Consider the following 57,671-nt stretch of genomic DNA (forward strand, 5'->3'; position numbering starts at 1 on the left):
CACGGCGATTATGGCGCAGAATGCGCTGGTCGCAGCAGAGTCACTCGGGCTGGGCGGCGTATTTATCGGCGGGATTCGAAATAACATTGCGGATGTCACGACGCTATTGAAACTGCCGCGGCAGGTGTTGCCGTTATTCGGGCTATGCCTGGGATACCCCGATGCGGATCCTCAGTTAAAACCGCGTATGCCGCCTGAAATGCTGATGCACGAGAACGCCTACCAACCGCTCGATCGTGAAAAACTGGCTGAGTATGATCGGCAACTGATGGAGTATTACCTGCAACGCACCGGCAATCGCCGCGAGGGCTGGAGTGAACATGTGCGGCGCGCGCTAAAAAAAGAGCTACGTCCGTTTATACTGGACTACTTACATCAACAGGGATGGGCGATACGTTAGTATCTGTAGGACATTTATGAAGATTGCGATTCTGTCTCGTGATGGTTCTTTGTACTCCTGCAAACGTCTGCGTGAAGCGGCAGAAGAGCGCAGACATCAAATTGATATTATCGACCCGCTTTCCTGTTATATGAATATCAATTCGGCGGCGCCGTCGGTGCACTATCGCGGCCGTCGGCTGGTGAAATACGATGCGGTTATTCCGCGCATCGGTTCAATGATCACGTTTTATGGCACGGCGGTGTTGCGCCAGTTTGAAATGTTGGGGAGCTTCCCGCTAAACAACGCCGTTGCGGTGATCCGCGCCCGCGACAAACTGCATTCGCTCCAGTTGTTGGCCAGCGCCGGTATTGATTTGCCGGTGACCGGTTTTGCCCACTCCCCCGATGACACCAGCGATCTGATTGAAATGGTCGGCGGCGCGCCGCTGGTTGTTAAGCTGGTGGAAGGCACTCAGGGAATCGGCGTTGTGCTGGCTGAAACCCGACAGGCGGCGGAGAGCGTTATTGACGCCTTTCGCGGGCTGAATGCTCACATCCTGGTTCAGGAATATATCCGCGAGGCACAGGGCAGGGATATCCGCTGTCTGGTTATCGGCAATCGGGTTGTGGCGGCCATTGAACGGCAGGCCAAGGCGGGGGAGTTTCGCTCCAATCTGCATCGCGGCGGTTCGGCAAGGCGAGTGCAAATTACCGCCCGTGAAAGAGCTATTGCCCTTAAGGCGACCCAAACGCTGGGGCTGAACGTGGCGGGCGTGGATATTCTGCGCGCCGATCGCGGGCCTTTGGTGATGGAAGTGAACGCCTCTCCGGGATTGGAAGGCATCGAAAGCACCACCGGGATTGATATTGCCGGCATGATGATTGAATTTATTGAACAACATGTCCGCGCGTTATTAATGAATAGAAATTAGTTTTCTGAAATGACGGCCGGAAAGGTAAAAAACGCCGCTTGCGGCGGCCAAAAAAGGTGGCGGGCATGGGCGGCCCGCCATAAAATATCGTTTGGCCGGTTGTGATTTATCGCCGCTTAAAGCGAGTTTATCATGGCGTCGGCGCGTAATATTCCGTAAGCTATGGCCCCTTTTAAAAACAGTCGGTATGAGGCAAAAAATAATGGATTCACTCATCGTCCCGGATTTGGCTATGCTACGGCGGTGGCTGGATCAATTAAATATTCTATTTTTTGAATGCGACTCCTGTCAGGCGCTCCATTTACCGCATATGCAGAATTTTGACGGCGTGTTTGACGCGAAGGTCGATCTGGTGGATAACGTGGTGCTGTTTTCGGCGTTGGCGGAGGTAAAACCCAGCGCGTTAATTCCGCTGGTCGGCGATCTGAGCCAAATCAACGCCAGTTCCTTGACGGTAAAAGCCTTTATCGACGTGCAGGACGACAACCTGCCGAAGCTGATTGTTTGTCAATCGTTCAGCGTTGCCGCGGGCATGACGCTGGAGCAGTTCAGACATTTCATGCAGCAGTCTGAAGAGCAAATCTCAATGATTATTTTAGAAGCCGGCGCCAATAATCTGCTATTTATTGGTGATGAAGAAGAGACCTCTGCTGGCAGAATGAATACCTCCTTCCTGCATTAATGCTATTGCTGCCAACGGTAGCAATTAGTTTTTCTTATTTTTTCCAGCCATCATTTATTCTGCGTTTTAAGTCTCAATGCCGGATATTTATCTGAATTTATCGGTAAATGCCCGTATTACATAGATAAAACGGGAATAAATAATCGATAAAAACCATTTTTTACGTTCGACTATGGTATGACTGAGGTAGTGCGGTTATGCTTAATTTCTGTAACAGTTGCGCGATAAAGTCATGCTTATGGTTCTGTCTGCCATGCCGCATCCAGCGTAGATATTCCATAGATTTCAAGCGGCGGAAAGTCACACGCCGGCGACCTGAAAGATGAAGAACATAGCTATTCGGCGTTTTTATCGTAATTTACAGACGCAGGAAGATTTTTGTATCTGAAGGATACAAGTTTGCTCCCATAAATCACCCCTTGTATGGAGGAAGGAACGGATGTTCACCCAACGTAAAAAATGGTTATCGGGTGTTGTTGCCGGCTTAATGATGGCGGCGTCCGTCACCGCATCTGCGGAAGAGAAAGTGCTGCATATTTATAACTGGTCTGACTATATCGCTCCGGATACATTGCAGAATTTCCAGAAGGAAACGGGCATAAAAGTGGTTTATGACGTGTTTGACTCCAATGAAGTATTGGAAGGCAAACTGATGGCGGGCAGCACGGGGTTTGATCTGGTTGTGCCTTCAGCCAGTTTTCTGGAGCGTCAACTGTCTGCCGGCGTATTTCAGCCGTTAGATAAAAGTAAATTGCCGAATTATAACAATCTCGATCCCGAACTGTTGAAATTGATTGCGCAACATGATCCGGATAATAAATATGCGCTGCCGTATTTATGGGCGACTACCGGTATTGGCTACAACGTTGATAAAGTCAAAGCCGTTCTGGGCGCCGATGCGCCTGTAGACAGTTGGGATCTTGTGCTGAAGCCGGAAAATTTGGAAAAACTGAAAAGCTGCGGCGTCTCTTTCCTGGATGCGCCTGAAGAGATTTTCGCTACCGTGCTGAACTATCAGGGCAAAGACCCCAACAGCACTAAAACGGATGATTATACGACCTCTGCGACGGACCTGCTGCTGAAGCTGCGTCCCAGCATTCGTTACTTCCATTCGTCTCAATACATTAATGATCTGGCAAACGGCGATATCTGCGTGGCCATCGGCTGGGCCGGCGACGTGATGCAGGCGGCTAACCGCGCCAAGGAAGCCAACAACGGCGTCAATATCCATTACAGCATTCCAAAAGAAGGGGCGTTGGCTTTCTTTGACGTGTTCGCCATGCCGGCGGACGCCAAAAACGTCGATTCGGCCTATCAGTTCCTGAATTACCTGCTGAAGCCGGATGTTATCGCGAATATCAGCAACCATGTGTATTACGCCAATGCGAATAAAGAAGCGTTACCCTTGGTAAACGAAGAAATTCGCAACGATCCCGGTATTTATCCGCCTGCGGATGTGCGCGCAAAACTGTTTACGCTCAAGGTGCAGTTGCCACAGATTGACCGCACGCGTACTCGCGCATGGACCAGAGTAAAGAGCGGCAAATAAGCGGTTTTCATTCTGAGTTTATGTAATAAACAACAGGCGGTTAAACCCGCCTGTTTGTACTATATATGTGTCGCCATTTTGCTATGTATAAAGGCCGCCGGGCGGCTTCAAGCAAGGTGGCGACTTGTTCTGCTTTTGCCGGAGAGCAACGCGAAGTGAGTGAAGTTATTCCACGTTCCCAGCCCAAGCCCCAAAAAGCGGTTACGCCGCTGTTGGAAGTCCGTAACCTGACCAAGTCATTTGACGGTCAGGCCGCTGTTGATGACGTTAGTCTGACGATTTATAAGGGCGAAATATTTGCTCTGCTGGGGGCGTCCGGTTGTGGTAAGTCCACGCTGCTGCGCATGCTGGCAGGTTTTGAACATCCTACCCAGGGGCAGATTGTTTTGGACGGTCAGGATCTTTCGCTGGTCCCCCCTTACCAGCGCCCCATCAACATGATGTTTCAGTCGTATGCGCTGTTCCCCCATATGACGGTGGAAAAGAACATAGCTTTCGGTCTTAAGCAGGATCGGCTGCCCCGTTCCGAGATCAAAGATCGCGTGGAAGAAATGCTGGCGCTGGTGCATATGCAGGAATTCGCCGGCCGTAAACCGCATCAGCTTTCCGGCGGCCAGCGCCAGCGCGTGGCGCTGGCTCGTAGTCTGGCTAAACGCCCCAAACTGTTGCTGCTGGACGAACCGATGGGCGCGTTGGATAAAAAATTGCGTGACCGCATGCAGCTTGAAGTCGTCGATATTCTGGAACGCGTCGGCGTGACCTGCGTCATGGTGACGCACGATCAGGAAGAGGCGATGACGATGGCCGGCCGTATCGCCATCATGAACCGCGGGAAATTTGTGCAGATTGGTGAGCCGGAAGAGATATACGAACATCCGAATACCCGCTTCAGCGCCGAGTTTATTGGTTCGGTCAACATGTTTGAAGGCATGCTGACCGAACGCCGTGATGATGAACTGATCATCCGCAGCCCGGGGCTGGTGCATCCGCTGAAGGTTGATTCCGATGTTTCCGTAGTGGATGGCGTGCCGGTGTATATTGCCCTCAGGCCGGAGAAAATCATGCTGTGTGATGAGCCGCCGGCTGACGGCTGCAATTTTGCCGTCGGAGAAGTCGTGCACATCGCCTATCTGGGCGATTTGTCGATTTATCATGTCAGGCTGAACAGCGGACAAATTATCAGCGCACAGCTGCAGAATGCCTATCGCTACCGTAAAGGCGCTCCAACCTGGGGCGATGAGGTGCGGTTGTGCTGGGATGCTGATAGCTGTGTGGTGCTGACGGTGTAGCGGGGAATAGCGCAATGACAATGTTTTCTGAGCATAACGCCGCCGCATCGCCGGTAAAAGAAAGAGGGCGGCTGCCCATGCTGATGGCGCGCTGGCGGCAGGAGCATGGCCGTAAGCTGGTTATCGCGCTGCCTTACTTCTGGCTGCTGCTGCTGTTTATGCTCCCGTTCCTGATTGTGTTCAAGATCAGTTTGGCGGAAATGGCGCGCGCCGTTCCCCCCTATACCGACCTGGTCTCCTGGGCGGACGACAAGCTTGATATTTCGTTGAACCTGGCGAATTATCTGCAGTTGCTGGGCGATCCGCTGTATATCGAGGCTTATCTGCAATCATTGCAGGTGGCGGCGGTATCAACGCTGTGTTGTCTGTTGATCGGCTATCCGCTGGCCTGGGCGGTGGCGCACAGTAAGCCTTCCACCCGTAATATCCTGCTGCTGTTGGTCATTCTTCCCTCCTGGACATCGTTCCTTATCCGCGTATATGCCTGGATGGGGATCCTGAAAAATAACGGCGTTCTGAATAATTTTCTTTTGTGGCTCGGCGTTATCGATCAGCCTCTGGTTATTTTGCATACCAACCTGGCGGTGTATATCGGCGTGGTGTACTCCTACCTGCCCTTTATGGTGCTGCCGATCTATACCGCGTTGACCCGGCTGGATTACTCGCTGGTTGAGGCTTCGCTCGATTTGGGCGCCCGGCCGTTGAAGACTTTTTTCAGCGTTATTGTGCCGCTGACCAAAGGGGGCATCATCGCCGGATCGATGCTGGTGTTTATCCCGACCGTCGGGGAGTATGTGATCCCTGAACTGTTGGGCGGGCCGGATAGCATCATGATCGGCCGCATTCTGTGGCAGGAGTTTTTTAATAACCGCGACTGGCCTGTCGCATCGGCGGTGGCGATCATCATGCTGCTGTTGCTGATTATGCCGATCATCTGGTTCCACAAACATCAAAGCAAAACGGCGGAGGCGGAGTCATGAACAGTTTGCCGGTAGTTCGCTCGCCGTGGCGTATTGTTATTCTGGTTCTGTGTTTTACGTTTCTTTATGCGCCGATGCTGATGCTGGTGATCTATTCATTCAACAGCTCCAAGCTGGTGACGGTATGGGCGGGATGGTCAACGCGCTGGTACACCGAACTGTTTCATGATTCAGCCATGATCAGCGCGGTGCTGCTCAGTTTGACGATTGCGGCCGCTTCGGCGACGATGGCGGTGGTGTTAGGGACGCTGGCTGCCGTGGTGATGGTGCGTTTCGGCAACTTTCGCGGTTCAAATGGCTTCGCATTCATGCTGACCGCGCCGTTGGTTATGCCGGATGTGATCACCGGGCTTTCGCTGCTGTTGCTGTTTGTGGCGTTAGGGCACGCCATCGGATGGCCGGCGGAGCGCGGGATGCTTACCATCTGGCTGGCGCATGTGACGTTTTGTACCGCTTACGTCACGGTGGTGATCAGCGCGCGCCTGCGGGAACTGGACCGGTCGATAGAAGAAGCGGCGATGGATCTGGGGGCCGCTCCGTTAAAAGTTTTCTTCATTATCACGGTTCCGATGATTGCACCGGCGTTGGTCTCCGGCTGGCTGCTGGCGTTTACCCTGTCGCTGGACGATCTGGTTATTGCCAGCTTTGTCGCCGGGCCGGGGGCGACCACATTGCCGATGCTGGTGTTCTCCAGCGTAAGAATGGGCGTTAACCCACAAATTAACGCGCTCGCTTCTTTGATACTACTGGTGGTAGGGATTATCGGTTTTATTGCCTGGTGGTTTATGGCGAGGGCAGAGAAACAGCGTCAACGTGATATGCAGAAAGCGCGGCGGGGATGATTCGTCGCCGTTCTGTGGATTTTGCTGTTAGCAACAACGCCACCACAGTCTGGTGGCGTTGTTATTCCGTGAAGGGAGAAACTGGCGATTTTGTATAGTAAAAGCGAATTTACTCAGCGAAAAACCTACGCGCCCGTTCCCGTTATGGTGGCGGGGATCGCGATTATCGCGATCCGCTTTCTTGGGGTCTTACTGGTAGTTTGGGAATTGGGCCTGAGCGAGCTGGGCGGCTGGATAGCGAGCAGCATCCAGACATGGGACTCGTCGTTGATTTTACTGTTGTCGCTGATAATCGTTTATACGGAAATCCGCTGTGGTCTGGCCGTACTGGCCGGCGCCAACTGGGGCCGCTGGGGATATGTTATCTGCCAGTGCCTGGTTGTTTTGTATATGCTGCTCGCGTCGGTTAGCGAATATTTTCCCGCCATATTCCACATCTCCGGCGACAATCATATCGCGGTGCTGCACCAACTGTTATTACAGAAAATACCGGATTTGCTGGTGATCGCGCTGCTCTTTTTGCCGCGTCGCAGCCGGCGTTTTTTTCTGCGTCAGAAATAATTCGTATGCCCATAAACTTCGGCGAAAGGCCGGCGACGTGAAAGATGAATGGGGATATTCGCCCAGAGTGGTATAATCCGCTTTATTCCGCATTTATCTCTACAGTTCTATTTTTTATCTATGCATTGTGCGCGTTATAGCACGGGAACCTGCCGTTCCTGCCAGTGGCTGGAAAAATCCTATCCACAGCAACTCTCTGATAAACAGCAACATCTGGCTGATTTGTTGCGGCCGTATGCGGTTCAGCAATGGTTGCCCGCCTCGCCTTCGGCGCAGTCCGCGTTTCGTAACAAAGCGAAAATGGTGGTCAGCGGAAGCGTTGAGCGGCCGCTGCTGGGGATGCTGCATCGAGACGGCCGCGCGGTTGATTTATGCGACTGTCCGCTTTACCCCGATAGTTTCGGACCGGTGTTTGACGTTCTGAAGCTATTTATCGCCAGAGCGGGGTTGACGCCCTATAACGTCGCCCGCCGTCGCGGAGAGCTAAAGTATCTATTGCTGACGGAGAGTAGCTCGCGCGGCGCTTTTATGCTGCGTTTTGTTCTGCGTTCGGAAAACAAACTCGCGCAGTTGCGCGCGGCATTGCCATGGCTGCAACAGCAACTGCCCCAGCTTGAGGTGATTTCGGTAAATATTCAGCCGGTGCATCAGGCGATCATGGAAGGGAAAAAGGAAATTATACTCAGCGATTCATCAGCGCTGGCGGAACGGCTTAACCATGTTCCGTTATACATTCGTCCGCAAAGTTTTTTCCAGACTAATCCCCATGTGGCGGCGGCCTTATATGCTACCGCCCGCGATTGGGTGATGGAATTAAACATCAAAAGCATGTGGGATCTTTTTTGTGGGGTAGGGGGCTTTGGGTTGCATTGCGCCTCGCCGGGGATGCGGCTGACCGGCATTGAGATCAGCGCCGAAGCCATCGCCTGCGCGCGTCTGTCCGCCGAACAGCTCGGTTTTACGCAGATAGCGTTTCAGGCGCTGGATTCGACGCAGTTTGCTGTCGGTAACGCGCAGATCCCGGATTTGGTGCTGGTTAATCCGCCTAGACGGGGGATCGGCAGCGAGCTATGCGCCTACTTGAGCCGCATGGCGCCGGGCTATATTCTCTATTCCAGCTGTAACGCCGAAAGTATGGCGAAAGATATGGAGGCGCTGACGCGCTATCGCCCTCTGCGGGTACAGATGTTTGATATGTTCCCGCACACCGCGCATTATGAAGTGTTAACGCTGCTGCAAAGGGAAGAGCCGGCTCGATAACGCGGCAGGTGAGACGCTACGCGGCGTTTGCGGCCGCGTAGCGAAGAGAAAGCGGGCTTATTGAGGGAACCACTTATCGTTAATCGATTGGTACGTGCCGTCGGCTTTGATGGCGTCCAACGCCTTATTCAGTTTTTCCAGCAGGGCTTTGTCGTTCGGACGAACAGCAATGCCTAATCCGGTGCCGAAATATTCTGGATCCGTAATGTGTTCACCCACGGTCGCCAACGTCGGGTTGGTTTTAATCCACTCGTTCACCACGGCAGTATCGCCGAAAACGCCATCAATCCGGCCGTTTTTCAGGTCCAGAACCGCGTTTTGATAGCTGTCGTATGCCACAGTCTGAACTTCCGGATGCTTATCGTTCATGTATTTTTGATGAGTGGTGCCGTTTTCCATGCCAATGCGTTTGCCCTTCATAGCGGCAAAATCACTGAATTTTCCTTTCTGAGCGATAACCACCGCCGAGTTGGCATAGTAAGGCTGAGTGAACGCCACTTGTTTGCTGCGTTCCGGCGTAATGTCCATACCGGAGATCACCGCGTCATAGCGGCGGAATTTTAACGCCGGGATCAGGCTGTCAAACGCCTGATTCGTGAACGTGCAGGTGGCCTGCATCTGTTTACACAACGCTTTCGCCAGATCCATATCGAAACCGACGATTTCGTTATTGGCATCCAGGGATTCGAACGGCGGGTAGGTCGCTGACGATGCGAAGCGAATGGTGTCTGCCGCCGCGGCGCCGAATGTCATCCCCGCCAGTAATGTGGCGATCAACAATTTTTTCATCTACATACTCCGGTCTGTTTTTTATTCGTGCCGTGCGAGTTCGGTTTAACGTCGGTGATTTGACATTAAGCGGGCTCAGTTCCGGCGTTCAAACGCCAGCGCGCGCCGCTCAATCAGCCGCATCAGCAAAGTCAGCAATCCATTGACGCAAAGATAGATAATTCCCGCCGCGCCGAAAACCATCACGTCGTACGTGCGGCCATACATCAACTGGCTGTACCCCATGACTTCCATCAGGGTGATGGTATAAGCCAGCGAGGTGCTTTTGAAAACCAGTACGACTTCATTTGAATAGGATGAGAGCGCGCGTTTAAGCGCAAACGGCAGCAGGATATACAGCGTTTGCTTGCGCGACATGCCCAGCGCCGCGCAGGATTGCCACTGTCCGTCGGGGATGGCTCTTATCGCCCCATAGAATAGCTGCGTGGTGTAGGCGGCGCTATTGAGAGCCAGTGCGATCATGGCGCAAAGCCATGGCTGAGACAGCAAATGCCATAACCACGGAATTTGCTGGATGGAACTGAACTGGCCGGGACCATAGTAGATCAGGAAGATCTGCACCAACAGCGGGGTTCCGGTAAATAGCGTGATGTAGCCTTTCGCCAGGGAAGATATCAGCGGAACTTTCAGCGTCAGAACTATCGTCAGCAGCAGCGACAGCGCCAGCGCGACGATAATCGCCGCCGCGGTGAGCGTCAGACTGGTATGCAGGCCTTTGAGTAGCTCAGGTAAATAAGCGAGCATCAGGAAGGCCTCCGTTCAAAACGCGTGGTTCTCAGCTCAATGCGTTTGAGCACGTACTGACTCAGCAGCGTGATGACTAAATAGATAGCCGCGGCAATCACATACCAGGTAAAAGGCTCCTGGGTTCGCGTGGCGATGCTTTTCGTTTGCAGCATCAGGTCATTTACGCTGATCAGAGAAACCAATGCGGTATCTTTCAGCAGTACCAGCCATTGATTACCCAATCCGGGCAGGGCGTGACGCCACATTTGCGGCATAATCAGGCGGATGAAAATAGCCGATTTGGTTAATCCCAGTGCCTGGCCGGATTCCCATTGCCCTTGCGGCACGGCTTTCAGCGCGCCGCGCAGCGTTTGAGAAGCATAGGCGGCATACAGCAGCGCCAGCGCGATGACGCCGCACAAAAAAGGGCTGACTTCGAACGTCTCGATATTTAATTTTACCGGGATCGCCACCAGATACAGATTCAAGGTGAAGCCATCCGCCAGCATCAGCAGTAGCTGAGAAGAGCCGAAATAGATAAACAGCACCACCAGAATTTCCGGCAGGCCGCGCAATATCGTCACCAGCGCTGTCCCACACCAGCCGACTACTTTCCACCGGGATGTTTCCCAGACGGCGAATAGCATGGCGAGTATCAGCCCAAGCACCAGCGCAGAAATAGCAAGGCCGACGGTCATCCCGGCGGCGCTTGCGATAGGGTGAAATTCAATCATTGAGCGTCAGATTACTGCTGAAACCATTTTTGGTAGATGGTCTGATAAGTCCCATCCTGTTTGATTTTGCCGAGTGCGTCGTTGAATTTTTTCAACAATTCATCGTTATTCTGGCGAACCGCGATCCCCAGGCCGACGCCGAAATAGTCTTTGTCAGTCACGTTTTGACCAACGGAAGTCAGGCCGTCGTTCTGTTTCAGCCACTCATTGACCACGGCGGTATCGCCGAATACCGCGTCCAGACGGCCATTTTTCAGGTCCAGAACCGCATTTTGATAGCTATCGTAAGGCACGGTGGTAATGTCGCTGTGCTTATCCATCAGATATTTCTGGTGGGTGGTGCCGTTTTGTACGCCAACCCGTTTTCCTTTCAGTGCGGCGACATCGGCGACTTTACCTTTCTGGGCAATGAATAGCGCGGAGTTGTCGTAGTATGGCTGGGTAAACGCCACCTGCTGCTGCCGTTCCGGCGTGATATCCATCCCGGCGATAACGGCGTCAAAGCGGCGGAATTTCAGGCCGGGGATCAGGCTGTCGAACGCCTGATTGCTGAATGTGCAGGTAGCCTGCATTTCTTTGCACAGCGCGTTAGCCAAATCGATGTCAAAGCCCTGGATATTATTGCCGGCATCGACGAATTCGAACGGAGGGTAAGAGGCTTCGGTAGCGAAACGGATATTGTCTGCGGCACTGGCAGAAATGCTGACGCCAGCGAATAAAGCTGCAACGATCAATTTTTTCATCGTGATCTTCCTGATATTAATCAATGTGATAAATAGCTGGCAAACTCTTTGGTCTGGGGTTGGGCAAAATGACTGGCGTCCCCTTGCTCCACGATATGTCCATTTTCCATATACACCACTCTGCTGGCCGTTTTCCGGGCAAACTCAACCTCATGGGTCACAATCACCTGAGTAATGCCGGTTTGCGTCAACTCCTGGATGATGCCCACCACCTGAGCGGTAATTTCAGGGTCCAGCGCCGCGGTCGGTTCATCGAACAGCAACACCTGGGGTTCCATCATTAACGCACGGGCAATGGCGACGCGCTGTTGCTGACCGCCGGAAAGGTGAAGAGGATAACGATCGGCGAAATCATTCAGACGCAAGCGGGTCAGCAGCTTCCCGGCGCGTTCTCGGGCCTGACTTTTCCCCAGACCGAGTACGCGGCAGGGCGCTTCAATCAGGTTTTGCGTAACCGTCAGATGGGGCCAGAGATTATATTGCTGAAAAACCATCCCCACATTTTGCCGTAATTCACGAATAGCGTTGTCGGCGGGGGCATGGTTGAAATTAAATTGATTGCCGGCGATGGCCAGGGTGCCGGAGCGCGGCATTTCCAATAGATTCAGGACGCGTAACAGAGAACTCTTCCCGGCACCGCTGGGCCCAAGCAAAACCAGCGTTTCGCCCGCAGGACAGTTGAGTGAAATATCGAACAACGCCTGATGTGCGCCATAAAAACAGTTAATGCCGTTTAGTTGAATACTCATGCGTAAGAATTGAATAGCCATTGATGCCGCGAATGTTAACGTCGGCAGAATACTTATGCAATCATAGTAGGGTAAAATTTGCCGATAAGCGATTTTTTGTTTAAAAAATAGCACAAAATACTGGGTTGTCGGCAGATGGGCAGGTAGGCTTGATGATGATGGAAATTATTCTGATATATAATTTTCTTATGCAATAGGCGACGGCGCAATTCAACTGGTTATCGAGCGCCGTCGATTTTGCTGTCTCATGGTTTAACATCATTATGTTATGACGCGGATTATTTCTATTTTGCTACCGCCGGTTTTGATACGGCGCTTGCCGTCTGAGAGCGCGGTGATATAGGGTGTTACGTATTCAACAGTAAGGAATTTATGATGCATTTATCCACCACGCCGGGCTTGGAAGGTTTTACCATCACGGAATATTGCGGTGTCGTGACCGGAGAAGCGATCCTCGGAGCCAATATTTTCCGCGATTTTTTTGCCGGTATCCGCGACATTGTGGGCGGCCGCTCCGGGGCTTATGAAAAAGAGTTGCGTAAGGCAAGAAAGATTGCGTTTAAAGAGCTACAGGAACAGGCGGAGGAGTTGGGCGCCAATGCCGTTGTCGGGATCGATATTGATTACGAAACCGTAGGCAAGGACAGCAGTATGCTGATGGTGTCAATCAGCGGGACCGCCGTGAAAGTCAGCCGTTAATCATTGATCAATCACTTCAAACAGGAATTGGCGGCAATGGGAATAGCATGACCAGATTCATCATTATCCTGATGTCGCTCTTGTTGACCGGCTGCCGCTCGGCCTCTTTGCTGGAAGATGGCGGTAGCTATTACGTTGATTCGGCGCATCGGGCGCAGGCTCAGGAGTCGCGGATTCGTTTCCTGGTGATCCACTACACGGCGGAAGATTTTTCTACCTCGCTCAGCACGCTGACGGACGAACACGTCAGCGCCCATTATCTCATTGCTGAATATCCGCCGCTTGAGTGGGATAAGCCGGTGGTATGGCGACTGGTGCCCGAATCGCAGGCGGCGTGGCACGCCGGGGCCAGCAGTTGGCGCGGATTTACGCGTCTTAATAACTCATCGATTGGCATCGAACTTGAGAACCCCGGCTATCGGCGTACGCTGCTTGGCGTAAAATGGGTGCCGTTTCCCCCATCTCAGATAGCGGTATTGACCGATCTTGCCCGAAATATCGTTGAGCGTTATCAAATCGCCCCGCAAAACGTGGTGGCTCACAGCGATATTGCCCCGCAACGTAAGCAGGATCCCGGCCCGTTGTTCCCCTGGGAACGGTTGGCTCAGGCTGGCGTCGGCGCCTGGCCGGATGCGTCGCGAGTGGCGTTCTACCTAGGCGCGCGCGATCCGGCTCAGCCGGTTAATATGGCGCGTCTGCTGGATAAACTGGCGCGTTATGGCTATGCGGCTCCCCCAAATCTGACCGAACGCCAGAAGCGACGGGTCATCTCCGCGTTCCAGATGCATTTCCGGCCCCTGGATTACCGGGGAAATGCGGATGCGCAGACGGAAGCTATTGCGGACGCGCTGCTTGAGAAATACGGCGCATCCGGCGCTTAACTCAGGGTAATAAAAATACGCTTTACCGCTAGAGGAAGCGCAGCCAGTGTTATGAAGAAAATAGCGCCATCAGGATCGGGGCCGCAAGGCTCAGCAGGAAGCCATGCACAATCGCCGCCGGCACCATATCCACGCCCGCGCTGCGCTGTAGCACCGGTAGGGTGAAATCCATCGATGTGGCGCCGCACAGCCCTAACGCGCAGGAGCGGTTACGCTGAATCAGCACGGGGATCAGCATAATAGCCAGCAGTTCGCGGAGCAGATCGTTAAAAAAGGCCGCGCTGCCGATGACCGGTCCAAAGGCGTCGGTCAACAGGATGCCGGACAGCGAGTACCAGCCATAGCCGGAAGCCATCGCCAGTCCGGTTTTCAATGGTAAATCAAGCGTCCAGGCTGCGAGCAGTCCGCCAACCAGCGCGCTGCCGGCGACGACCAGCGCGATCGTCATCCCGCGGCGATTCAGGACAATCTGGCGCAGCGTCATGCCGCTGTTGCGTAACTGTACGCCCACCAGAAATAGCAGCAGTATCAGCGCGTATTCGCTGCCTTGACTGGCATAAATCAGGCCGGACCACTGGGTTAATCCCAGTAAAAAACCGCCGAATACCACGCCGCATAGCTTGAGCGAATCCAGGAGCATTCGCAGCCGGGAGGGGAGAGCCTCCTGTTCATAGGCGCCACGCCAGGCATGACGTTTTTCCAATAACCATAGCGCTGCGATATTCACCGTGATAATGCAGATGGCGCAGATGATGGTATAGCGAAATATCAGCAACAGATTACTGCCGAGATTATCCAGAAACGCCAGACTGATCCCCATTAAAAACAGAATGATATAGACCATCCAGCTCAGTACGTGATTAATTGACCGTAATATTTTAGGCGAGCGAAGCGGCACCAGATAGCCAAAGATGAGCGGCAGTAAAATGATTAATAATCCCGAGTACATCACAGAATTGTCGTCCTTAGCGATAAAAGCCGGCGGCGGGGGGAGAAAATGACATAATCTATTAAATTTAAAAAAATTATCACGTTGCGCAAAGTATCGCTTGGCGGCATAACTTATGCAACCGGCTGTTTTGTTATTATGTCCATATCAGCGGGACGAAAAAGGAGACGCGGATGTATCTGGAAAACGTCGAGGTTGTGGGATTCCGGGGAATTAATCGTCTGTCACTGATGCTGGATGATAACACCGTGCTGATCGGCGAAAACGCCTGGGGCAAGTCAAGCCTGCTCGATGTCCTATCTTTACTGTTATCGCCGACATTGCCGCTCTATCATTTTGACTTACAGGATTTTCATTTTACGCCGGGCGATGAAACCAGCCGCGAGCGCCATCTGCAAGTGATCTTCACGTTTTGTGAAACGGCTCCCGGCCACCATTTTGCGCCGCGCTATCGCTCGCTTGAGCGCGTATGGGTGGAGGGAACGGCGTCGTTGCACCGGATTTTTTACCGGTTGGAGGGGGAAGTCGATGAGAGCCAGGCGGTGTTTACCTGGAGAAGTTTTCTTGATGCCCAGGGGCATCCCATCCCTTTAAAAAATATCGACGAACTTGCGCGTGAAGTCATTCGTCTGCATCCGGTGCTGCGGCTGCGGGATGCCCGATTTATGCGGCATTTACGCTCAGGCGCGTTGGATGCCACCGTTGAAAACAGCAATGAGCAACTGGCGCGCCAGTTTGAAAAGTTGATGTTCGAGCTGGCTCAAAACCCGCAAAAGCTGAGCGATAAAGATCTACGGCAAGGATTGGCGGCGATGCGCCAATTGCTTGAGCACTATTTTTCAGAGCAGAACGCCGTTCTGCGTGAACGGCGCAATCATAAGAACTCCCGGTCCCACAATGGCAAGTCTTGGCGCGCCTTGGACAATATCAACCGTTTGATTGCCGGCCCGAACAGCCGTAGCCGGCGCATTATCCTATTGGGGCTGTTTTCTACGCTTCTGCAGGCTAAAGGTTCGGTGGCGCTGGATCCTCATGCGCGTCCATTGCTGTTGATCGAAGATCCGGAAACGAGGCTGCATCCCATTATGCTGTCTGTGGCATGGGGACTTCTGACGCAACTGCCGTTGCAGAAAATCACCACCACTAATTCTGGCGAGCTGTTATCGCTGGTGCCGATGGAGCAGGTTTGCCGCCTGGTTCGCGAATCATCACGCGTTGCGACCTATCGCATCGGACGGCAAGGGATGAATGCGGAAGACAGCCGGCGTATTGCTTTCCATATCCGCTTCAATCGTCCTTCGGCGTTGTTTGCCCGCTGTTGGCTGCTGGTGGAAGGGGAAACGGAAGTCTGGATGCTGAGTGAATTGGCGCGTCAGTGTGGGCACCATTTTGAGGCCGAGGGCGTCAAGGTTATTGAGTTCGCCCAGTCAGGGCTGCGGCCGCTGCTGAAATTCGCTCAACGGATGGGAATTGAGTGGCATGTGCTGGTCGATGGCGACGACGCAGGAAAAAAATACGCGGCAATGGCGCAGAGTCTGTTAGCGCCGCAGGGAGAAAGGGAACGGGATCACCTGACGGTTTTACCGGCTCTGGATATGGAACATTACATGTATCGCGCGGGGTTCGGGCATGTTTATCACCGGGTGGCGCAGTTGCCTGAGAAGGTGCCGCTATCTATGCATAAAATCATCGTTAAAGCGATACACCGCTCGTCGAAACCAGATTTGGCCATTGAAGTGGCGATGGAAGCCGCGGCAATGGGGAGCGAATCTATTCCACCGTTAATCCGCGGTATGTTTTCCCGGGTTTTATGGCTGGCCCGCGGGCGCGCCGATTAGCCGCATTCCCTGCGCCAGCGCCGAGTTTTATCATTCCATGCGTAATATATGCCCTTAGCCATGCGGTTCGGTTTGTTCGTATGTACTAAGATCTTCAGAGGGAGAACGCATTTGGCGGCGGCGCGGTGAACGATAATTTTGTGTCGACGCTTGATTTATTTTTCAGCGCCCCCAAATTGTTATACAAAGGTTATCAGAGCCGGAAAAATAAAATGCCGGTCGGTAAGACCAGCATTTTTCCGTATTACCAATGTAGGGGGTAAGAGGTTTTGGAGCAAAGAACGGGCAGTACGTGTCAGGCAACGGTTTCTTCGCTGACCAACGGCACGATCAGACTTGCATGATTCCCCTTTGGTCCTTGGTGAACATCAAATCTGACAACCTGTCCAGCCTTAAGCGTTCGGTATCCGTCCATTTGAATCGTTGAGTAGTGAACGAAGATATCTTCACCGCCCCCTTCAGGACAGATGAAACCAAAACCTTTGGCGTTATTGAACCATTTAACAGTACCTGTCTCCATGCTGACATCCTTCGCAAGAGTATTTTTATATAAGTAAGGTGAGGTTATTTGGTTAAGATGAATATGAATTGGTTAAAACCTCATCAATTCAACATTACACTTTAGTGAATTCGATCCCGGCGTCAAGCGATCCACATTCATGGTTTGGGCCAGTTTGTCAAAATTTGATATAGGTAACGCTATTGGCGGCTTTCGTTCAGCGTTGCGTAGTAAATACGAGGGATAAGGAACGGTGAGTCCCGCTTTCGGGCAATGATTTCGGCCGTCGGATGGAAAAATAAAAAGCAGACGTGGTACTGTTAATACCATTCAGTACGATCATATTCAGATGACGTGGATAGACAATGGGAAACAACAATACGTGGACACAATCAGAGAACCTGACTGCAGATCAACACAAAGAGAAACTGCAACCACCATCAATGTATAAAGTGTTGTTGAACAACGATGATTACACGCCGATGGAATTTGTTATTGACGTTCTGCAAAAGTTCTTTTCTTATGATATTGAACGTGCAACGCAACTGATGTTGACAGTTCATTATCAGGGAAAGGCGATCTGTGGTGTATTCAGCGCTGAAGTGGCTGAGACCAAAGTTGTACAAGTAAATCGTTATGCCAGAGAAAATGAGCACCCGTTGCTCTGCACGCTGGAAAAAGCCTGAAGTCAGGCAATTTATTGGGGGAGGTGCCTATGCTCAATCAAGAACTGGAACTCAGTCTCAACATGGCTTTCGCCAGAGCGCGTGAGCACCGACACGAGTTTATGACCGTGGAGCATCTGTTGTTGGCTCTGCTCAGTAATCCGGCCGCCCGCGAAGCGTTGGAAGCCTGCACGGTGGATTTAGCCGCGCTGCGCCAAGAGCTGGAAACGTTTATTGAACAGACCACGCCAACGTTGCCGCAGGGTGATGACGAGCGGGAGACTCAGCCGACGCTCAGTTTCCAGCGGGTGTTGCAGCGTGCGGTTTTCCATGTTCAATCATCAGGACGCAGTGAAGTTTCAGGCGCGAATGTCCTGGTTGCCATTTTCAGCGAGCAGGAATCTCAGGCAGCGTATTTGCTACGCAAACATGATGTGAGTCGTCTGGACGTGGTGAATTTTATTTCGCACGGAACGCGTAAAGAAGAGTCCGGGCAAGCGCCAAACCCGGAAAACCCAGTCAATGAAGAGCAGACCGGAGGGGAAGATCGTATGGAAAACTTCACCACCAATCTGAATCAACTTGCACGCGTTGGCGGTATTGACCCACTTATTGGCCGGGATAAAGAACTGGAACGAACCATTCAGGTGCTGTGTCGTCGCCGTAAGAACAACCCGCTGCTGGTTGGGGAATCAGGTGTCGGTAAAACGGCGATCGCCGAAGGCCTCGCCTGGCGTATCGTGCAGGGCGACGTGCCGGAGGTGATGGCGGATTGTACGCTGTATTCGCTGGATATCGGCTCTTTGCTGGCCGGCACAAAATACCGGGGCGATTTTGAAAAACGCTTCAAGGCGCTGCTGAAGCAACTTGAACAGGATCAGAACAGTATTCTGTTTATTGATGAAATTCACACTATCATCGGCGCGGGCGCGGCTTCCGGCGGTCAGGTCGATGCGGCTAACCTGATCAAACCGTTGTTATCCAGCGGCAAGATCCGCGTTATCGGCTCAACGACATATCAGGAATTCAGCAATATCTTTGAAAAGGATCGGGCGTTGGCGCGCCGTTTCCAGAAAATCGATATCACTGAACCCAGCGTGGAAGAAACGGTACAGATCCTTAACGGGCTGAAACCGAAATATGAAGCGCACCATGATGTCCGCTATACGGCGAAAGCGGTGCGCGCCGCGGTTGAACTGGCCGTAAAATATATCAACGATCGTCATTTGCCGGATAAAGCGATTGACGTTATTGATGAAGCGGGCGCGCGTAGCCGTCTGGTGCCGATCAGCAAGCGTAAGAAGACGGTTAACGTGGCGGATATCGAATCCGTGGTGGCGCGTATCGCCCGTATTCCTGAAAAAACGGTTTCAGCCAGCGATCGTGATGTGCTGAAAAACCTGAGCGACCGTCTGAAAATGCTGGTGTTCGGTCAGGACAAGGCGATTGAAGCGCTGTCTGAATCAATCAAGATGAGCCGGGCAGGGTTAGGGCAGGAGCGCAAACCCGTTGGGTCTTTCCTGTTCGCCGGGCCGACAGGCGTCGGCAAAACGGAAGTTACGCTGCAATTGGCTAAAGCGTTGGATATCGAGCTTCTGCGTTTCGATATGTCCGAGTATATGGAGCGTCACACCGTCAGCCGGTTGATCGGCGCGCCTCCGGGCTATGTCGGTTACGATCAGGGCGGCCTGCTGACGGATGCGGTGATCAAACATCCGCACTCGGTGCTGCTGCTTGATGAAATCGAAAAAGCGCATCCCGATGTCTTTAATCTGTTGTTGCAGGTTATGGACAACGGTACGTTGACGGACAACAACGGCCGTAAAGCCGATTTCCGCAACGTGATCGTGGTGATGACGACCAACGCCGGCGTAAGGGAAACCCAGCGCAACTCCATCGGGATTATCCAGCAGGATAACAGCACTGATGCGATGGAAGAGATCAAGAAGGTGTTTACGCCGGAATTCCGTAACCGTCTTGACGGCATCATCTGGTTCAACCACCTGTCAACGGAAGTTATTCAGCAGGTAGTGGATAAATTTATCGTTGAACTACAGGCTCAGTTGGATGCGAAGGGCGTATCGCTGGAAGTCAGCGATGAAGCGCGCGACTGGCTGGCCGAGAAGGGATACGACAAAGCGATGGGCGCGCGGCCGATGGCGAGAGTCATGCAGGAAAACCTGAAAAAACCGTTAGCGAATGAGCTGCTGTTTGGTTCATTGGTAGACGGAGGCTCCGTCAAGGTCGAGCTGGATAAAGAGACTCAGCAACTGACCTATGGTTTCCAGAGCGCGCAGAAGCGTAAAGCGGAAGGCGCCGTCCACTAATCGTGGTTAAAACCGTTAATGATGATAAAAAAGGGTGATGCTTAGGCATCACCCTTTTTCTTAGCTGCCGTTGAATCCGTTGTTTTTAAATATTCTTCCGATAACCGTAAACGCAAAAGCCCTTGCCGGTAACGGAAAGGGCAGCAGAGGTGAAACATCCTCGGAAATCGCCGTGTCTGTCAGCGATGGGCGAGCCGCTTAACGGCTACGGAAGACAATGCGGCCTTTGCTCAGGTCGTACGGGGTCAGCTCTACAGTGACTTTGTCACCCGTCAGGATGCGGATATAGTTTTTACGCATTTTACCGGAGATATGAGCGGTAACCACGTGCCCGTTTTCCAATTCAACGCGGAACATGGTATTGGGCAGCGTATCAAGCACGGTGCCTTGCATTTCAATATTGTCTTCTTTGGCCATCGAATCCTCTAGGTCTAACTACCTTTGTTTTTAACCGGCAAGATAATGCCGAAAAACCCACATTATGTAAAGGCGCGTTCATAAACTGATTATTATTTATAAACGACGGTCGTCTATTCTCGCTGCGGCTGAGCCAAGGTTTGCGGCTGCCAGCAGCTATCAGCTAGCGGGTCATCCCGAAGCTGAAAAAGAAATTGCAAAAAGCGATCGCGGGGAATTTCTCGCACCCCTAATGAAGCAGTATGCGCGTTCAGTACCTGACAATCGATCAAATAGCCGCCATGACGAATGAAATGCTGTTGAAATACCAGCAGCGCATATTTAGATGCATTATCGGTACGGCTAAACATTGATTCGCCGCAAAACAGCTTGCCTTGCGAAACGCCATATAGCCCGCCGACAAGCGTGCCATTCTGCCACACTTCGACGGAATGTGCTTGTCTTGACTGATGAAGTTCACTATAAGCCAGGATAATTTCCGGGGTAATCCAGGTTCCGCCCTCGCGTTCGTCGGCACAAGCGCTAATCACGTCGTTAAATGAATGATTGATTGTGACCTGAAAATCCTGTTTGCGCAGGAACTTTTTCATGCTGCGGCTGATATGAAATTCATCTGGAAACAATACCGCGCGCGGATTGGGCGACCACCATAAAATGGGTTCGCCGGGCGAATACCAGGGGAATATGCCTTGCCGGTAGGCCGCCCTTAGCCGGGCCGGTGAAAGATCGCCGCCTACCGCCAGCAGTCCGTTCGGTTCGTCCAAAGCATGAATTGGGTCAGGAAAGCGCAGCGAGTCGGAAGAGAGCTGATATAGTCGCATAATATCCACTACCAGTCAGTATTATAGCCTGCTTTAGGCTGGTTCATCTGTTTCGCTTCCATACTCGTCATGCCCGCGCCGATAGGCCGTTCGATACGTTTAAACGTGTTGGCGGAATTGCCAGTAGCGACCCTGCGACGCCATCAATGCCTGATGATTTCCCTGCTCAATGATCCGCCCGCCGTCCATAACACAAATGCGGTCCATTGATTCTAACTCATATAGCCGATGAGTAATCACAATCAGCGTTTTTCCTTTACAGTGCCGACGCAATAATCGCAAGACTCGCTGTTCGGTTTCAGCATCCAAGCCTTCGGTCGGCTCATCCAGCAGTACCATCGGGGCGGAATGCAGCAATGCCCGCGCCAGGCCGATACGGCGCTGTTCGCCGCCTGAGAGTTGGCGTCCGCCTTCGCCCAGCCAGGCATTCAGTCCTTCATTTTCCAGTAGTTTGTCCAACCCCACCTGTTGTAACACTGTCACAAGCCGCTCGTCATGAGCGTCAGGCGCGGCCAGCAACAGGTTATCACGCAGCGTGGCGCTAAAAATATGAACACGCTGCGGTACGACGCTCATCATGCCGCGCAGTTCATCTTCACGCCATGCGCTCAGCGGATATCCATTCAACGTTATATCGCCTTGCTTGCAATCCCATGCGCGGGTAAGCAACTGCAACAGCGTTGATTTGCCGCAGCCGGTGCGGCCAAGCAGCGCCAGATGCTCACCGGCGCGGATATTAAGCGAAATATCTTTCAGCACTGCTAGCGGCTGGTCCGGATAAGTAAAACTCACGTTACTTAAATCAAGCGATGCCGCCGAGGATGCCGCCGGCCCCTGTTCGGGGAAGGTCACTTCGGCAGGCTGGCGGATAATCTGATCGACGCGGGCGGCGGATGCGATCACCTGTCCCATATGCTGGAACGCTCCGGCGACAGGAGCCAGCGCTTCAAACGCCGCCAGCGTGGTGAAGACGAACAGGGCAATCAAGGCTCCGGGGCGAGCGTCGCCGCCGATACCCGCCGCCGCCAGCCATAATATTAGGGTGGCCGTCGCCCCGCTGCATAGCAGCATTAGCGCTTGGGACTGACCCGTCAGATTCGCCTGCTGCCGTTGGCGCGTCAGCCAGCGGGTTTCAAGCTGCGCCAACTGCCGCCGTGACGCGGACAGAGCGCCAAAGACGGTTAACTCCGCCTGTCCCTGTAACCAGGTGGTCAGTTGCAGACGGTATTGCGCCCGTAACGCCGTGAGATCCTGCCCGATAGGCCGCCCCGCCCGATAGAATATCACGGGCAGAAGCAGCAACAGCGCCAGCATAATGGCGAACAGGGTTAGCGCCAGAGAAACGTCCAGCCAACTCAAGCCATAGGCCGCGATCAGAATGACCAGCAGCGCGCTGACCAGCGGCGAAATGACACGCAGGTACAAGTGGTCCAGCGTATCGACATCGGCAACCAGCCTGTTCAGCAGTTCCGCCTGGCGAAACCGTGCGATACCGCCGGGCGATAAAGGCAGAATGCGTGAAAAGGTAAACACGCGCAGATGTTGCAATACGCGGAATGTCGCATCATGGCTGACCAGCCTTTCCGCATAGCGGCCGGCGGTACGGGCAATCGCGGCGCCCCTTACGCCGGCGGCGGGCAGCATATAGTTAAACGTATATAATCCGGCGATGCCGGCCAATGCCGCTCCCGCCAGAAACCAGCCGGACAGCGTAAGCAGCCCGATGCTGGCCAGCAGCGTCACAATCGCCAGAATGATGCCCAGACTCAAGCGCCAGATATGGCGGCGATATAGCAGCAAAAAGGGTTTTAGCACCTGCATCGTTTTTATCCTGGGCATAATTACAGATCTCCTTGACGTTGGGCCATCAACGCGGCAAACGCGCCGGGCTGAGTACTGAGCGCCTGATAGCTCCCCTGTTGCACTAACCGGCCGTTATCCATCACCCAAATAACGTCGTAATCGATGGTGTCGTTTAATTGATGGGTGACTAACAGCGTTGTCTGATTACGCGCCGCATCGCTTAATGCTTTCATTATCCGCTGCTCGCTATTGGCATCCAGACTGGCGGCGGGTTCGTCAAGCAGTAACAAATTGCACGGACTGATAAGCGCCCGGGCCACCGCGACGCGCTGCGCCTGGCCGACGGAAAGACGCGCCGCGCCGTCGCCGATGTTCGTATCCAGCCCCTGCGGCAGTTGCGGCAGAAATTCGTGCACGTATGCCCGTTCAATGGCCTGCCGTAGTTCGTCCTCCGTTGCCTGCGGTTTTCCCAGCAGGATATTGGATCGCAGACTTTGTTCCGGCAGATGGGGATTTTGTCCTACCCAGCTTAACTGCCGCCGCCACGATTCCGAAGACAAGGTATTCAACTCAACGCCATTAACGCTCAGAGAGCCGCGATAAGGCAGGAAGCCAAGCAGCACATTCAGTAAAGAACTCTTCCCCGCACCGCTAACGCCAACCACTGCGACGCGTTTGCCGGCGTCTACGGTAAAAGTTAACGGCTGCGTCAGCGGAGTGCCGTCGGGCGCCAGAATGACCAGATCGGCGGCCTGGATTTCAATGGCGCCGTTACTGTTGAACTCACGTTCGCCAAAGCCAACCGTTTCGCCTTCGGCAGCCAGAAAGGACACCAGCGCCTCTGCCGCGCCAACGGCCTGAGCTTTGGCATGATAAAACGTGCCTAAATCGCGCAACGGTTGAAAAAACTCGGGCGCCAGGATCAAGACCAAAAATCCTGCAAACAGCGTTACGCCGACGCCGTAATGCCCGAAATTCAGTTCTCCCAGATAGGAAAAACCAAAGTAAACGGCGACAACGGCAATAGAAATCGAGGCGAAAAATTCCAGCACGCCAGAGGAAAGAAAAGCCATACGCAGGACTTCCATGGTGCGGCTGCGGAAATCTTCGGAGGCTCTGCTGATCTGTTCCGTCTCCGCGCGGCCGCGATTGAACAGCCGCAGGGTTTCTAACCCGCGCAGCCGGTCAAGAAAATGACCGCTCAAACGCGCCAGCGCCAGGAAATTACGGCGGTTGGCGTCGGCGGCGCCCATGCCAACCAGCGCCATAAATAGAGGGATCAGCGGTGCGGTCAACAGTAGGATAAGACCAGCGGCCCAATTGATTGGGAAGATGGCGATCAGAATAAGCAGCGGAATTAAGGCCGCAAGATACATCTGAGGAAGATAGCGGGAGTAGTAGTCCTGCATATCCTCAATCTGCTCCAGAATCATGGTGGCCCAGCTTCCCGCGGGTTTCCCCTGGACCCAGGCCGGGCCTAATTGCTGCAACCGGTCTAATACCAAATTACGGATTTGCTGGCGCACGGCTTTCCCGCACATAAAGCCGACCTGTTCGCGTAGCAAACTATTTAGCGCCCGCAATACAAAGGTTGCGATAAGCAGCAGAAAGGATGAAAGCAGGGCATCGCGCGGCGTGTGCTCAATAATCAAGGCATGTAACAGAGACGCTAATAGCCATGCCTGCGCGACAATCAGTATCCCACTCAAAAAACCAAGTAACAGCGAGAGCCGCAACCAGCGCCGGGCCAGTTTGCTTTGTTGTTTCAGCCAGTGAGTGAGTTCTTGCTGTCGGTTTTTTTTCATCGGGTGCCAGTTCGCTCTCAGAAGAGGATTTGTCGACGGAAAATTACGCTTATATAACCGTAATTTAACAAGCCATGTCCGCCGATGCTCAGAATGCCGTCATGTTACCTCGACAAAAGCGCTCTGCAAACGAAAAGGCTGGGGATGATCAATTTTTGCGTGGGATAGGGGAGGGGATAACCATTCGGGACGGAGGTTCCTTCCCGAATGGTAAGGCGCTGTTATTTGGCGGACGTTAATCCGTCCAGATAGCGTTCGGCGTCAAGGGCGGCCATGCAGCCGGTGCCGGCGGACGTGATCGCCTGACGATAAATATGATCCATCACATCGCCGGCGGCGAAGACGCCGGGAATGCTGGTCTGGGTCGCATTGCCATGAATACCTGATTGCACCTTGATGTAGCCATTTTCCAGTTCGAGCTGACCGCCGAATACCGCGGTATTCGGGCTATGGCCGATGGCGATGAAGACGCCGGCCAGTTCCAACTCTTCGGTGGCGTCTGTACGGGTATCGCGCAAGCGCACGCCGGTTACGCCCATCTCATCACCGAGGACTTCATCAAGCGTACGGTCGGTATGCAGAATGATATTGCCGTTTTTTACTTTATCCATCAGCCGGTCGATCAGAATTTTTTCTGAACGGAAGCTATCACGGCGATGGATCAGATGTACTTCAGCCGCAATGTTGGAAAGATACAACGCTTCTTCAACGGCGGTATTACCCCGCCGACCACGGCGACCTTCTGGTTGCGGTAAAAGAATCCGTCGCAGGTGGCGCAGGCAGACACGCCTTTCCCCTTAAACGCTTCTTCGGAAGGCAGGCCTAAATAGCGTGCGGATGCGCCGGTTGCAATAATCAGCGCATCGCAGCTGTATTCATCGCTATCGCCAAAAAGACGGAACGGCCGAGTTTGCAAATCAACGCGCTGGATGTGGTCGAATACGATTTCGGTATTGAACTTCTCCGCGTGAGTATGCATGCGTTCCATAAGCAGAGGACCGGTTAAATCTTCTGCGTCGCCAGGCCAGTTTTCCACTTCGGTGGTGGTGGTTAACTGGCCGCCTTTTTCCATCCCGGTAATGAGTACCGGATTTAAATTCGCCCGAGCAGCGTAAATCGCGGCAGTGTAGCCAGCCGGGCCTGAACCCAGAATCAATAACTTGTGGTGTTTAACGGTACCCATGCGTTCCTCATTTCACGACAACGGACAATGACGGTGATTGTAAGGAAATTACCTGAGTAAAAAAAGTGTGTGGCGAAGTTGTTAGCTATTTGTTTAATCGTTAACGGCGATGGCATGAATAAATGGCTGATAGATCAGCTATATTCATAAGAAAAATGACTGGAAGAGACCCGGAAACCTGCTCCTCCTTATTAAATTTGGTACTTTCTTCTGATTTTAGTTGTTTTACTTTGACAATCCGCTGCGCTTTTGCGAAAACATCTAAGTAAGAGGAAATTTTTTGTATGTGAATAGTTAAAAGCTCGGCTTTTTATTCGTTGCCTGTCTGGCTGGTCATTGAGCCACGGATAAATCGCTTTTGCCTGGCCTGATATTTTGCTAATAGCGCATAGCGATGACGGATAGCGACGTAAGAGCCAATGGCGTTGACATACGAAATAGGCTGCGGGTCTTCTTTAAGGGTGGCTCTGATACATTGAAGTTGGTCGGAGTGTAGCAGGAGCAGGGAAGAATGAAGAGAGACAATAATAATGGTAGATACTAAAAAACGGCCAGGAAAAGATCTCGATCGTATCGATCGCAATATCCTGAACGAATTGCAAAAAGACGGGCGCATTTCAAACGTTGAACTTTCCAAACGGGTCGGCTTATCGCCGACGCCTTGTCTGGAACGTGTGCGCCGTCTGGAACGGCAGGGTTTTATTAATGGCTATACCGCGTTGCTGAATCCACACTATCTGGACGCATCGTTACTGGTTTTCGTTGAGATAACGCTAAACCGCGGCGCGCCCGACGTGTTTGAACAGTTCAATTCAGCGGTGCAAAAACTTGAAGAAATTCAGGAGTGTCATCTGGTTTCCGGTGATTTTGACTATCTGTTGAAAACCCGCGTGCCGGATATGTCCGCCTATCGTAAGCTGCTGGGCGAGACGCTGCTTCGGCTGCCGGGCGTGAACGACACCCGCACCTATGTGGTGATGGAAGAAGTCAAACAAAGCAATCGTCTGGTCATTAAGACCCGATAATTGCATGGGTGCAAAACCCGATAAATTCAGCTACACTCCTGTGAATTTATACAGTTTCAGCGCCGGGTTTTCCTCGGCGTTTTGTCATAACCTTTTACAGGAACCCTGGAGAGACTCTTGAGCCAGGAATATACAGAAGATAAAGTCATTACCCTGAGGAAACTCAGCGGTACGCGCCGTTTACTTGAAGCGATTTTGATCGTTGTGGCGCTCTTTGCCGTTTATCTCGGCGTCGCGTTACTCAGTTTCAGCCCGTCCGATCCCAGTTGGTCTCAGACCGCATGGCATGAGCCTATCCACAATTTGGGCGGGGTGGCGGGCGCCTGGCTGGCGGATACCCTGTTCTTTATTTTTGGCGTTCTGGCTTATGCTATTCCGCCGATTATGCTGTGTCTGTGCTGGTCGGCATTTCGCCAGCGCGATAATCAAAATACGGTTGACTACTTTACCTTTTCGTTGCGTCTCATTGGCACGCTGGCGTTAATTCTTACTTCATGCGGCTTGGCCGCGCTGAATATTGACGACCTCTACTATTTCGCTTCCGGCGGAGTTTTGGGGAGTTTGTTAAGCAGCGCGATGACGCCTCGATTTAATAGCATGGGCGCCACGCTGATTTTACTGTGCGTCTGGGCTGCGGGGCTGACGCTGTTTACCGGCTGGTCATGGCTGACTATTGCGGAAAAAATAGGCGCGGCGGTATTGGGCTGTCTGACGTTTATGTCCAATCGCTCGCGTAGCGATAACGAACCGGAAGCATTATCGCCGGATGACGCCGATAATCGGGAACATTCGCCTGGAGCGGTTACGGCGGAGGAGCTTGATGACGATGTGTTGCTCTCCGCGCCTTCGGTAACCGGGGCGATTGCCGACGCCGACGCGGAAGAGCGCGATGACAGGGCGGTCTTGTCTACGCCACAGGCATCGCCGGAGTCAATTCCCGCAGAATCAATGACGGTGGACGCGCAGCATGCTAACACGGCGGAGCCTGTGCAGCCAGTCGTTCAACAGCAGATTGATGCGTCTTCAACGCTCAATCCGCCGCTCTATTCTTTTGAAGTTCCCGAGTCCGCGCCGTCGGCCCATGACAACAACGCCGATGCCTATCATCCATACGGCAGCGCGGATACGCCGCCGATTTCGCAGCCGCAGGTTGAACAACCTATCGATCGGGCGCCCCGCGTGACGCCGCCTGATACATCGGAAAACGCGGATACGGCATTCAAGGCGAATAATACGTTTATGCCGGCCTTCAGCGCCGATGAAAATGATAACCCGCAGGTTAAACAAGGCGTTGGGCCGGAATTGCCCCGGCCGAACCCAGTTCGTATTCCTACGCGTCGGGAACTGGCTTCCTACGGCATTAAATTGCCGTCGCAACGGTTAGCCGAGCAGCAGGCTAAGGCGTCGCAGGCACAGAGCGATACGGACGGCACTTCATTATATGATGAGGTAACCCAGGACGATATCGCCCGGCAGGAGGCGGCGTTACAGCAAGAGTATATTGCGCAGCAGCGTCAGCGCTACGGCGAAGGGTATCCTTTGCAGGAAGAAGATGAAGACGCATTAATGCAGGCTCAATTGGCGAAAGATTTTGCCGCCCGGCAGCAGACGCGTTATGGCATGGAAGATGAACACCGATCGGAGAAGCACGAACCGACGCTGGATCGGGCCGCATTATCCGATCTGTCGTCCGGCAACCCGATATTCGGCATTTCTCCTTTGGCCGATTTGGTCGACGAAGGCCCAAGCGAACCTTTGTTTACGCCGCTGGAATCGACGACGGCTCCGGCTCCTACGAGTCACGATGTCGCGCCGGCGCACAACGTTAACCAGGCGGTCAATCCGCATCAGCCGGTTCAGACGGCATCGCCGGATGATAGCGATGCTCCCTCGCCGGATGGACAGGCGCCCGCGGCGCGTCAATCGATCATGGATAGCCTTATTCATCCATTTTTGGTGCGCAACGATCAGCCTTTGCAAAAGCCGACGACGCCGATGCCTACGTTGGATTTGCTGACCCCGCCGCCTGCGAGTGAGGCGCCGGTGGATAATTTTGCGCTTGAGCAGACCGCGCGTCTGATTGAGGCGCGCCTGAGTGATTATCGGGTAAAAGCCGAAGTCGTCGATCACTATCCCGGCCCGGTGATTACCCGTTTTGAACTGGATTTGGCGCCGGGGGTGAAAGCGGCCCGAATTTCCAACCTGTCTCGCGATTTGGCGCGTTCGCTGTCGGTTGTCGCCGTGCGTATTGTCGAGGTGATTCCAGGCAAGCCTTATGTGGGGCTGGAATTGCCCAACAAGCATCGTCAAACCGTTTATCTGCGGGAAGTGCTGGATTGCGCCAAGTTTCGTGATAATCCTTCGCCGCTGGCCATTGTGCTGGGTAAGGATATCGCCGGACAGCCCGTGGTGGCCGATCTGGCGAAAATGCCGCATTTACTGGTGGCCGGTACGACCGGCTCCGGTAAATCAGTCGGCGTCAACGCGATGATCATCAGCATGTTGTATAAGGCGACACCTGAAGAAGTGCGCTTTATCATGATCGACCCGAAAATGCTGGAGCTTTCCGTTTACGAAGGCATTCCGCATCTGTTAACGGAAGTCGTCACTGATATGAAGGATGCCGCTAACGCATTGCGTTGGTGCGTTGGTGAAATGGAGCGTCGTTATAAGCTGATGTCGGCGCTTGGCGTTCGTAACCTTGCCGGGTATAACGAGCGGGTGATGGAAGCGAACGAGATGGGACGTCCGATTCCCGATCCGTTCTGGAAGCCAACCGACAGTATGGATATGACGCCGCCGGTTCTGGAAAAACTGCCTTATATCGTTGTTATGGTGGATGAGTTCGCTGACTTGATGATGGCGGTGGGCAAGAAGGTTGAAGAGCTTATCGCCCGGCTGGCGCAGAAGGCCCGCGCCGCGGGTATTCATCTGGTGTTGGCGACCCAGCGTCCTTCCGTGGATGTGATCACCGGCTTGATTAAGGCCAATATCCCGACCCGTATCGCGTTTACGGTATCCAGCAAGATCGACTCGCGAACCATTCTTGATCAGGGCGGCGCGGAATCCCTGTTGGGGATGGGGGATATGCTGTATATGGCTCCCAACTCTTCAATACCGGTGCGTGTGCATGGCGCTTTTGTGCGCGATCAGGAAGTCCATGCCGTTGTTCAGGATTGGAAAGCCCGCGGACGGCCACAATATATTGACAATATCGTCAGCGGTGGCGACGACGGGGAAGGCGGAAGCCTTGGTCTGGATGGCGATGAAGAGCTCGATCCGCTGTTCGATCAGGCCGTTGCTTTCGTTGTGGATAAACGCCGAGCTTCTATTTCCGGCGTACAGCGCCAATTCCGTATCGGCTATAACCGTGCCGCGCGCATAGTGGAGCAGATGGAAGCGCAAGGTATCGTCAGTTCGCCAGGGCATAACGGCAACCGTGAAGTGTTGGCTCCGCCGCCGATGGAGTGACGCCATCAAGGGCCGCATCCGCGGCCCTTGTGCAAAGATGCGTAAACGTCGCAATTAGCAGACAATTCGCCTATCTCTGTTTGAGCGGGTTCAGCTAAAGTATTGACTACGCAGCGAGTCTGATTTCTTCACGGCAGTTGCTGTGATGTCGGGAAATTCAAAGGATTTTTGTATGATGAAGAAATGGTTAGCCGCCTGTTGTCTGGCGTCGGGGGTCATATCAACCGCAGTATATGCAGATGCCGCCAGTGATTTGCAAAGCCGTCTCAGTAAGGTAAACAGTTTTCATGCCAGCTTTAGCCAAACGGTAACAAGCGCTGATGGCGCCGCGGTGCAGGAAGGTGAAGGCGAACTGTGGTTGAAGCGGCCCAATTTGTTCAATTGGCAAACGACATCGCCGGATGAAAGCGTCTTGGTTTCTGATGGCAAAACGCTCTGGTTCTACAACCCGTTTGTCGAGCAGGTCACCGCTACCTGGTTAAAGGATGCGACGGGTAATACGCCATTTATGCTGATCGCCCGTAACGACGCCAGCGACTGGCGCAAGTATGAGGTGAAGCAAAAAGGCGACGATTTTGAACTGACTCCCAAATCAGCCAATGGCAATCTTAAGCAATTCGCCATCAGCGTAACGAACAACGGCACCATCAAACAGTTCATCGCCACCGAGCAGGACGGGCAACGCAGTACCTATGTGCTGAAGAATCAGCAGAATAGCGCGGTTGATTCAGCAAAATTTACCTTTACTCCGCCGAAAGGCGTAACGTTGGACGATCAGCGTCAGTGAGGTCCAGGTGAGTAATCTGTCACTTGATTTTTCCCGTAATGAGTTCCAGCCGCTTGCCGCCCGTATGCGGCCGGCAACGCTGGAGCAGTATATTGGGCAACAGCATATTCTAGGCGCCGGTAAACCATTGCCGAGAGCGATTATGGCTGGACAGCTCCACTCCATGATTCTATGGGGGCCGCCGGGAACAGGGAAAACAACGCTGGCAGAACTAATCGGTCATTACGGTCAAGCCGACGTTGAGCGTATTTCGGCGGTGACGTCAGGGATAAAAGAGATCCGCGAGGCTATTGAACGGGCGCGGCAAAATCGTCATGCTGGCCGTCGAACGATTTTGTTTGTCGATGAAGTCCATCGTTTCAATAAAAGCCAGCAAGATGCGTTTTTACCGCATATCGAGGATGGGACGATCACTTTTATCGGCGCCACGACCGAAAACCCTTCATTCGAACTCAATTCGGCACTGTTATCCCGCGCCAGGGTGTACTTACTAAAAGCGCTTACCGCGGAAGATATTGAACAAGTTCTGCAGCAGGCGATGAACGACGGCCAGCGGGGCTACGGCGGACAGAATATCGTTTTGCCTGATGAAACTCGGCGCATGCTGGCCGAGCTGGTTAACGGAGATGCTCGCAGGGCCCTGAACAGCCTGGAAATGATGGCTGATATGGCGGAGGTTGACGCGCAGGGCGTACGCACGTTAACGCCCGATCTGTTGAAAGAAGTCTCTGGCGAACGCAGCGCTCGTTTTGATAACAAAGGCGATCGCTATTACGATCTAATCTCGGCGCTGCATAAGTCGGTGCGGGGGTCCGCGCCGGATGCGGCGCTATATTGGTATGCGCGCATTATTACCGCAGGAGGCGACCCGCTCTATGTCGCCCGGCGTTTATTAGCTATCGCTTCTGAAGACGTTGGCAATGCCGATCCTCGCGGCATGCAGGTGGCGATTGCCGCCTGGGACTGTTTTACCCGCGTCGGCCCGGCGGAAGGCGAGCGGGCTATCGCTCAGGCGATTGTGTATCTGGCCTGCGCGCCGAAAAGCAATGCCGTGTATAAGGCGTTTAAAGCCGCCATGCAGGATGCGCGCGAAAAGCCCGATTTCGATGTACCGGAACATCTGCGCAATGCGCCGACCCGTCTGATGAAAGAGATGGGGCTGGGCGCAGAGTATCGTTATGCCCATGATGAACCCAATGCTTATGCCGCCGGGGAAAACTATTTCCCGCCCGAAATGGCGGAAACGCAGTATTACGTGCCGTCGGCGCGCGGGCTTGAGGGCAAAATTGGTGAAAAGCTCGCCTGGCTCGCTGCCCAGGATCAAAATAGCCCGACAAAACGCTACCGCTGAACTAAGCGTTGCGGTAAGGTTAACGGTGACAATTTCTGGCACCCGGCCGCGTTGATGATGCGCCGTGTACGACAATATTTCATTTGATAATCATAAGCACAGGATTAGCATGCTCGATCCCAATTTACTGCGTAATGAGCTAGACGCAGTCGCCGAAAAGCTACAGGCTCGTAGAGGTTTTAAACTGGATGTTGATACCCTGCGTAAGCAGGAAGAACGTCGTAAAGTTTTACAGGTGGAAACCGAAAATCTGCAGGCGGAACGTAATTCCCGATCGAAAGAGATTGGTGCGGCAAAAGCCCGTGGCGAAGATATTGAGCCGTTGCGCCGCGAAGTTAACGCGTTGGGTGAGAAGCTGGATGCTGCCAAGTCGGAGCTGGATCAACTGCAAAATGCCATCCGTGAAATCGCGCTGACTATTCCCAATTTGCCTGATGATGCCGTTCCCCTCGGTAAAGATGAAAACGATAACAAAGAGGTTAGCCGCTGGGGCGAACCCCGCAAGTTCGACTTCCCGGTACGCGATCATGTGGAACTCGGCGAGATGGCCAATGGGGTCGATTTTGCCGCCGGCGTGAAGTTGGCCGGCGCTCGTTTTGTCGTAATGAAAGGGCCGATCGCCCGCCTGCACCGAGCCCTCTCTCAATTCATGCTGGATTTGCATACGCAACAGCATGGCTATCAGGAGGCGTATGTTCCTTACCTGGTTAACCATGCAACCCTGTACGGTACCGGTCAATTGCCGAAATTCGGCGAAGATCTGTTTCATACCAAGCCGCTAAGTGAAGAAGCGGATACCAGCAACTATGCTTTGATTCCAACGGCCGAAGTCCCATTGACTAACCTGGTGCGTGACGAAATTCTGGAAGAGGAGTCGTTACCGCTGAAGATGACGGCCCATACGCCATGTTTTCGTTCGGAAGCCGGGTCTTATGGCCGTGATACCCGCGGTTTGATTCGTATGCACCAGTTTGACAAAGTCGAGCTGGTACAGATTGTTCGGCCCGAAGATTCCATGCAGGCGCTGGAAGAGTTGACCTCACATGCTGAAACCGTATTGCAGTTGCTGAAGTTGCCGTACCGTAAGGTATTGCTGTGTACGGGAGATATGGGGTTCGGTTCCTGTAAAACTTATGACTTGGAAGTCTGGTTGCCTGCGCAGGATACCTATCGTGAAATCTCTTCCTGCTCCAACATGTGGGATTTCCAGGCACGGCGCATGCAGGCGCGTTGCCGCAGTAAGAGCGATAAGAAAACCCGTTTGGTGCATACATTGAACGGTTCAGGTTTGGCTGTCGGCCGTACGCTGGTTGCCGTGCTGGAAAACTATCAGCAGGCGGACGGCCGGATCGAAATACCTGAAGTGCTGCGTCCTTATATGGGCGGTCTGGAATTTATTGGTTGAGTAAGTTTTTAGCCTTATAAAAAAGCGCCGTTAGGCGCTTTTTTTTATGCAGTAATACGGCAATATTTTTTAATCAATAAAGCGTCTTCATTTCAATTTGATTACGACCCGATGAGTGTATTTGTCCGATAAATTTATTTAAAATCATAAGGATATATATTGTTTTGTGGCAATAACTATCCGTTGGTTGCTCTGTTCGATTAATTATTTAAATCAATGAAAAAATAAGCATCAGTAACTCATATTGCCCTGATTGACTTTTAAATACGCAGTGGCATGATGCGCTCACTCTTTTCTGGTTGTTTGGTTATCCATTTCATTATGTCTGCTTACTCTCGCCCAGTGCTTTTATTGCTCTGCGGCCTTTTGCTGCTGACTATTTGTATTGCCGTATTAAATACGTTGGTGCCTATTTGGCTAAGTTATCAGCAGCTTCCTACCTGGCAGGTGGGGTTCGTCGGGTCGTCTTATTTCGGCGGGAATCTGGTCGGAACATTATTCGCCGGCAAATTAATCAGGCATTATGGATTCAATCGCAGCTATTATTTCGCCGCGCTGCTATTCGGCATAGCCACTGCCGGGTTGGGTATTTCTGTCAATTTATGGAGCTGGCTGTTCTGGCGCTTTCTGGCCGGCGTGGGTTGCGCATTAATTTGGGTCGTGGTTGAAAGCGCATTGCTTTGTAGCGGCTCATCTACGCATAGAGGCCAGCTTTTGGCCTCATATATGATGGCCTATTACTTTGGCAGCGTAATGGGGCAGTTGCTGCTGGGTATGGTATCGACAGAGCTGTTGAGCGTTTTACCCTGGGCCGTGGCGTTAATTATTCTGGGCATATTGCCGTTACTGTTTGCGCATATTCCCGCGCCGATAAAGCAAGAACACAAAGTCCGTATCTGGAAGATGCTGAAATACCGCCATGCCCGGTTAGGGGTTCACGGCTGTGTGATCTCCGGCGTTATCCTGGGTTCGCTGTATGGATTAATGCCGCTTTACCTTTCTCATCAGGGTATGAGCGACGCGCGGGTCGGATACTGGATGGCATTGCTGATTAGCGCCGGCATTGTCGGACAGTGGCCAGTCGGACGCATGGCAGACCGGTACGGACGTTTGCTGGTTCTGCGAGTGCTGGCCTTTGCCGTAGTGATCGGCTGTCTTGCCATGCTGAGCGCCAGTCGCTATGCCATGGTTCCGGGATTATTTGTCTTGGGATGCGCCGGGTTTACGTTATACCCTGTCGCTATGTCATGGGCATGTGAAAAAGTCCGCCCTGACGAGCTGGTTGCCATGAATCAGGCGCTGCTGCTGAGCTATACTCTTGGGAGCCTGAGCGGTCCTAGTTTAGCGGCGATATTGATGCAAACGTACTCCGATCGCCTGTTGTTTGTCCTTATCGCCGTGGTATCGCTGTGCTATCTGGTGATGCTGCTGAAAAAGGCCGATCATCATCCGAAACCGCTGGCGGCTGCCTGAGCCAAAATGACAAACAGGCCGGAGTTTCCTTCGGCCTGCTCATTTCAATGCGCTAATCGATCACGAACGAGAGTTCTTTCGCTTGAATTAATACATCACCTTATGGCCGTAACCTTCAAGGATTGATTTTACGCGTTCCATTGTCTCTGCTTGCGGCGGTTTAACGCCGTCAAGTTTGTACTCTTCACCCATTGCTATCCACTTGTGTTTACCCAGCTCGTGATAGGGAAGGAGTTCGATTTTTTCTATATTCGACATATTTTGGGTGAATTCGCCGAGCATATGGGCAGATTTGTCATCATCGGACCAGCCGGGAACGACGACATAACGTATCCAGGTACGTTGGTTACGCTTCGCCAGATAGCGGGCGAAGTCGAGGGTTCGATGGTTCGATACGCCAACCAGGTTTTGATGGATATCGTCGTTCATCTGCTTTAGATCGAGCATAACCAAATCGGTGACGTCCAGAAGCTCATCAATCACCGGCTCATAGCGGCGCACAAAGCCGTTGGTATCCAGACAGGTGTTGATCCCTTCCGCATGACAGGCGCGAAACCAATCACGTACAAATTCGGCTTGCAGAATCGCTTCCCCGCCGGATGCGGTGACGCCGCCGCCCGATGCGTTCATGAAATGGCGGTAAGTCACGACCTCTTTCATCAATTCTTCTACCGTAATTTCCTTACCGGCATGCGTGTCCCAGGTGTCTCGGTTATGGCAATACAGGCAGCGCATCAGGCAGCCTTGAAAGAAAACGATAAAGCGGATGCCCGGGCCATCTACAGTACCGCAGGATTCAAAAGAGTGGATGCGACCAGTTACTGACATTGCAGGATTTTCTCCAGGTTTGACCGAACAATAGCGGTCTTTGTAAGCGCAGTCATAAGAGAACAGACGGCGTGTCTTTCACAATGGTGATAGAACACATTGTACGGCTATGCTGCGAATCTGTTTTGCCAGTCATCTACCATCTACGGCGTCGTGTTGAGATAGGTGGCTGGCAAAACAGATTTTAATGCTACGATTTAACGTTACGCGAGGCGAGAAAAAGGCCCCACATGCGTGGAGCCTTTATTTTACGCCTTTTCAATCAGTCAGGGAAATTAGTTAGATTGACTGAGTGAAAGTACGGGTGATTACATCCTGCTGTTGTTCTTTAGTCAGTGAGTTGAAACGCACTGCATAACCAGATACACGGATGGTCAACTGCGGATATTTTTCCGGGTTTTCCATCGCATCAAGCAGCATTTCACGGTTCATCACGTTGACGTTCAGATGCTGACCACCTTCGATGTTGGCGGTTTCATGGTGAAAGTAACCATCCATCAGACCGGCAAGGTTGGCCTTACGAACATCGTCATCTTTACCCAGCGCATTCGGTACGATGGAGAAGGTATAAGAGATACCATCTTTCGCGTAGGCGAACGGCAGTTTCGCAACGGAAGTCAGAGAGGCGACGGCGCCTTTCTGGTCACGACCGTGCATCGGGTTGGCGCCAGGACCGAACGGCGCGCCAGCACGGCGTCCATCAGGCGTGTTACCGGTTTTCTTACCGTATACCACGTTGGAAGTGATGGTAAGAACGGACTGAGTCGGTACGGCGTTGCGGTAGGTATGCAGCTTCTGAATTTTCTTCATGAAGCGTTCAACCAGGTCGCATGCCAGTTCATCAACGCGCGGGTCGTTGTTACCGAACTGCGGATATTCGCCTTCGATGTCAAAGTCGATAGCCAGGCCGTCTTCGTCACGGATTGGTTTAACTTTGGCGTATTTGATGGCGGACAGGGAGTCGGCAGCAACGGACAGACCGGCGATACCACAAGCCATGGTGCGGTATACATCACGATCGTGCAGCGCCATCAGTACGGCTTCGTAGCTGTATTTGTCATGCATGTAGTGAATGACGTTCAGCGCGGTGACGTACTGTTTGGCCAGCCAATCCATGAAGTGATCCATGCGTTCCAGAACTTCGTCGAAGTTCAGGTATTCGCTCTTGATCGGTTCGGATTTCGGACCAACCTGCATCTTCATTTTTTCATCCACGCCGCCGTTGATGGCATACAGCATGGTTTTAGCCAGGTTGGCGCGGGCGCCGAAGAACTGCATTTGTTTACCCACAACCATCGGGCTGACGCAGCAGGCAATCGCGTAATCGTCGCTGTTGAAGTCCGGACGCATCAAATCATCGTTTTCATATTGCAGAGAAGATGTATCGATGGAGACTTTCGCCGCGAATTTTTTGAAGTTCAACGGCAGTTTTTCAGACCACAGGATGGTGATGTTCGGTTCCGGAGACGGCCCCATGGTGTACAGGGTGTTCAGGAAGCGGAAGCTGTTTTTGCTAACCAGCGTACGGCCGTCCAGACCCATACCACCCAGAGATTCGGTTGCCCAAATCGGGTCGCCGGAGAACAGTTCATCATATTCAGGAGTACGCAGGAAACGAACCATACGCAGTTTCATGACCAGGTGGTCAATCAGTTCCTGAGCTTGTTCTTCATTGATTTTGCCAGCGGCCAGGTCACGTTCGATGTAGATATCCAGGAAGGTGGAAACACGACCGAAGGACATGGCGGCGCCGTTCTGTGATTTCACCGCAGCCAGATAGCCGAAGTAAGTCCACTGTACCGCTTCTTGAGCGTTGGTCGCCGGGCGAGAAATGTCGCAACCGTATTTAGCGGCCATTTCTTTCAGTTGGCCAAGCGCGCGGTGCTGTTCGGCAATTTCTTCACGCAGACGGATAGTGGCTTCCAGATCTTCGCCGCTTTCCAGTTTTGGCTGCAGAGAAGCGAACTGGGCGAATTTGTCTTTCATCAGGAAGTCAATACCGTACAGCGCAACGCGACGGTAGTCACCGATGATACGACCACGGCCATAGGCGTCCGGCAGACCGGTCAGCACGCCGGATTTACGGCAGCGCAGGATGTCCGGCGTATAAACGTCAAACACGCCCTGGTTATGGGTTTTACGATATTCGGTAAAGATTTTTTTCAACTGAGGATCCAGCTCGCGGTTATACGCTTTGCAGGAACCTTCAATCATTTTGATACCGCCGAATGGGATCAGCGCACGTTTCAACGGAGCATCGGTTTGCAGACCAACGATTTTTTCCAGGCTCTTATTGATATAGCCTGCATCGTGGGAGGTGATGGTCGATGCCAGGTTGGTATCAAAATCAACCGGCGCATGGGTGCGGTTTTCCAGCTTGACGCCTTCCATGACTTCATTCCACAGCTCAGTCGTCGCTGCGGTAGCGCCCGCCAGGAAGGATTCGTCACCTTCATACGGCGTGTAGTTTTTCTGAATGAAGTCACGAACGTTAACTCCATCCTGCCATTCACCTTTGCTAAAGCCTTGCCATGCGCTGGCCAGTTTTTCATTCAGATCGGTCATTTTACACCTACCTTTGATATGGATTTTTTAAAATCCGACGTTGCGGCTGATTGCACGTTAGTGCTTGTCTCCGCCGCGCAAATAAATTACCCAGTATGTTAAACCTACAAGAAAGCCACCGCCAATAATGTTTCCTATCGTAACTGGAATCAGATTATCGTGGATAAAATGGCTAATAGTTAAATGTTCAAACTGAGAGGGCACCATCCCAACTGCTTGCCAAAATTCGGGGGTCGCGAAGTTTTTGATTACTATCCCCATCGGGATCATAAACATGTTGGCGATGCTGTGTTCAAAACCGCTGGCAACAAACATGCCGACCGGTAAAATCATCGCAAACATCTTGTCTGTCAGGCTATGGCCGGAATAACTCATCCACACGGCCAGGCATACCATCAGGTTTGCTAAAATCCCCAGACACAAGGCTTCAATAAAAGTATGCTCAAGCTTGTGTTCGGCGGTTTGCAGAATGTTGAGTCCCCATGCGCCATTGGCGACCATGTGTTCGCCGGAGAACCAAATCAGCGCAACGAAGAAAAGCGCGCCTATCAGGTTACCGATATATACGTTAACCCAATTAAAGGCTAGCTGTTTCCAGGTAATACGTCCACTGGCTTTGGCAATGACGGTCAGTACGGTGGAAGTAAATAAATCCGCACCACAAACGACAACCAGCATCAATCCCAGTGAGAAGCAAATACCGCCGATTAGCTTGGCAATACCGAAAGGTATCGTTGCCGTACCGGTGGTCGCGGTAATATAAAAGACAAAAGCAATCGAGATAAAAACACCCGCGGTGATTGCCAGATAGAACGTTACCCACGGTTTTTTTGTTGCTTTATAGACACCGGCATCTTCGGCAACTTTCGCCATTGCGGCCGGTAATAGCAGAGTGAAGGGGTTGTCAGCTTTCACACTAACTCTCTCTTAAAATTTATCAGCGTCGAGATACTAGCAAAGCGGTATAAAGCAAAATTTGACGTGGATCATATTGCGCGAAACTAACACCGCTATGTGACAGGGTAAAGTCAGGTGTATTGCACTTATATTATTGATTTATATAATAAAAAATATTTTAAACTTTACAAAAATATTTGAATGACCGGGCGTTTTCATTCCGATTTGGCGTTAATAAATATCACGCCTTGTATAATTTAAGTACGTTATTTTTGATGTAATTTAATTTAAATTTTACTATCTGATAACAATTGGCTTTTGCTTTAGCGGATATAACGGGAAACATAAATTTCCAAACGACAATAACCCTTTTAAATTAAGGGTTATTGTCTTGGATAATTCAGGGAGTTGAATATTACCACGCGGTAATGTGGTGAAAACCGCAAAGCGAATGTCGCGGGCTACTCTGCGGCATTAGTTTGTCGCCAGTAGCGATTTTTCGCCTGTTGCAGCTTCTCATAGGCGGCCAGCAATGCGCGATGGGCGGGGAGCGCGGCGAATGCATCATCAACGGTAAACAGCCCATGGAAGCTCTGTTCTCCGGATATTGCCGCGCTGGCGGCGTCCACTGTTTCACGTCCGTACATTTTCACGAAAGCGTCATAATACTCGGCAGGGTCGCGTTCTTGTTCCAGCGCCAGTTGTAAGAGCGTTTGCAGGCAACGATAGTAATTACTGCGTGGCGCGCTGAAGACCGAACCGTTGAAATCCTGAGTCCATTCCGCCCAGCTTAACGCCTGTTCCAGATCGCCGCCGGCCAGAGCCAGCATCGATTTCAACTCGCCAATGCGCAGCGTGAACCAGCCGTTATCTTTCCCCGTGGCGATGCCAAGCAGCTCTCGTACCCGTGTGAAATCATCAAAACCTTCGTCATCCAACTGTTGCAACAGGGCGAGGTAATCCTCTTTTTCCCAGTGGCTATCAGGTAACGCCAGCAGCGTGTCACGCAGATGGGCGCCCATGTTGTTATTGGCTAACAGCAGATCTTCCGCGGGATAAATATCCGACATGCCGGGAACCAGAATGCGGCAGGCGTAAACGGACAGGTGTTGATAATCAGCAATGTACACTTCTTTATCTTCCTGCTGAAAAATAGCCATCAGCGTGGCGAATTCTTCTTCCGTAGTGCCGCTGAAATCCCAGTCGACAAACTGGTAATCGGCATGGGTCTTAAACATATCCCAGGAGATCAGACCGCTGGAATCGATAAAATGGGTTTCCAGATTGGCATGCTCTGCGACTTCTTCATCATCAAACGTCGGCGGGGTGAAAACATCCAGATCTTTCAACCCGCGGCCCTGCAACAGTTCAGTCACCGTTCGTTCCAGCGCTACGCCGAAATCAGGATGCGCGCCAAATGAGGCGAAGCAGGTGCCGTTGGCCGGATTAAACAGCACAACGCAAATAACCGGATAACGGCCGCCAAGAGAAGCATCGTAAGCGAAGATGGGGAAGCCCTCTTTTTCCAGCGTGGCGATGGCTTCAACCACGCCAGGGTAGCGCGCCAACGCTTCCTGCGGAATATGCGGCAGACTGATTGATTCGGCAATAATGCGATTTTTGACGCTGCGTTCAAATACTTCGGATAAGCCCTGGACTCGCGCCTCGTTAGCCGTATTGCCGGCGGACATGCCGTTGGATACATACAGATTGCCGATGATATTCATTGGAATATAGATCGTCTGTAAATCGGACTGGCGGATAAAAGGCAGCGCGCAGATCCCACGCTCGGCGTTGCCCGATTGCAGATCGATCAAATCGCTGGCGCCGAGTTCTTTTTCCGGATCGTAAAATTCACGCAGACGGGGATCCAGAATACCTTCCGGTAGCGTGTTGTCAGCCGGTATCGGAAACCACTTTTCATTGGGATAATGAACGAAATCGCTCTGAGCGATGGTTTTCCCAAGGTAAAAATCCGCAAAAAAGTAGTTTGTCGACAAACGCTCGAAGTATTCCCCCAGGGCGGAAGCCAGGGCCGCTTTCTTACTGGCGCCTTTACCATTGGTGAAGCAAAGCGGGCAGTCACGATCGCGAATGTGAACCGACCAGACGTTGGGCACGGGGTTTAACCATGAAGCTTCTTCGATGTTGAACCCCAGGTTTTGGAGTTGTTGCTGAAAACGGGCGATGGAGTCTTCCAGGGCGGCGTCTTTGCCTGGGATAAACGTTTGAGTCATGGTTTTCACTTTTGTCTGCTTGAATAGGAGGTGCATGATACGGACTTTTTAGCGCAGACTCTATTTATTCTGTAACACATCGATAACATAGGATGAGATGCAACCTATCAACAGGCGTTTTGCGGGACAAAACGCAATAAGCATTGCAGCCATAGGTGCCGAGTGATAAAACCGATACTAGACTAAAACAGAGTGTTTTAAACCATTGTGATAAAATAATCGCTATTTCTTAGATGTGGTGAGGGGAAATGACTCAGGTTTTTAATTTTAGCGCCGGTCCAGCAATGCTGCCGGTGGAAGTATTACGTCGGGCTGAACAGGAACTGTGCAATTGGCATGGCCTGGGTACATCGGTAATGGAAATCAGTCACCGCAGTAAAGAGTTTATGCAGGTCGCTGCCGAGTCTGAACAGGATTTACGCGATTTACTGAAAGTCCCTTCCAATTATAAAGTGCTTTTCTGTCATGGCGGCGCCCGCGCGCAGTTTGCCGCGGTGCCGCTCAATCTTTTGGGCGATAAAACGCAGGCCGATTATATCGACGGCGGTTATTGGGCGCACAGCGCCGTTAAAGAAGCGGAAAAATACTGTACGCCGAATGTCGTGGATGTAAAAACGCGCGTAGACGGTCTGCGCAGCGTAAAACCGATGAGCGAGTGGGTACTGTCCGACGATTCCGCTTTCGTGCATTATTGTCCCAATGAAACTATTGACGGCCTGGCGATCGAAGAAGAACCCGATTTCGGTGACAAAATCGTAGTGGCCGACTTCTCTTCCAGTATTTTATCCCGTCCTCTCGATGTCAGCCGCTATGGCGTAATCTACGCCGGCGCGCAGAAAAATATCGGGCCGGCCGGGCTGACGCTGGTTATCGTCCGCGAGGATTTGCTGGGTAAGGCGCGCCGCGAACTGCCGTCGATTCTTGATTATCAGATTCTGGCCGACAACGGCTCCATGTTTAATACTCCGCCGACCTTCGCCTGGTATCTTTCCGGCATGGTATTCAAATGGTTGAAAGAGCAGGGCGGTCTGGTTGAAATGGAAAAACGCAATCAGGACAAAGCCGATCTGCTTTACAATGCGATTGATGATAGCAATTTCTATCGCAATGATGTGGCCAAAGGGAGCCGCTCCCGCATGAATGTGCCTTTCCTGCTGGCCGACGCCGAACTGGATAAGGTATTCCTGGAAGAAGCTCAGGCCGCCGGCCTGCATGCGCTGAAAGGACACCGCGCCGTGGGCGGTATGCGCGCCTCTATCTATAACGCGATGCCGCTGGAAGGCGTTAAAGCGCTGACTGAATTCATGGCGGATTTCGAGCGTCGTCACGGATAATGGCTCCCACAGCCGTCATTCCCTCCGCGCGCGGGCGGGATTTTCTCATAAGGTAGCGCATTGATTATGATGAGACTGCTGCTTTTGCCGCGGCAATGACGGTTGAGAGAAGTTCGCTGAAGGCAATATTTTGTCAATAATCAGAAACCCCGGTATAACCGGGGTTTCTGTGTTCACGTTTGGAGAATAAGTTTCACATGCAGGAATCCCTGACCCTACAGCCTGTTAAATTGATTAACGGCACGATCAACCTCCCAGGTTCAAAAAGCGTATCGAATCGTGCGCTATTGCTGGCGGCATTGTCTGAAGGAACGACGCGGCTGACGAATTTGCTGGATAGCGATGATGTTCGCCATATGTTGAATGCGCTACAGGCGTTGGGTGTGACTTATCGCCTTTCCACCAACCGTACCCAGTGTGAAATTATCGGGCTGGGCGGCGCGTTAAAAGCTCAAAAGCCTTTAGAGCTGTTTCTGGGAAATGCCGGTACGGCCATGCGTCCGCTGGCGGCGGCATTATGTTTGACCGAAGGCGATATCATTCTGACGGGAGAACCGCGGATGAAGGAACGTCCTATTGGTCATCTGGTCGATTCTTTGCGTCAGGGCGGCGCGAAAGTGGATTATCTTGAACAGGAAAACTATCCTCCATTACGCTTGCATGGCGGATTCCAGGGCGGAGAGATCAGCGTTGACGGCAGCGTATCCAGCCAGTTTCTGACCGCGCTATTGATGACTGCGCCTTTGGCTCCCCGGGATAGCCAGATTACTATTCAGGGCGAGTTGGTTTCCAAACCCTATATCGATATCACGCTCAACATGATGAAAACGTTCGGCGTTGATGTGCGCAACGACGATTATCAGCGTTTTTATGTTTCAGGCCGCCAGCAATACCGCTCTCCGGGAGATTATCTGGTGGAGGGCGATGCCTCTTCCGCGTCTTATTTCCTGGCGGCGGGCGCGATCCGCGGCGGCACGATTCGCGTTACCGGCGTTGGGCGTTCAAGCGTTCAGGGCGATATCCGGTTCGCCGATGTGTTGGAAAAAATGGGGCGAAGATCCGCTGGGGCGATGACTATATTGAATGCCAGCGGGGCGAGCTCCACGCGATTGATATGGACATGAACCACATTCCTGATGCCGCGATGACGATCGCCACGACGGCGCTGTTTGCAACGGGCGGAACCACTACGCTGCGAAATATTTATAACTGGCGGGTAAAAGAGACCGATCGTCTGACCGCTATGGCGACTGAATTGCGCAAGGTGGGAGCGGAGGTCGAGGAAGGGGAAGATTATATCCGGATCACCCCGCCTGCCCATTTGAAGTCTGCGGAAATCGAAACCTATAACGATCACCGTATGGCGATGTGTTTTTCGCTGGTGGCGTTATCGGATACGCCGGTCACCATCATTGATCCGAAGTGCACCGCGAAAACCTTCCCGGATTATTTTGAACAGCTTGCCCGGCTGAGCGAGCCGGCATAGTCATTTCACTATGGAAAGCGCGGCTCTCACCGCGCTTTCTTCATCCACCAAAACCAGGTCTCTTCCATCAGGCGTTTTCTTATTTTTCCTTTTCTGTCCGGCATTAATATAACGTTTCCCGCCGTTGGTGCGTATAATGAAGCATCGTAATGTCGTAAGTGACATCAACGGAATTCCTTATGTAATAGGAGAGAGAAATGACGGTGACTGCACCGGTAATAACGGTTGACGGACCGAGTGGCGCGGGTAAAGGTACGTTGTGTAAAGCTCTGGCGGAAGCATTGCAGTGGCATCTGCTGGATTCCGGGGCTATTTATCGTGTTTTGGCGCTGGCTGCTTTACACCATCAGGTGGACATTCATTCGGAAGAGGCGCTGGTTCCTCTGGCATCCCATCTGGATGTGCGTTTTATTTCTGACGACGGGCAGTTAAAAGTGATTTTGGAAGGTGAGGACGTCAGTAACGAGATCCGCACCGAAGATGTCGGCAATACCGCTTCGCAGGCTGCGGCCTTCCCCGCGTTCGTGAAGCCTTATTGCGCCGGCAGCGCGCATTTCGCGAAGCGCCGGGGCTAATTGCCGACGGGCGCGATATGGGTACGGTGGTGTTTCCCGATGCGCCGGTAAAAATATTCCTGGATGCAAGCGCGGAGGAGCGTGCGCAAAGGCGCATGCTGCAGTTGCAAGATAAAGGTTTTAGTGTTAACTTTGAACGTCTTTTGTCTGAGATAAAAGAACGCGATGACCGCGATCGCAATCGACCCGTTGCGCCTTTAGTGCCGGCCGCCGACGCGCTGGTGCTGGACTCAACGGAAATGACAATCGACGAAGTGATAACGCGGGCGCTGGCGTATTCCCGCAAAGTGCTTGCGTAATCGTATACAAATGAATTTTTACCTCGCTGTAAGGATGAACAGCGGGGCATGTTAAACAACCCCATCGAGCAGGACGCCAGATGGACGTTAAATTGAAGACTCCTAAGATTATCAACATGACAGAATCTTTTGCTCAACTCTTTGAAGAATCCCTGAAAGAAATCGAAACCCGTCCTGGTTCCATCGTTCGTGGTGTTGTCGTTGCTATTGATAAAGATGTTGTACTGGTTGACGCCGGTTTGAAATCTGAATCAGCTATTCCGGTAGAGCAATTCAAAAATGCCCAGGGCGAACTGGAAATCCAGGTTGGCGATGAAGTAGACGTAGCTCTGGACGCTGTTGAAGATGGCTTCGGTGAAACGCTGCTGTCTCGTGAAAAAGCCAAACGCCATGAAGCATGGCTGATGTTGGAAAAAGCTTACGAAGAAGCTGCGACTGTTACCGGTGTTATCAACGGTAAAGTCAAAGGCGGTTTCACCGTTGAGCTGAACGGTATTCGCGCGTTCCTGCCAGGTTCTCTGGTAGACGTTCGTCCGGTTCGTGACACGCTGCATCTGGAAGGCAAAGAGCTTGAGTTCAAAGTTATCAAGCTGGATCAGAAACGCAACAACGTTGTTGTTTCCCGCCGTGCGGTTATCGAATCTGAAAATAGCGCTGAACGCGATCAACTGCTGGAAAACCTGCAGGAAGGCATGGAAGTTAAAGGTATCGTTAAGAACCTTACCGACTACGGTGCATTCGTTGATCTGGGCGGCGTTGACGGCTTGCTGCATATCACTGATATGGCTTGGAAACGTGTTAAACATCCGAGCGAAATCGTCAATGTGGGCGATGAAATCACTGTTAAAGTGCTGAAATTCGACCGCGAGCGCACTCGTGTTTCCCTGGGCCTGAAACAGCTGGGCGAAGATCCATGGGTTGCTATCGCTAAGCGTTATCCGGAAAGCACCCGTCTGACCGGCCGTGTAACCAATCTGACCGACTACGGCTGCTTCGTTGAAATCGAAGAAGGCGTTGAAGGTCTGGTACACGTATCCGAAATGGATTGGACCAACAAAAACATCCATCCGTCCAAAGTTGTTAACGTTGGCGATGTAGTGGAAGTTATGGTTCTGGATATCGATGAAGAACGTCGTCGTATCTCTCTGGGTCTGAAACAGTGTAAAGCCAATCCGTGGCAGCAATTCGCTGAAACCCACAACAAAGGCGATCGCGTTGAAGGCAAGATCAAGTCCATCACTGACTTCGGTATCTTCATCGGCCTGGACGGCGGCATCGACGGTCTGGTTCACCTGTCTGATATCTCCTGGAACGTTGCCGGCGAAGAAGCCGTTCGCGAATACAAGAAAGGTGATGAAATCGCCGCTGTTGTATTGCAGGTTGATGCAGAACGTGAACGTATCTCCCTGGGCGTGAAACAACTGGCTGAAGACCCGTTCAATAACTACCTGTCTCTGAACAAGAAAGGTGCTATTGTTACAGGTAAAGTTACGGCAGTTGACGCCAAAGGTGCTACAGTTGAATTAGCAGACGGCGTTGAAGGCTATCTGCGCGCTTCTGAAGCATCTCGCGATCGCATCGAAGATGCAACGCTGGTGTTGAACGTTGGCGACAGCGTTGAAGCGAAATACACCGGTGTCGATCGTAAAAACCGTGTTGTCAGCCTGTCCGTTCGTGCTAAGGACGAAGCAGACGAGAAAGACGCTATCGCTTCTGTTAACAAACAGGAAGACGGCAATTTCTCTAACGCGATGGCTGAAGCATTCAAAGCAGCAAAAGGCGAGTAATAACGGTGGAGTGGGCGACGCAGGTTGCTCACTCTTGAAACGGTAGTAAGTTATTGTGGTTATTTACCCTAATCCACGCACTTGGAGGAACCATGACCAAGTCTGAACTTATTGAAAGACTTGCTGGACAGCAATCTCATATCCCGGCCAAAGTGGTTGAGGATGCAGTGAAAGAGATGCTTGAGCAGATGGCCACAACATTGGCTGAAGGTGATCGCATTGAGATCCGTGGGTTCGGCAGTTTTTCACTTCACTACCGTGCGCCGCGTGTTGGTCGTAATCCGAAAACAGGTGAGAAAGTTGAGCTGGAAGGCAAATACGTCCCTCACTTCAAACCGGGCAAGGAACTGCGCGACCGCGCCAATATCTACGGTTAATTCAGCCTTTATTACCAGTTGATTATTACTGTAGTTTTGCTTGCAAGACGATTCATGAAATGGCACCTGAAAAGGTGCCATTTTTTATGATGAAAGAACAGCCAGCTTCTTCTTCGGCCCGTCGTCAACGGCGCTGAAAATTGCTCCCGCCCGTTCTATTTGTCCCGGTATTATGCCGACGCGCCTAACCATTCGACAGCAAACATGCCAGCGGCGCTAACGGCATCAATGGCGACGCATCCTATTTCCTCCCTGATCCGCGGCGCTAAAGCGATGGTCGAGAAGCCGGTGCAGGAAAATGCGATGACCTTCGCGCCGTTGCGATAGAGTTCTTGCGCGCAGGCGAACGCGCTCTCTTTGCCTTTCGGGGTCAGCAGGTCGGTGGTTTGCGTTACGCCATCAGGACGGGCGTAGGGCACATCTTCCCCCAATAACCGGCGAAACGGCGTCGGCGCTTGGCTGCCGATACCAATAACCGCCACAGGCAATCTAAGGTTGGCCGCGATCCGGGCACAGGCGCTGCCCGCGCTAATTACCGGTATGGAGACGGCCTGGCGTAGCTGCGCCAAACCGGGATCGGCGGCGCAGCTAAGGAAGATCGCCCGGCATCCTTCCTGCTGATAAGACTGGCCGAGCGCAATGATTTTAGGAATTGCGGCAGCCTCGCTGGCGCGATCAAAAATACCGTTATGCTGATCGGGAATACAGCGGCTGATGGATTGCAAACCATATTCCTGCTGCAAAAGCCGTCCGTGCTCTTCGAGCAGAGAACGATCCTGTGTGGTGAGTACGCGAATAATTCCGAGCGTCATGATAGCCTCTTAGCAAGAGTAACGGGTTTGATTTATGACAGCCGTAGCTCCCCGCAATCCAGCGTTTGCGGCTGCTGCTGCGCCTTAAACAACGTGGCGGAGTAGGGGCCGTTCAGATGGATTTGTTGATCGTTGACCCGCAGCCAGTCGCCTTCCGGCAGCCCGACGATAGTGATGTCGGGTTGCGCCATCAGCAGTTCGGCTAACCGTTGGTTGCGGGTTTCCCCCTGATGCCCTTCGGGAAGTTTGTTGGTGTAATGTGGGTTAATCTGGAAATCGATCAGATTCAGCGCATCAAATCCCTGCGGATCGACAATGGGCATATCGTTGGTGGTGCAAATCGTGGGGCAGGCGAGATTGGCGCCAGCGCTCCAACCAATATACGCGGCGTCTTGCTGAACCCGCTGGCGGATCGCTTCCAGTAGCCCCCGTTCGCGGCAACATTTCAACAGATTGAAGGTGTTGCCGCCTCCGACGATGATGATCTCGGCATCGCGTACCGCCTGTTGCGGATCTGCCGCGGTGTGAACCGAGGTAATGGCGATATCGATCGATGATAATGCCTGCTGTACTTTTTTCGTATAGTCATCCCAGCTTATTGTTACACCGGCAAAAGGGATAAACAGCGCATTCTTTCGGTTTTTCGTGATGTTCTGAATAGGGTCCAGCGCATGTTCCAGATAACCTTTTCCCGGTAATGTTCCATTACTGAGCAATAATAGATTCATCAGCTATTTCCTATGGTTAAATTAGCCCGGCGACCAGGCGGGCGATTAGCGCGTTGGAAAGCAACACCGGCAAACCAGTGGCTTCAGCAACCTGTTGCCGGTGCCATTCGGTATAACCCATGCAGTCCATAATGATGACCTCCGCCTGCTGATTTTTTAACGAGCGCGCAGCCTGTATCAGTTCCTCCCGGCTACCGTCATAGGGAGAAACCGCTGCATAAATGGGCGGATGTTGCATATCGCACCATTTTTTCCCTTCGCTGGCTATCTGTTTTACCAGCGGCACCAGTATACCGGCCTGCCGCTGGCCGATTAGCGTGGCTGCGACCGGCGGCACCAGCCTGTCTGGTTCAATCAGCCATGCCTGTTGGCAGGCTAAGCCGTGAAATTCACCGGTACACAGCAATATGATGAGCGTGCAGCCCTGGCGCTCCAGGTCGTTCAACTTTTGTTGAACCGCCTGATGTACGGCCGTTTTCCCTAGAATAACGGCGCTGCCGTCCAGCAAACGGCTGGTCAGGACCGCATCATCCGGCAGTGGAGCGAACTGCTGCTCAATGGCCGTTTTATCCAGACCATCCAGCACGCCGGCATGAATGCAACGCGTTCCTGCCGGCAGATGCGACTCCAGTATCGGTGTAATATCAGAGCGAGGGGCTTGACCAATCGTCAATGTACCAAGCAGAGGCATCGTTATCTCCCTTATTGGCGTTTTTGCAAATGAGCCAGCGAACCATAAAGTTCGAGCAGGTGGTCATATTCCGCCTGATCGAAGAACCGGCAGGTTTCCCGGGTGAATTCTTTGGCGACTTCTACGACGAATTTTGCCGTCGCCGCGATATCAATCTCATGGCTGGCGCCGGTGCCGCAGCCGGGGACGGCGCTTTCGGTGGTGATCGCCACGCCGACGACCGGCGCGTCGGTTGCAATTGAGGGTTGCAGGATGCTGTTCAGATGGAATACGCCATTGCCGTATGGGGTGATATCCTGCGTGGTGATCGGGAACGTTACCGGCGCTTTGCCGCTGGTCATCTCCATAATGCGCAGTAAATCTTCGGATATGCGCAGAATGTAGCCCTGTTTTACCGTTGGCGAAATGGCGAATCCTTTATGGTTGATGATGCGGTTGCCTTTGGTGGTATCGATAGAGAGCACCGCATCCATTTCCGGCATGACTTCCTGCGCGTTCATATCTTCGGTATCTACCGGAGAATCCATAAAATCCACCGGCTCGTGCGGACGTGTCGGCGCATCCGGACAGATATGCGTGGTGATAATCACATCGCCCGGCAGCGTGTCGCCTTGCGTCTGCATATGTGACAGCTTTAATGCGGCGGCAACGGCGGCGACGGCGCCGTCGCCGTCGGAAACCAGGCCGATGCGTTCCGGGCGCGCGCCGATACCGCCTAACCGACCGACGATGCCGATCGTCGGCGCCTGGCCGCCCTTGCGTTTGCCATCGCTGCCGGGAACGATGATTTTGACGAAATCCGTTTTTCCTTTGTCCCCTTTGAATTCCGTGACGCTGACCTCAACGCCCTGATAGGCGGATAGCAGTTCTACGACGGTTTTTCCGCTGGCGGCGGCGCTATCAAGGGCTTCGAATGCTTGTAAGGTTTGTAAAAGACTCATCTTACTCTCTCATTTAGTTAACGATGTAATATATGTATTAGTCTCTGACGTTGCTGTTTTACCGCTATTTCCCACTGATTTTGCTGGAAAAAATAGAACTGAAAAAATTGAAGATCGCATCTCCGGCAATCAGGCCGGCGGCGAAAACCTCCATCCGGTTACGCATTGTTTCTCCGCCGATCCTGATAACCAGCAATCGCAGAGCGATCCCCAGCAGTACCGCCCAGCCGGCCAGCGGGTTGGCAATCAGCAGGCCGGTGGATAGCAGCACGCCCAGTTGGCGTTTTGAACCGCCCAGCCATTGAATCAATGCGCCGGGGATCGCCCAGATCATCAGCGATTTGGCGATATCCATAGAGACGCCGGCCTGAATGGTCGCGACATACACTTTGGCAACGGGAGGAACTAAATTATTCTGGAAGTAACTCTGGTAGGAGAAATAGACCACCGGGATGGCGATAACGAAAGCGATTAGCGCGGCAAGGAGCTGCTGGCGGCGGCCGTCCAATTCAAACGCGGCATCGGCGCCGTTGTCCCGCAGGATAAATCCGGCCTTCAGGTCATACCCCATATCGGCGAAGGCCGGGCCGGTGGCGACGGAGAAGGAGCACAGGACCGCTAATCCCAATAGGGGAAATCCGATCATCATGCCGATGATCAAGGTGATCAATGCAACCGCAAAGGCCGGGAACCAGCCGGAGTGCATCGCCGCCAGTCCGACAATCAATTCATGGATAAAGGCGGCGAAAGCGGCATAGATAATGAAGGCCGCTAACATCCCCACCGACATTTCGCTGTAAAGCCCCGTACCCGCAGCAATCAGCATCGCCAGGACAATATAGCCAATCGCTCCCATGCGGATAGCGCTGAGAATCTGCTGACGATCATCGTTAGCGGCTTTCAGCGATTCGGCCGACAGCGATGTCTGGGAGCCTTTCCGGCCGCGAATAAGCGCGATAACCTGAAAAAGCGCCACCATACCCGCGCCAATCATCATGCCGTGGGGAATATAGTTCTTATTAATATCAATGCCGAGAATGGGCTGGCTATAACCACGCAATAACAGACCGACACCAAACATCGTGAGCGCCCAGATGTTACCGATGAAAGCCGTGCCCAGCGCCGACATCGGTAATTTAAACCAGGAACCGATGGCGCCAATAGCCAGACCGGCACTGAGGATCGCGGCCTGGCTGCCCCCCTGATCTCCCGCTTTAATCGACTCCGCCGCCGCCACGCCCGGCGGCCAGGTGCCGGATGCCGGGAACACGGTGGTATTAAACATACGATAAAGCAGGTAGGCATCCAGCAGCATAGCCAAAGCAACGCCGATAAATACCGGAACCACCAGATCCGGTCTGCCAAATAGCCACATAACGCTGATGGGCAGCAATAGACTGTTGGCCGCGCCGAACGTCGCAGACGAAATAGCGGTTTGCGCCAGGTTTTGAACGTGGACCGAGCGGAAACGGCGTAACAACTGTAGCGGGATACGGGCAATGATCATGGCGATCAACGCGCCGATGATCGAGGTGTTGGGCGTCACGCCCAGCGTGGTTAGTAGCTGAATGCCGATGACCGCGCCAAACAGGCTCAATATGACCAAAAACACCAACGTTAGTGGACTGAAGCTGCTGTGATGCCGTTCTTTTCCCGGATTTTTCGCCTGGTGGAGGGATGAATGATCTGACATGTAATACCACTCCTAAAACTTAAATTAGCACGCTTAACTTTTATAAAGGACTACTGTAGCCAGTAGGGGTCGCCGTATTTTTTGCCGATCAGCATGGCGGAGTTAGTGAGTTGTTCGGCCAGGTTTTGTATCTCCTGCTCATTCGCCATGCTGGCGGGAAATGTCAGACAAAATGCGATGGCTTCGCCACTTTGCGGGTTTTTTACCGAACAACTGATTGAGGCCGTACCGGCAACCGCTTCGTTAATCGCGGAAGACCAGCGTTGCAGCTTGACCGTCTGAAGCTGTTCCTGAAGACGATCGAAAGGAATCTGTTTTTTATTCTCCGGCGGCAGCGTTTCGTCGAAATAGGTCAGTAACTGCCGGTCGGTATAGCGTGAGAGCAGCGCGCGCCCGGTGGAGGTTGCCCATGAGGGGGAACGGGTTCCCGGATAGGTGATGACCTGCAATGCATGGCGTCCGGGGATGACTCGCAACACCAGTACGTCCGGCCCGTCCAGTACCGAAAGGTAGCCGGTATGGCCGGTGGCGTGACATAAGGTGCGTAATGCCTGTTCGATATCGTCGGTAAGCGACGAAGTCCGATGAGCCAGATATGCCGCCTCCAGCAGCATTAATGCCGGATGATAGGTTGAGCTATGCGGATCCTTACTTAGAAATCCGGTTTCACAGAGTTGCTTCAATACTCTTGAGGTCGTGCTTTTGGGCAACTGTAAATGCGTAATCACGTCACCGGCAGTAATGCCCCGCTTAAGCTGACTCATCAGATTCAGGATGGCCGCAGTGGTATTTAATATGCTCATATAAAATTAAGTCTCATAAAATGGAACTAAGTTCCTTTTTATAGAACTAAGCATGTTTTATGCCATGATGATCATTGCGGTGGTTATTGTTTGATTACTAATAAAAATGCGGATCCCTGTCGGTCGGCAGGATGATTAACGGGCTGGGAAACCGGTCAAAATGCATGCATCATTCTTGTGCGCGGCACCATTTTGGGTGTTTGTCTGAACTAATGCGGTGCAGTCTGGCGACGGCGGAAGGTGAAGACGAATCGTGCGGGATAATCGATGAAGAGGTTGAGCCGGGCACTCTGCGGAAAGAATGCCCGGGCGGCGACAATTATTATTGATGCCGTTCGCGTAAACGATTAATGATGTCGGCAAGCGACAGATTCTGATCCTGCAGTAAGACCAGCAGGTGATACATCAGATCGGCCGCTTCGTTGGTTAACTCTTCACGATCGCGAACCGTGGCGGCCAGCGCGGTTTCCAGGCCTTCTTCACCGACTTTCTGTGCAATGCGTTTGGTGCCGCTGGCATACAGACGCGCGGTATAAGAACTGGCCGGATCGGCGCTTTTGCGTTCACCCAGCAGTTGCTCCAGCTCATACAGAAACAGCCATTCGCTGGCGGCCGGAGAGAAGCAGCTGTTTTTGCCCAGATGGCAGGTCGGGCCGATGGGGTTCGCCAAAACAAGCAGCGTGTCGTTATCGCAATCTGGCGTAATGGATACGAGATTGAGGAAATTGCCGGAGGTTTCGCCCTTGGTCCATAAACGCTGTTTGGTTCGTGAGAAAAACGTCACCTTGCCGCTCTCTTCGGTAGCTTTCAGCGCGTCTTTATCCATATAACCCAGCATCAGGACTTCACCGGAAACGGCATGCTGCACGATAACGGGCATCAGTCCGTCGGTTTTTTCCCAATCCAGTTGGTTTCTTTGTTCGTCACTTAAAATACGCTGTTCGCTTAACACACCCGAATCTCCACGCCTTGTTGCTTAAGATATTGTTTCAGTTCACCAATATTAATGATCTGCTTATGAAAAACCGACGCTGCGAGCGCACCATCAACCTGAGCATCCTGGAAGGCAGCCAGGAAATGCTCCATAGTGCCAGCGCCGCCGGAAGCAATGAGTGGAACATGACATACTTCACGGACCAGCTTTAGCTGATCTAAATCATAACCGTTGCGCACGCCGTCTTGATTCATCATATTCAGGACGATTTCTCCGGCGCCGCGTTTTTGCACTTCTTGCACCCAGTCCAGGGTTTCCCAGGTCGTCACTTTGGTGCGCGTTTCATCACCGGTGTATTGATTGACGTGATAACGGCCGGTCGCCGCATCATGCCAGGTATCAATTCCCACCACGATACACTGTACGCCATAGCGATCGGCCAGACGGCTAATCAAGTCCGGATCGGCCAGGGCCGGCGAGTTGATGGAAATTTTATCCGCGCCGAAAGAGAGTATCTGTCCGGCTTCTTCCACGCTCTTGATGCCGCCAGCCACGCAGAAGGGGATATCGATGACTTCCGCCACGCGGGACACCCAGCTTTTATCGACGACGCGACCGTCCGATGATGCGGTGATATCGTAAAATACCAGTTCATCCGCGCCTTCCTGGGCGTAACGCTGCGCCAGCGGGACAATGTCACCGATAATTTCATGGTTGCGGAACTGTACGCCTTTGACGACCTGTCCGTCACGTACATCCAGACAGGGGATTATCCGTTTTGCCAGCATGAAATGGCCTCCGCTACGTTAAATTTACCTTCCAGCAGAGCACGTCCGACGATCACGCCCTGTACGCCGCTACCGCGCAAGTTGGCGATATCCGCCAGATTGCCGATGCCGCCGGACGCCTGAAACGCGACCTGCGGATAGCGTCGGCAGACTTCGCGGTAGAGTTCGACGTTTGAACCGCTTAACGTGCCGTCGCGCGAGATATCGGTACATAGCACGTGTTTCAGGCCAAACGGCAGATATTGTTCGACGGTTTGCTCCAGCGTGGACTCCGAGTTTTCCTGCCAGCCGCTGATCGCCACCCGTTTGACGCCGTTGGCGTCAATGCGGACATCCAGCGCCAGCACCAGCGCGTCGGCGCCATAGCGGGTAAACCATTGCTGTACCAGCGCCGGTTGTTTCACGGCGGTGGAGCCGATAACCACGCGGCTGGCGCCGGCGTTCAGCAGCGCTTCCACATCCTGCTCGGTGCGGATACCGCCGCCGACCTGAACCGGCACTCTGACGCCGGATAGCAGCGTTTTCAGCAGCGGGATTTGGCGTGCGGAAGGATCTTTTGCGCCGGTCAGGTCAACCAGGTGCAGCACCTGAGCGCCCTGCCGCTGGTAATCCTGCAGCCGGGGCAGGGGATCGCTGCCGTATTGGCGCTGTTGTCCATAATCGCCCTGATGTAAACGAACAACTTGCCCGTCGATCAGATCCAATGCGGGAATAATCATGTCGATTTACATCTCCAGAAAGTTTTTCAGCAACTGGGCGCCGGCGGCGCCGGAACGTTCGGGGTGAAACTGCACGCCAAAGAAATTGTCTTTCTCGACCGCGGCGGTGAAGGCTTCCCCGTAGTTTGCCTGCGCAATGGTATGCGGGCAGACCGGCATCGCATAGCTGTGGACGAAATAGAAGTAAGCGCCATCATCAATGTCCCGAAACAGACGGTGTCCGGCTTGCGGCGTAATCTGATTCCAGCCCATGTGGGGCAGCGGCAAACCGCAATCCTTCATGAGTTTGACCGGCGTATCGACAATACCTAATGTCGGGATGCCGCCGTTTTCATCGCTGGAGGTGCCGAGCAGTTGCATGCCGAGACAGATACCCAGCACCGGCTGGGTACAGGCTTTAATCAAATCGATCAGATCGCGTTCGGCCAACTGGTTCATCGCCGCCTGCGCCGTGCCTACGCCGGGTAAAAACAGCTTATCGGCATGGAGTACGACGTCGGCTTCCCGGCTGACAATCGGCTGATAGCCCAAACGTTGTACGGCATAGTTGACCGAGGAGAGGTTGGCGCAGCCGGTATCGAGAATGACAACCTTCATCACAGTACTCCTTTTGAACTCGGCAGCGTATCGCCCTCGACTTTGATTGCCTGGCGCAGCGCCCGGCCAAAGACCTTAAACAGGCTTTCGACGCGATGGTGGTCGTTACGTCCCTTGGTTTTCAGATGAAGCGTACAAGCCATGGCATAGGAGAGCGAACGGAAGAAGTGTTCAACCATTTCGGTGCTGAGATCGCCCACGCGTTGATAATTGAATTCCGCTTTGTATTCCAGATGCGGACGTCCGGAGATATCCAGGGCGCAACGCGCCAGGCACTCGTCCATCGGCAGCACAAAACCAAAACGGCCGATGCCGCGTTTATCGCCCAACGCTTTGCTGAGCGCTTCTCCCAGCGCCAGCGCGGTATCTTCCACCGTGTGGTGATCGTCGATATACAGGTCGCCTTTCACTTCGATGTTCATGCGGAAGCCGCCGTGAGTGGCGATCTGATCCAGCATGTGATCGAAAAAGCCGACGCCGGTATTGATTTTGCTGCCGCCTTCCTGATCCAGCCAGACGTTGACGTCAATCGCGGTTTCACGCGTGACGCGGCTGACATGGGCGTGACGGTTGCGTTTCGTCAACTGGCTGGCGATGGTTTGCCAGTTTAGGCCTTCACGCTGATAGCGCAGACCGGTAATGCCCATGTTCTGGGCCAGTTGCAGATCCGTTTCCCGATCGCCAATCACATAGCTATGGTCCGGGTCGATAGCGCCGCTTTGCAGATACTCCGTCACCAGCGCCGTTTTCGGTTTGCGGCAATCGCAGTCATCGGCCGGGAAATGCGGGCAGATAAGCACTTTTTCAAAGCGAACGCCTTGGGAAGTGAAGATTTGCATCATGAGATTATGCGGCGGATCAAACGTTTCCTGCGGGAAACTGGATGTGCCGAGTCCATCCTGATTGGTAACCATAACCAGGCGGAATCCCGCTTTTTGCAATGCCAGCAATGACGGAATCACTT

48 protein-coding genes and 5 pseudogenes (2 of these 53 only partly in view) are annotated in these 57,671 nt (G+C 52.7%); 26 read left to right on the forward strand and 27 right to left on the reverse strand.

What is annotated here, in order from left to right:
- The 9 genes from nfsA to rlmC all read left to right on the forward strand — a co-directional run.
- Positions 1-400 carry the 3' portion of an oxygen-insensitive NADPH nitroreductase gene (gene nfsA / locus HC231_RS09015; RefSeq protein ID WP_208230669.1) on the forward strand. The gene continues 320 nt to the left of window position 1, outside the view, so only the last 400 of its 720 coding nucleotides appear in the window; its start codon lies off the left edge, out of view; its stop codon occupies positions 398-400.
- Between the two features lie 16 nt (positions 401-416).
- The gene (rimK, locus tag HC231_RS09020) at positions 417-1,313 is read left to right on the forward strand and encodes a 30S ribosomal protein S6--L-glutamate ligase (protein WP_208230670.1); all 897 of its coding nucleotides are present in this window, start codon (positions 417-419) and stop codon (positions 1,311-1,313) included.
- Positions 1,314-1,515: 202 nt separating this feature from the next.
- Positions 1,516-1,995, forward strand: a complete 480-nt coding sequence (locus HC231_RS09025; RefSeq protein ID WP_208230671.1) for a type III secretion system chaperone family protein — start codon at positions 1,516-1,518, stop codon at positions 1,993-1,995.
- Positions 1,996-2,434: 439 nt separating this feature from the next.
- Positions 2,435-3,544: a spermidine/putrescine ABC transporter substrate-binding protein PotF gene (gene potF / locus HC231_RS09030; RefSeq protein ID WP_208230672.1), complete on the forward strand. Its 1,110-nt coding sequence runs from the start codon at positions 2,435-2,437 to the stop codon at positions 3,542-3,544.
- Positions 3,545-3,699: 155 nt separating this feature from the next.
- Entirely contained in the window at positions 3,700-4,833 is a 1,134-nt protein-coding gene (potG, locus tag HC231_RS09035) for a putrescine ABC transporter ATP-binding subunit PotG (RefSeq protein WP_208231271.1), read from the forward strand.
- A 14-nt stretch (positions 4,834-4,847) separates the two neighbouring features.
- A complete protein-coding gene (gene potH, locus HC231_RS09040; RefSeq protein ID WP_208230673.1) occupies positions 4,848-5,813 on the forward strand; it encodes a putrescine ABC transporter permease PotH in 966 nt (321 codons plus the stop codon).
- Entirely contained in the window at positions 5,810-6,655 is an 846-nt protein-coding gene (gene potI / locus HC231_RS09045) for a putrescine ABC transporter permease PotI (protein ID WP_208230674.1), read from the forward strand. Before potH ends, potI begins: the two co-directional genes overlap by 4 nt.
- A gap of 144 nt (positions 6,656-6,799) precedes the next feature.
- A complete protein-coding gene (locus tag HC231_RS09050; RefSeq protein ID WP_208231272.1) occupies positions 6,800-7,216 on the forward strand; it encodes a YbjO family protein in 417 nt (138 codons plus the stop codon).
- A 120-nt stretch (positions 7,217-7,336) separates the two neighbouring features.
- Positions 7,337-8,476, forward strand: a complete 1,140-nt coding sequence (gene rlmC, locus HC231_RS09055) for a 23S rRNA (uracil(747)-C(5))-methyltransferase RlmC (RefSeq protein WP_208231273.1) — start codon at positions 7,337-7,339, stop codon at positions 8,474-8,476.
- Positions 8,477-8,533: 57 nt separating this feature from the next.
- Here rlmC and artJ (HC231_RS09060) read toward each other — a convergent pair whose 3' ends face one another.
- The 5 genes from artJ (HC231_RS09060) to artP all read right to left on the reverse strand — a co-directional run bounded on the left by artJ (HC231_RS09060) (position 8,534) and on the right by artP (position 12,217).
- Entirely contained in the window at positions 8,534-9,265 is a 732-nt protein-coding gene (gene artJ, locus HC231_RS09060) for an arginine ABC transporter substrate-binding protein (protein WP_208230675.1), read from the reverse strand.
- A 75-nt stretch (positions 9,266-9,340) separates the two neighbouring features.
- A complete protein-coding gene (gene artM, locus HC231_RS09065) occupies positions 9,341-10,009 on the reverse strand; it encodes an arginine ABC transporter permease ArtM (RefSeq protein WP_208230676.1) in 669 nt (222 codons plus the stop codon).
- Positions 10,009-10,725, reverse strand: coding sequence for an arginine ABC transporter permease ArtQ (artQ, locus tag HC231_RS09070; RefSeq protein ID WP_208230677.1), 717 nt, complete (start codon positions 10,723-10,725; stop codon positions 10,009-10,011). Before artQ ends, artM begins: the two co-directional genes overlap by 1 nt.
- 11 nt (positions 10,726-10,736) lie before the next feature.
- Positions 10,737-11,468 carry an arginine ABC transporter substrate-binding protein gene (gene artJ, locus HC231_RS09075; protein ID WP_208230678.1) on the reverse strand — a complete coding sequence of 244 codons (732 nt, stop codon included), beginning with the start codon at positions 11,466-11,468 and terminating at the stop codon, positions 10,737-10,739.
- A gap of 20 nt (positions 11,469-11,488) precedes the next feature.
- On the reverse strand, positions 11,489-12,217 hold the full coding sequence (gene artP / locus HC231_RS09080; RefSeq protein ID WP_281397418.1) for an arginine ABC transporter ATP-binding protein ArtP: 729 nt from the start codon (positions 12,215-12,217) through the stop codon (positions 11,489-11,491).
- Between the two features lie 375 nt (positions 12,218-12,592).
- Between artP and HC231_RS09085 the strand changes: the two genes are divergently transcribed.
- Both HC231_RS09085 and HC231_RS09090 read left to right on the forward strand, forming a co-directional pair.
- Complete coding sequence (locus HC231_RS09085) at positions 12,593-12,916, forward strand: heavy metal-binding domain-containing protein (RefSeq protein WP_208231274.1); 324 nt, start codon at positions 12,593-12,595, stop codon at positions 12,914-12,916.
- Between the two features lie 47 nt (positions 12,917-12,963).
- The gene (locus HC231_RS09090) at positions 12,964-13,797 is read left to right on the forward strand and encodes an N-acetylmuramoyl-L-alanine amidase (protein ID WP_208230681.1); all 834 of its coding nucleotides are present in this window, start codon (positions 12,964-12,966) and stop codon (positions 13,795-13,797) included.
- A 49-nt stretch (positions 13,798-13,846) separates the two neighbouring features.
- Here HC231_RS09090 and HC231_RS09095 read toward each other — a convergent pair whose 3' ends face one another.
- On the reverse strand, positions 13,847-14,746 hold the full coding sequence (locus HC231_RS09095; protein ID WP_208231275.1) for a LysO family transporter: 900 nt from the start codon (positions 14,744-14,746) through the stop codon (positions 13,847-13,849).
- Positions 14,747-14,919: 173 nt separating this feature from the next.
- Here HC231_RS09095 and HC231_RS09100 point away from each other — a divergent pair, with 173 nt between their 5' ends.
- Entirely contained in the window at positions 14,920-16,584 is a 1,665-nt protein-coding gene (locus tag HC231_RS09100; protein ID WP_208230682.1) for an ATP-dependent endonuclease, read from the forward strand.
- A gap of 295 nt (positions 16,585-16,879) precedes the next feature.
- On the opposite strand, the gene cspD is transcribed toward HC231_RS09100, so the two are convergent.
- The gene (cspD, locus tag HC231_RS09105) at positions 16,880-17,104 is read right to left on the reverse strand and encodes a cold shock-like protein CspD (protein WP_208230684.1); all 225 of its coding nucleotides are present in this window, start codon (positions 17,102-17,104) and stop codon (positions 16,880-16,882) included.
- A 344-nt stretch (positions 17,105-17,448) separates the two neighbouring features.
- On the opposite strand from cspD, the gene clpS reads away from it, so the two are divergent.
- Together clpS and clpA are read left to right on the forward strand one after the other, a co-directional pair.
- Complete coding sequence (clpS, locus tag HC231_RS09110; protein ID WP_048639229.1) at positions 17,449-17,769, forward strand: ATP-dependent Clp protease adapter ClpS; 321 nt, start codon at positions 17,449-17,451, stop codon at positions 17,767-17,769.
- 29 nt (positions 17,770-17,798) lie between these two features.
- A complete protein-coding gene (clpA, locus tag HC231_RS09115; protein ID WP_208230685.1) occupies positions 17,799-20,075 on the forward strand; it encodes an ATP-dependent Clp protease ATP-binding subunit ClpA in 2,277 nt (758 codons plus the stop codon).
- 198 nt (positions 20,076-20,273) lie between these two features.
- Here clpA and infA read toward each other — a convergent pair whose 3' ends face one another.
- The 5 genes and pseudogenes from infA to trxB all read right to left on the reverse strand — a co-directional run bounded on the left by infA (position 20,274) and on the right by trxB (position 26,104).
- Positions 20,274-20,492: a translation initiation factor IF-1 gene (gene infA / locus HC231_RS09120; RefSeq protein ID WP_002211347.1), complete on the reverse strand. Its 219-nt coding sequence runs from the start codon at positions 20,490-20,492 to the stop codon at positions 20,274-20,276.
- Between the two features lie 113 nt (positions 20,493-20,605).
- On the reverse strand, positions 20,606-21,313 hold the full coding sequence (aat, locus tag HC231_RS09125; RefSeq protein WP_208230687.1) for a leucyl/phenylalanyl-tRNA--protein transferase: 708 nt from the start codon (positions 21,311-21,313) through the stop codon (positions 20,606-20,608).
- A gap of 99 nt (positions 21,314-21,412) precedes the next feature.
- Positions 21,413-23,152 (reverse strand): heme ABC transporter ATP-binding protein/permease CydC, encoded by a 1,740-nt coding sequence (gene cydC / locus HC231_RS09130; RefSeq protein ID WP_208230689.1) that lies wholly within the window; start codon positions 23,150-23,152, stop codon positions 21,413-21,415.
- A 2-nt stretch (positions 23,153-23,154) separates the two neighbouring features.
- Complete coding sequence (cydD, locus tag HC231_RS09135) at positions 23,155-24,921, reverse strand: heme ABC transporter permease/ATP-binding protein CydD (RefSeq protein WP_208230690.1); 1,767 nt, start codon at positions 24,919-24,921, stop codon at positions 23,155-23,157.
- 221 nt (positions 24,922-25,142) lie between these two features.
- A pseudogene (trxB, locus tag HC231_RS09140) lies at positions 25,143-26,104 on the reverse strand (thioredoxin-disulfide reductase).
- 530 nt (positions 26,105-26,634) lie between these two features.
- On the opposite strand from trxB, the gene lrp reads away from it, so the two are divergent.
- The 7 genes and pseudogenes from lrp to HC231_RS09170 all read left to right on the forward strand — a co-directional run bounded on the left by lrp (position 26,635) and on the right by HC231_RS09170 (position 35,616).
- Positions 26,635-27,129 carry a leucine-responsive transcriptional regulator Lrp gene (lrp, locus tag HC231_RS09145; protein WP_005967536.1) on the forward strand — a complete coding sequence of 165 codons (495 nt, stop codon included), beginning with the start codon at positions 26,635-26,637 and terminating at the stop codon, positions 27,127-27,129.
- 204 nt (positions 27,130-27,333) lie between these two features.
- Positions 27,334-27,759, forward strand: a pseudogene (locus HC231_RS24365) (DNA translocase FtsK 4TM domain-containing protein); the annotation flags it as partial.
- An 813-nt stretch (positions 27,760-28,572) separates the two neighbouring features.
- Positions 28,573-30,600, forward strand: a pseudogene (locus HC231_RS24370) (DNA translocase FtsK); the annotation flags it as partial.
- 175 nt (positions 30,601-30,775) lie between these two features.
- On the forward strand, positions 30,776-31,387 hold the full coding sequence (gene lolA / locus HC231_RS09155; protein WP_208231276.1) for an outer membrane lipoprotein periplasmic chaperone LolA: 612 nt from the start codon (positions 30,776-30,778) through the stop codon (positions 31,385-31,387).
- A 7-nt stretch (positions 31,388-31,394) separates the two neighbouring features.
- Positions 31,395-32,738 carry a replication-associated recombination protein A gene (locus HC231_RS09160; RefSeq protein WP_208230693.1) on the forward strand — a complete coding sequence of 448 codons (1,344 nt, stop codon included), beginning with the start codon at positions 31,395-31,397 and terminating at the stop codon, positions 32,736-32,738.
- Positions 32,739-32,847: 109 nt separating this feature from the next.
- Positions 32,848-34,143 (forward strand): serine--tRNA ligase, encoded by a 1,296-nt coding sequence (serS, locus tag HC231_RS09165; protein WP_208230694.1) that lies wholly within the window; start codon positions 32,848-32,850, stop codon positions 34,141-34,143.
- A 321-nt stretch (positions 34,144-34,464) separates the two neighbouring features.
- Entirely contained in the window at positions 34,465-35,616 is a 1,152-nt protein-coding gene (locus HC231_RS09170; RefSeq protein WP_208230695.1) for an MFS transporter, read from the forward strand.
- An 87-nt stretch (positions 35,617-35,703) separates the two neighbouring features.
- Here HC231_RS09170 and pflA read toward each other — a convergent pair whose 3' ends face one another.
- From pflA to ycaO, 4 genes are all read right to left on the reverse strand, one after another.
- On the reverse strand, positions 35,704-36,444 hold the full coding sequence (gene pflA / locus HC231_RS09175) for a pyruvate formate lyase 1-activating protein (RefSeq protein ID WP_208230697.1): 741 nt from the start codon (positions 36,442-36,444) through the stop codon (positions 35,704-35,706).
- Between the two features lie 279 nt (positions 36,445-36,723).
- Complete coding sequence (pflB, locus tag HC231_RS09180; RefSeq protein WP_208230698.1) at positions 36,724-39,009, reverse strand: formate C-acetyltransferase; 2,286 nt, start codon at positions 39,007-39,009, stop codon at positions 36,724-36,726.
- A 57-nt stretch (positions 39,010-39,066) separates the two neighbouring features.
- Positions 39,067-39,924 (reverse strand): formate transporter FocA, encoded by an 858-nt coding sequence (gene focA, locus HC231_RS09185; protein ID WP_208230699.1) that lies wholly within the window; start codon positions 39,922-39,924, stop codon positions 39,067-39,069.
- Positions 39,925-40,367: 443 nt separating this feature from the next.
- A complete protein-coding gene (gene ycaO, locus HC231_RS09190) occupies positions 40,368-42,143 on the reverse strand; it encodes a 30S ribosomal protein S12 methylthiotransferase accessory factor YcaO (protein ID WP_208230700.1) in 1,776 nt (591 codons plus the stop codon).
- A 248-nt stretch (positions 42,144-42,391) separates the two neighbouring features.
- On the opposite strand from ycaO, the gene serC reads away from it, so the two are divergent.
- From serC to ihfB, 5 genes and pseudogenes are all read left to right on the forward strand, one after another.
- Positions 42,392-43,477, forward strand: coding sequence for a 3-phosphoserine/phosphohydroxythreonine transaminase (gene serC / locus HC231_RS09195; protein WP_208230702.1), 1,086 nt, complete (start codon positions 42,392-42,394; stop codon positions 43,475-43,477).
- A gap of 197 nt (positions 43,478-43,674) precedes the next feature.
- A pseudogene (gene aroA, locus HC231_RS09200) lies at positions 43,675-44,963 on the forward strand (3-phosphoshikimate 1-carboxyvinyltransferase).
- 197 nt (positions 44,964-45,160) lie between these two features.
- A pseudogene (cmk, locus tag HC231_RS09205) lies at positions 45,161-45,837 on the forward strand ((d)CMP kinase).
- Between the two features lie 116 nt (positions 45,838-45,953).
- On the forward strand, positions 45,954-47,624 hold the full coding sequence (gene rpsA / locus HC231_RS09210; RefSeq protein ID WP_048639978.1) for a 30S ribosomal protein S1: 1,671 nt from the start codon (positions 45,954-45,956) through the stop codon (positions 47,622-47,624).
- A 92-nt stretch (positions 47,625-47,716) separates the two neighbouring features.
- On the forward strand, positions 47,717-48,001 hold the full coding sequence (gene ihfB, locus HC231_RS09215) for an integration host factor subunit beta (protein ID WP_048639213.1): 285 nt from the start codon (positions 47,717-47,719) through the stop codon (positions 47,999-48,001).
- Positions 48,002-48,171: 170 nt separating this feature from the next.
- On the opposite strand, the gene HC231_RS09220 is transcribed toward ihfB, so the two are convergent.
- From HC231_RS09220 to hisB, 11 genes are all read right to left on the reverse strand, one after another.
- Complete coding sequence (locus tag HC231_RS09220) at positions 48,172-48,813, reverse strand: aspartate/glutamate racemase family protein (protein ID WP_208230703.1); 642 nt, start codon at positions 48,811-48,813, stop codon at positions 48,172-48,174.
- Between the two features lie 32 nt (positions 48,814-48,845).
- Positions 48,846-49,541 carry a dipeptidase PepE gene (pepE, locus tag HC231_RS09225; protein ID WP_208230704.1) on the reverse strand — a complete coding sequence of 232 codons (696 nt, stop codon included), beginning with the start codon at positions 49,539-49,541 and terminating at the stop codon, positions 48,846-48,848.
- Between the two features lie 16 nt (positions 49,542-49,557).
- Positions 49,558-50,232, reverse strand: coding sequence for an AroM family protein (locus HC231_RS09230; protein WP_246494760.1), 675 nt, complete (start codon positions 50,230-50,232; stop codon positions 49,558-49,560).
- An 11-nt stretch (positions 50,233-50,243) separates the two neighbouring features.
- Positions 50,244-51,173: a DUF1177 domain-containing protein gene (locus HC231_RS09235; protein WP_208230706.1), complete on the reverse strand. Its 930-nt coding sequence runs from the start codon at positions 51,171-51,173 to the stop codon at positions 50,244-50,246.
- Positions 51,174-51,237: 64 nt separating this feature from the next.
- Positions 51,238-52,866: an OPT/YSL family transporter gene (locus HC231_RS09240; RefSeq protein WP_208230707.1), complete on the reverse strand. Its 1,629-nt coding sequence runs from the start codon at positions 52,864-52,866 to the stop codon at positions 51,238-51,240.
- Positions 52,867-52,916: 50 nt separating this feature from the next.
- A complete protein-coding gene (locus HC231_RS09245) occupies positions 52,917-53,669 on the reverse strand; it encodes an IclR family transcriptional regulator (protein WP_208230708.1) in 753 nt (250 codons plus the stop codon).
- Positions 53,670-53,991: 322 nt separating this feature from the next.
- The gene (gene hisIE, locus HC231_RS09250) at positions 53,992-54,549 is read right to left on the reverse strand and encodes a bifunctional phosphoribosyl-AMP cyclohydrolase/phosphoribosyl-ATP diphosphatase HisIE (RefSeq protein ID WP_425490552.1); all 558 of its coding nucleotides are present in this window, start codon (positions 54,547-54,549) and stop codon (positions 53,992-53,994) included.
- Between the two features lie 65 nt (positions 54,550-54,614).
- Positions 54,615-55,391, reverse strand: coding sequence for an imidazole glycerol phosphate synthase subunit HisF (hisF, locus tag HC231_RS09255; protein WP_208230709.1), 777 nt, complete (start codon positions 55,389-55,391; stop codon positions 54,615-54,617).
- Positions 55,373-56,110 (reverse strand): 1-(5-phosphoribosyl)-5-[(5-phosphoribosylamino)methylideneamino]imidazole-4-carboxamide isomerase, encoded by a 738-nt coding sequence (hisA, locus tag HC231_RS09260; RefSeq protein WP_208230711.1) that lies wholly within the window; start codon positions 56,108-56,110, stop codon positions 55,373-55,375. Before hisA ends, hisF begins: the two co-directional genes overlap by 19 nt.
- 6 nt (positions 56,111-56,116) lie before the next feature.
- Positions 56,117-56,707 carry an imidazole glycerol phosphate synthase subunit HisH gene (hisH, locus tag HC231_RS09265; RefSeq protein WP_208230712.1) on the reverse strand — a complete coding sequence of 197 codons (591 nt, stop codon included), beginning with the start codon at positions 56,705-56,707 and terminating at the stop codon, positions 56,117-56,119.
- On the reverse strand, positions 56,707-57,671 hold the 3' portion of the coding sequence (gene hisB, locus HC231_RS09270) for a bifunctional histidinol-phosphatase/imidazoleglycerol-phosphate dehydratase HisB (protein WP_208230714.1). The gene runs 103 nt beyond the window's last position; the window shows 965 of its 1,068 coding nt (coding positions 104-1,068); the start codon falls outside the window, past its right edge; its stop codon occupies positions 56,707-56,709. The genes hisH and hisB overlap by 1 nt, the downstream gene beginning before the upstream one ends.

The sequence above is a fragment of the Brenneria izadpanahii genome (assembly GCF_017569925.1).
Taxonomy (GTDB): domain Bacteria; phylum Pseudomonadota; class Gammaproteobacteria; order Enterobacterales; family Enterobacteriaceae; genus Brenneria; species Brenneria izadpanahii.

Bases quoted from the DNA above. Each gene is read 5' to 3' on its own strand.
- HC231_RS09220 (WP_208230703.1), bottom strand. From the start codon at position 48,813: ATGACGCTCGGAATTATTCGCGTACTCACCACACAGGATCGTTCTCTG.
- rimK (WP_208230670.1), top strand. From the start codon at position 417: ATGAAGATTGCGATTCTGTCTCGTGATGGTTCTTTGTACTCCTGCAAA.
- lolA (WP_208231276.1), top strand. From the start codon at position 30,776: ATGAAGAAATGGTTAGCCGCCTGTTGTCTGGCGTCGGGGGTCATATCA.
- potH (WP_208230673.1), top strand. From the start codon at position 4,848: ATGACAATGTTTTCTGAGCATAACGCCGCCGCATCGCCGGTAAAAGAA.
- artP (WP_281397418.1), bottom strand. From the start codon at position 12,217: ATGAGTATTCAACTAAACGGCATTAACTGTTTTTATGGCGCACATCAG.
- HC231_RS09235 (WP_208230706.1), bottom strand. From the start codon at position 51,173: ATGAGTCTTTTACAAACCTTACAAGCATTCGAAGCCCTTGATAGCGCC.
- artQ (WP_208230677.1), bottom strand. From the start codon at position 10,725: ATGATTGAATTTCACCCTATCGCAAGCGCCGCCGGGATGACCGTCGGC.
- HC231_RS09245 (WP_208230708.1), bottom strand. From the start codon at position 53,669: ATGAGCATATTAAATACCACTGCGGCCATCCTGAATCTGATGAGTCAG.
- HC231_RS09170 (WP_208230695.1), top strand. From the start codon at position 34,465: ATGTCTGCTTACTCTCGCCCAGTGCTTTTATTGCTCTGCGGCCTTTTG.
- pepE (WP_208230704.1), bottom strand. From the start codon at position 49,541: ATGAATCTATTATTGCTCAGTAATGGAACATTACCGGGAAAAGGTTAT.
- lrp (WP_005967536.1), top strand. From the start codon at position 26,635: ATGGTAGATACTAAAAAACGGCCAGGAAAAGATCTCGATCGTATCGAT.
- HC231_RS09240 (WP_208230707.1), bottom strand. From the start codon at position 52,866: ATGTCAGATCATTCATCCCTCCACCAGGCGAAAAATCCGGGAAAAGAA.
- cydC (WP_208230689.1), bottom strand. From the start codon at position 23,152: ATGCCCAGGATAAAAACGATGCAGGTGCTAAAACCCTTTTTGCTGCTA.
- HC231_RS09090 (WP_208230681.1), top strand. From the start codon at position 12,964: ATGACCAGATTCATCATTATCCTGATGTCGCTCTTGTTGACCGGCTGC.
- HC231_RS09025 (WP_208230671.1), top strand. From the start codon at position 1,516: ATGGATTCACTCATCGTCCCGGATTTGGCTATGCTACGGCGGTGGCTG.
- artM (WP_208230676.1), bottom strand. From the start codon at position 10,009: ATGCTCGCTTATTTACCTGAGCTACTCAAAGGCCTGCATACCAGTCTG.
- HC231_RS09085 (WP_208231274.1), top strand. From the start codon at position 12,593: ATGCATTTATCCACCACGCCGGGCTTGGAAGGTTTTACCATCACGGAA.
- ycaO (WP_208230700.1), bottom strand. From the start codon at position 42,143: ATGACTCAAACGTTTATCCCAGGCAAAGACGCCGCCCTGGAAGACTCC.
- hisF (WP_208230709.1), bottom strand. From the start codon at position 55,391: ATGCTGGCAAAACGGATAATCCCCTGTCTGGATGTACGTGACGGACAG.
- rpsA (WP_048639978.1), top strand. From the start codon at position 45,954: ATGACAGAATCTTTTGCTCAACTCTTTGAAGAATCCCTGAAAGAAATC.
- rlmC (WP_208231273.1), top strand. From the start codon at position 7,337: ATGCATTGTGCGCGTTATAGCACGGGAACCTGCCGTTCCTGCCAGTGG.
- aat (WP_208230687.1), bottom strand. From the start codon at position 21,313: ATGCGACTATATCAGCTCTCTTCCGACTCGCTGCGCTTTCCTGACCCA.
- clpA (WP_208230685.1), top strand. From the start codon at position 17,799: ATGCTCAATCAAGAACTGGAACTCAGTCTCAACATGGCTTTCGCCAGA.
- pflA (WP_208230697.1), bottom strand. From the start codon at position 36,444: ATGTCAGTAACTGGTCGCATCCACTCTTTTGAATCCTGCGGTACTGTA.
- HC231_RS09100 (WP_208230682.1), top strand. From the start codon at position 14,920: ATGTATCTGGAAAACGTCGAGGTTGTGGGATTCCGGGGAATTAATCGT.
- infA (WP_002211347.1), bottom strand. From the start codon at position 20,492: ATGGCCAAAGAAGACAATATTGAAATGCAAGGCACCGTGCTTGATACG.
- artJ (WP_208230678.1), bottom strand. From the start codon at position 11,468: ATGAAAAAATTGATCGTTGCAGCTTTATTCGCTGGCGTCAGCATTTCT.
- serS (WP_208230694.1), top strand. From the start codon at position 32,848: ATGCTCGATCCCAATTTACTGCGTAATGAGCTAGACGCAGTCGCCGAA.
- HC231_RS09095 (WP_208231275.1), bottom strand. From the start codon at position 14,746: ATGTACTCGGGATTATTAATCATTTTACTGCCGCTCATCTTTGGCTAT.
- artJ (WP_208230675.1), bottom strand. From the start codon at position 9,265: ATGAAAAAATTGTTGATCGCCACATTACTGGCGGGGATGACATTCGGC.
- cydD (WP_208230690.1), bottom strand. From the start codon at position 24,921: ATGAAAAAAAACCGACAGCAAGAACTCACTCACTGGCTGAAACAACAA.
- HC231_RS09230 (WP_246494760.1), bottom strand. From the start codon at position 50,232: ATGCCTCTGCTTGGTACATTGACGATTGGTCAAGCCCCTCGCTCTGAT.
- serC (WP_208230702.1), top strand. From the start codon at position 42,392: ATGACTCAGGTTTTTAATTTTAGCGCCGGTCCAGCAATGCTGCCGGTG.
- potI (WP_208230674.1), top strand. From the start codon at position 5,810: ATGAACAGTTTGCCGGTAGTTCGCTCGCCGTGGCGTATTGTTATTCTG.
- pflB (WP_208230698.1), bottom strand. From the start codon at position 39,009: ATGACCGATCTGAATGAAAAACTGGCCAGCGCATGGCAAGGCTTTAGC.
- ihfB (WP_048639213.1), top strand. From the start codon at position 47,717: ATGACCAAGTCTGAACTTATTGAAAGACTTGCTGGACAGCAATCTCAT.
- cspD (WP_208230684.1), bottom strand. From the start codon at position 17,104: ATGGAGACAGGTACTGTTAAATGGTTCAATAACGCCAAAGGTTTTGGT.
- hisH (WP_208230712.1), bottom strand. From the start codon at position 56,707: ATGAAGGTTGTCATTCTCGATACCGGCTGCGCCAACCTCTCCTCGGTC.
- clpS (WP_048639229.1), top strand. From the start codon at position 17,449: ATGGGAAACAACAATACGTGGACACAATCAGAGAACCTGACTGCAGAT.
- potF (WP_208230672.1), top strand. From the start codon at position 2,435: ATGTTCACCCAACGTAAAAAATGGTTATCGGGTGTTGTTGCCGGCTTA.
- hisIE (WP_425490552.1), bottom strand. From the start codon at position 54,549: ATGCCCGTTATCGTGCAGCATGCCGTTTCCGGTGAAGTCCTGATGCTG.
- hisA (WP_208230711.1), bottom strand. From the start codon at position 56,110: ATGATTATTCCCGCATTGGATCTGATCGACGGGCAAGTTGTTCGTTTA.
- HC231_RS09050 (WP_208231272.1), top strand. From the start codon at position 6,800: ATGGTGGCGGGGATCGCGATTATCGCGATCCGCTTTCTTGGGGTCTTA.